The organism is Mesorhizobium sp. B2-3-12 (assembly GCF_006442205.1).
GTDB lineage: Bacteria > Pseudomonadota > Alphaproteobacteria > Rhizobiales > Rhizobiaceae > Mesorhizobium.
Genome location: NZ_VFVR01000007.1, coordinates 229,644 through 286,207, shown reverse-complemented (window position 1 = coordinate 286,207; position 56,564 = coordinate 229,644). Strand labels below are relative to the sequence as shown.

The window sequence follows — 56,564 nt, the reverse complement described above, 5'->3', positions numbered from 1 at the left end:
GCGGATGGGACCCTGACGGCCTTCCAGGCGAATTCGGCGCTCCTCGTTAAACAAACTCCAGAAACGACCGATACGATTGGCCATCACGACCCTGCCGGCGCTGCGGCCGGAAAGGTCCGTCCGGCAAAGGGCGCCGCGCAACGCGCGCAACGTCTCAGTTGCATCGCCGACCAGCCTTATCCGTGCCTCGTAGGTGCGCCCCACTTCCGCCGGATCCACGTCAATGTGGATGATGGCCTTGTCCGCGGATATCTGGGTCCAGCTGTCCGTGCCGTTCTGGTTGGTTCGGGTTCCGACCAGCAAAACGACGTCCGCCTCTTTCAGAAGCTCCAGCGAATGACGGCCGAGTGACGAAGGGCCGACAAGCGATCCGAGGACACCCGCCGAGAGCTCATGAAACTCATCGACCGCCCCCTTACCCATGAACGTCGTAAAAACGGGAATTGCACATTCGTCCTGAAGCAAAGAGAGTTCCCCTGAAGCTCCGCTCGCATGCACACCACCGCCCGCGATCACGACGGGAAGACGCGCCGTGCTCAATAGCCTTGCGGCCGCGGCGATATCCTGGTCGGACGGACGCAACCGGTCGATGGGCCAGTGTCCGAGGTTCGCGGTCCGCGTGAAGTCGGTGCCCGTCCAGGCCGACCGCAACAGGTCCGCCGGCAAGACCAGCACCGTTGGGCCGGGGCGCCCTGAACCGGCAACGGCAAATGCTGTGTCGATATAGTCCTCGATGCGCTCGGGCACCACGACCTTGCGCGCCCATTTGGTGCAGGATTGAAACAGGCTCAAATGATCGAGCTCCTGGAAAGCGTTGCGATCGGCCTGGTTGCGCTCGACATCCTGAACGAGCGCGACGATCGGGATGCTGGCCTTGAGAGCCTCGGCCAGCGGAGGAACCAGAAGCGTGGCCGCCGGTCCGTTTTGCGCGGCCACGACGCCGACCTTGCCGGAGCGGCGGGCATATCCGTCCGCCATCGCGCCGCCCATGTTCTCCTGGCGGTAAGCGACCTGCCGGATGCCAAGGGCTTCGGCCGCCAAGATAACCGCGGATGGCAGGCTCTGGGCAAATATATGGGAGACGTCATGGCGTTTGAGGGCAAGCGCTATGCGGCCGGCAACTGTATTGGATAGATCTGCTGACATGTATCCCACTTCAATGCTGATTGGCTTGGCTGAGAAAATCGTCGAAGCAATCGACGATCATGGTTGCTTCCGCCATGCCCATGGCCGTCGACAGTGATGCTGCCGCGCCACCGGGCAGGAGAATGCCGTGGGCCAGGAAATGGCGCTGGAGTTCAGTCGATCGGACTGCCTCGTCGGGGGTGCAGAAGGCGTCGCGAAACTCGCGGGGCGGTTTTTGTTTCGGATGAATCCGGAACAGCGAGGCCGCGCCGGTCACCGCGAACGCCGCGCCGTGGCGCTTGATCGCTTCGATCAGGCCCGTCCTGATTTTCTCGCCCAGCTGATCCAGCCGATCGAATTCGTCCTCAGTCAACGCCTGCATCGCGACGTAGCCGGCAAGCATGGAAACGGCGTTGGCGGAGAACGTACCGCCTTGCGGCAATCTCGCCTTGCCGTGTTGCGTACCGAAGACCCGCATGACGTCCTCGCGGCCGCCGATGGCGCCGATTGGAAAGCCGCCGCCGATGATCTTGCCCATGGCGACAAGGTCGGGCTTGAGCCCGTATCGCGCCGAGGCGCCGTGATAACCCTGGCGCAGGTTGAGCACTTCGTCGGCAACGAGAAGGATGTCGTTGCGGCGCGCCATCGCCGTCAGCGCCTTCAGGAAGTCGGGAACGGCCGCGATCAAGCCTGCGCGGCTGGGCATCGGGTCGATGAGGACGCAGGACAATCTCTCGGCGGCGTCCTCCAGGCGCTGCAGCCCCTCGACATCATTGAACCGCAAGACCAGCACATCGTCCGCGACGCTTGAAGGAACACCGGCATAGAGCGGGACCGGGGCCGGATCTTCCGGGGCCCCCCAATTGGCGGGGGTCCCGGCCTGGCCTATCTCGGCCCAGTCATAGGCACCGTGAAAGGCGCCCTCTATGCGCGCGACCCCAGGCCTGCCCGTGAACGCCCGAGCCGCCTTGATCGCGAACATCACCGCCTCGGTGCCGCTGTTGACGAAGCGGACACGCTCGATCGAGGGGATGCGATCGATCAAAAGCTCGGCAAGGTTGATTTCATGCTCGGTCGGGTTGGCAAAACAGCTGCCCCGGGCAAGCTGTGATGAAACCGCTTCGGTTACCGGCCCGAAGGCGTGTCCGTGAATGAGGGTGGTGAAGTTGTTGTTCAGGTCGAGGAGCCGGTTGCCGTCGACGTCCTCAAGATAGGCTCCTTTCCCTGCCTTGATGTAGCGCGGGGTCGGGTCGCGCTCGACGGTGATCCGCGTCGTGCCGTCTGGAAAGACGGCGAGCCCACGGTCGTAAAGCTCGGCCGACACCTGGCGGTTCCCCCGCCACGGCAGGTTCTGCGCGATCATTGTGGCTCTCTCCCTGTTGCAAGATTATGTTGCAACAAAAATCACACAAATCGCATTGACGCAACATAAAATGTCAGTCTGGCCGCGTTTGAGCGCTCGTGCGCTCTCGATCTGCGCGTTTCAAGCGTCGATAACCATCCCGAATGTCACTTTCTATGGCGGCGCGAACGGCGCCGCTGTCGCCTTCAGCCAAACCCTCCATCGCCGCCATATGGTTGTGTACGCCGTATTTGGCTTCGGCGAATTCAGGGTAGAGATCGTTGAAGGAGGCGCCGATCCGGAGCCATAGGGTCTCGATTGTCGCCAGCAGGTGCGGCATGCCGCATAGTCTGTAGATGGCGAAATGGAACTCCTTGTTGCTCCAAAGCGCGTCCGCGTAGCGCCTTTGGTCGAGAGCGGCATTGATGCGGAGTTGGGTCTCCCTGAGCAAATCGATGTCCTCGCCGCTCACCCGTGCCGCGGCTTTCTCGGCGGCAAGGCCTTCGAGCGCAAGGCGCATAAGCGTAATCTCTTCAAGAGCTTGAGCGTCAAGGAAGGGAACGATAACCGTCTTGGGGCCAGCGTAAACGAGGGCGCCCTCAAGAACCAGGCGATTGATCGCATCGCGTGCGGGCGTCGAGCTGACACCCAGGTCCTCGGCAAGCGCGCGAACCGTTAATTTGTCGCCAGGTCCATGCGCCCCTCTGATCAGTCGTTCCTTGATCTGTTGGTAGACGCGATCGCCCAGACGGGGTTGCTGCCTGTCGTCTTCAGCGACGAACTGGGTCGAGGTGATCATCAAAGAGTCTCAGCGTTGACAGGGTGATATTTTTGTTGCATCAAACTAGATTATGAAGCCTGGGTAAAGCCAGTGTGACATCTGCATAACATAAATTGGGTCTCGCGTCTCTCCTTCAGGCCTTGTGATGGTCGAGTTGAGCCGCGGCAGCCACGTGCAACGCTTGATGACGAAAATCGCGAATCCGGGCCGGCGCGGCAAACTCGCGCGCTCACATCTTCGGGGAGACATTTAGCTTGATTGGACAATCGCTTTCCCTTCAATCCCTCAGCAAGCACTTTGGCCGCGCCGCCGCTGTCGACAACGTCTCTTTCGACATCGCCGCTGGCGAATTCGTCTCAGTGCTGGGACCTTCGGGCTCGGGAAAGTCCACCCTGTTGACAATGATTGCCGGGTTCGAGCCGCCAAGTGCTGGCCGGATTGCGATTGGCGGTTACGACATCACCGGTGTGGCGCCGAACCGGCGCAACATCGGCATGGTGTTCCAGAAATACGCGCTGTTTCCCCATATGACCGTGCTTCAGAACGTCGCTTTCCCGCTGCGCATGCGCGGTTTGGCGCGCGAGGCGATCAAGGATCGCGTGAAACAGATGATGGAGCTGGTGCAGCTCGTCGGTTTCGACGAGCGCTACCCCAGCCAGCTCTCGGGAGGTCAACAGCAGCGTGTTGCCGTGGCGCGCGCCCTGGTTGGCGAACCGCCCGTTCTTCTGATGGACGAACCGCTGGGGGCCTTGGACAAGAACCTGCGCGAGGCCATGCAACTCGAAATCAAACGCATTCAGACCAAGCTCGGGGCGACCGTTGTCTATGTGACGCACGATCAGGACGAGGCCATGACCATGTCCGATCGGGTGGCCGTCATGGCGGGAGGCACGCTGGTTCAGGTCGGCGCGCCGAGCGACATCTACCATCGGCCACGGTCGGCCTTTGTCGCCCAGTTCGTGGGGAAGATGAATTTCATCGATGGCGAATGCCAGCATGACGATGCCGACACCTGCCACATTCGCGTCTCGACCTCGCTTACCCTCGCTGTCCCCTCGCCTGCCCTGCATGGTGCCGATCGGCTGCGGCGCGGCCGTGCCGTACGGCTTGCGGTGCGGCCCGAAAGCCTGTCCTTCGCCAAGACTGATGGCGCGCTGGCGCTTCCTGGCACCGTCGAGGCGGAAATCTTCGTCGGCCCTTTCCGCCTTTACCTCCTGCGCCTGGCGACATTTGGCCAGCCGGTGGTGCAGGCTCAGCTGGCGACCTCCACCCACGTCGGACCTTTCGCACGCGACGAGCGCGTCACCTTGTACGCCGCCAGGGACGCGTTCCATGTCTTTGCCGCGCCTGAGGCCTGACCATGGCTGATCTGCTTGCCAGTCCGGAGCGGCCTTCGCCAACCGTGAAACCAGCCGGTTTCAGATCCGCCCGACGCGGACGCACCGCGAGCCGCTACACGCCGGTTTTGTCGCTTGCCCTGACGGCACCGCTGCTCCTGCTGCTGGCGGTTGGTTTCCTGTACCCGATAGGAGCGCTGATCAAGCTTAGCCTGTTCATGCCGACGCTTGATCTGTCGGCCTACAGGAAGATCGTCGAGCAGCCGATCTATCTGGCCATAATGGCCCGAACATTCCGCATCGCGTTGCTCGTCAGCATTCTTAGTTTCGTGCTCGGTTATCCGGTGGCACTGGCCATGGCCAGCCTCAACCGGCGTCTGGCAACAATTGCCGCGGCGGCCGTCTTCATCGCTCTTTGGTCGCCGGTGCTTGTCCGCTCCTACGCCTGGATCGTCCTTCTGCAGCGAAATGGCGTCGTCAACACGCTGATGGCGCAGGCTGGGCTTATCAACGCGCCGGTCAAGCTCCTGTACAATGAGGGAGCGGTCATCCTGGCCACGACCCATGTCCTGCTGCCTTTCATGATCCTGCCGATTTTCGTGGCGCTTCGGTCAATCCCGCGAGAGCTTGTCCCTGCCGCACGCAACCTCGGGGCAGGTCCGGCGACAGCGTTCTTGCGCGTGACCTTGCCGCTCAGCCTGCCCGGCGTCTTCGCCGGCAGTGTCATGTGTTTCATCCTCGCTCTTGGCTTCTACATCACCCCCGCGCTGGTCGGCGGATCAGGGTCCATGATGGTGGCGACACTGATCGGCCAGCAGGCGACCGTCCTTCTCGATTGGCCCTTCGCGGCTGCCCTCTCGACCACGCTGCTCGTCGCAACGCTTGTCATCGTGCTGGTCTTTCGCAAGGCCTTTTCCCTGTCCAAAGGATTCGCAAGTGTCGATTGAGACCGATATCGCCAACCCTGGTGCTGCACGCGTCAAGCGTCCTGCCACCGCAATCGATCGGCCTTACGGGGCGACGCTGGCTGTCTTGCTCAAGGGCGCCGTGCTGGCGGTGATCTTGTTTTACCTCGTCTTGCCGACCCTCATCATCCTGCCGATCTCACTTGGCCGGGCCGACTATATCGAGTTCCCGCCACGCGAGCTCACTTTTCATTGGTACCGTCAGTATCTGCTCGATCCCGACTGGATGGCGGCGACCTGGTTCAGCCTGAAAATCGCGCTTGCAACAAGCCTGTCCGCGACGGTGGTCGGCACGCTGGCGTCCCTGGTCCTGGTACGTGGCGACCTGCCGGGAAAACAGGCCCTGCAGGCACTGTCGCTGGGTCCGATGGTGGTCCCGCACATCGTCTTCGGCGTGGCGCTCTATCTCATCTTCGCGCCGTTGCAGCTGACCGGGAATTTTGTCGGATTTCTCATCGCCCACACCGTGCTGGCGGTCCCCTATGTGCTGATAACGGTGACTGCGGCGCTGCAACGGTTTGATTTCACGCTGGAGCTTGCAGCGCTGAGCTGCGGGGCCAGCCGGACGCGTTCCTTTGTGCTGGTCGTGCTGCCAAACATCGCGCCTTCGATCGCGGTCGCCGCGGTGTTTGCCTTCCTGTCCTCCTTTGACGAAGCAACGGTAGCCTTCTTCATCTCCGATACAGGGGGAAAGACCATCAGTCGCAAGATGTTCGAGGACATCGATTTCAATCTCACGCCGGTGATCGCCGCGGTCTCGACCATCCTGGCCGGGGTGTCGCTGCTCCTGATGGCGCTTATTCGAAGCGCGCGTCAGCACCCGTAAATCGAACCGAACGCAATAGGGAGAATGTTCAATGCTCAGATCTATCCGATCGGCTTTGGTCGTGACAGCGTGCGCGGCCTTGCAAATCAATGCCGCGGCCGCCGCCGAACAGGTTATCGTGGCGACGACCGGTGGCGCCTATGAAAAAGCGCTGCGTGAGGCCTGGTTCGACCCTTTCACCGCCAAGACCGGCATCGAAGTTGTCACCGTGGCGGCGACCAACGCCGAGATGCGGGCCAAGGCGGCGGCCATGGTCAAGACCGGAAATGTCAGCTGGGATCTCTATCTGCAGGGCGAAATCCAGACGGCTTCGGCACAACACATGCAGGCGGCTGAAAACCTGTCGGACTTCTGCAAGCGGTTCGCCACGCGCACGGACCTCGCGCCCGACGACTGCACCGCCGCCGGGGTTCGGCTGGTGTCGAATTCGACCCTGCTTGCCTACCGGTCGGATGCCTTCGGAGGAGCGGCTCCCCGGACCTGGGCCGACATGTGGGATCTGCGGAAATTCCCCGGCGGGCGATCGTTCCCTGACTTCAACGACCCCTGGCGCGTGATGGCTGCGGCCTTGCTGGCCGACGGGGTCAGCCCCGACAAGCTGTTTCCGCTCGACATTGATCGTGCCCTGGCCAAGCTCGATACCATCCGGCCGGCTGTCTCGCTCTGGTGGAAGACCGGGGATCAAAGCATGCAAGGCTTTCGCAATCGCGAATATGTCATCGGCCAGATCTGGTTGACCCGCGCCAGGGCCCTCAAAGCGGAAGGGTTGCCGATCGCCTGGTCGCATGCCGCGTCGTTCCTCGTCGGCGACCGCATTGCACTGATCAAGAATGCGCCCCATCGCGAAAATGCGCTGAAGCTTGCGGACTATTGGCTGAGCACGCCGGCGGCGCAGGCCAAGGTCTGTGAAGCGTTGTCGTGCAAGCCGCCGAGCAGCGAAGCGGTAAAACTGATGTCATCGCAAGCGCGCGCCGACATGCCGGGTGGGGCGGACAGCAATGCTGTCGTACCCGATGCCAAGTGGATCAACGACAATGCCGCCCTTTTGCTCGAGCGCTGGAACGCGTGGGTCCAATGACAAGCACGCATGGAGAACAGACTATCATGGACAATTCCTCACCGCGCGTGCTGGTCGGACGGTTCTGGCATGAGTCGAACGGCTTCAATCCGCAGCCGACGCTTGCTGCCGACTTTCAAATCCTGGAAGGCCAGGCGCTGCTGGCGGCAGCCAGCTCATCGGGCTCGACGCTGGCCGGCATCATCCAGCAGCTCGCCAAGGGTGGGGCACGGGTCCTTCCCAGTATTTCGGTGGTCGCACCGCCGAGCGGGCTTGTCGATCATGCCTTCTTCACCGCCGTGAAGGAGCGTCTGGTCAACGATGCCATCGAGCACAAACCTGACGCCATCGCGCTTGAGCTGCATGGCGCCATGGGAACCACCCTGATTGAGGACGCCGAGGGCGATCTGCTTGCCGCGCTGCGAGAAGCGGTGGGCGAGACGGTGCCGATCGGTATCGGGCTCGATCTCCACGCCCATATGACCGACGCCATGCTAACCGCCGTCGACATCTGTATCGCCTGCAAGGAAAACCCGCATTCCGACGTGGTCGAATGCGGCCACAAAGTCGCGGCCTGTCTGCTGGCGATGCTTGACGGCTCCCTGCGGCCGGTGACGGCAATGGCCAAGGTTGCGATGATCCTGCCCGGTGCGGCCGAAACCGCGGCGGGGCCACTGCGCGAGATTCACGATCAGGCGCGCAGCGCCGAGCAGGAAAATGCTGCGATCTGGGACGTCTCGTTGTTCAATGTGTTCCGCTATGCCGACGACAAGGACATCGGACAGGCCGCTGTGGTGCTGACCAACGATGCCGCCAAGCAAGGCCAGCAGGTGGCCGACACGCTGGCCCGAGCCTTCTGGGAAAAGCGGGACCGTTTCAGTGACGACCTGATGTCGATTGATGAAGCGCTCGACACGGTTGCCCTCGAACCGCATCGCCGACCTTTCGTCCTCGCCGACATGGGCGACCGCGTGCTCGCCGGTGCGCCGGGCGATAGCACGGCCATCCTGGCGGCGGCACTTGCCCGTGAGGGTGGCCTGCGTGGCGCCATTCCGATCACGGATCCCCATAGCGTCGATGCCGCCTTCGCGGCAGGGCTGGGCGGCAGGATTTCATGTGCGGTCGGCGGGCGGATCACACCGGGTTTTGAACCGTTCGCGATTTCCGGCAAGGTCGTTCATCTCAGCGACGGCGCGTTCACCTTGGCTGGCCCCTTTCAGGGCGGCGAACAATCCAACATGGGACCAACAGCGGTGATCGAGATCGATGGCCGGCTGCTGATCGTGCTCACGAGCAAGGCAGCGTTCAGCCATGACCCGGCCGTGTTCACGAGCCAAGGGATTGGCCTTGGCACATGCGATTTCTTCGTGGTCAAATCGGGATATCATTTCAAGCTGAACTTCGGCGCCCAGGCCACGCCGCTGATGGTTCGCACGCCAGGCGTCGGATATTACACCAAAGGTGCGCTGACCTATCGCAAGGCCCGGTTCTGGCCCGAACATGAGATCGCCGAACCAAGCGGCAACGGTCGCATCTTTGCCGCCAACCCGATCCAACCATTAAGCAAGCCAGGCACGGTCGGTTCATCCCTTCCGGGGCGGGACCTGTCTTGACAAGGTCGGCCATAGAGAGGCCTGGGGCGGCATGCCGCGCTTTCGGTGCCGGGCCAGAACGACCTCACTACCGCAGGGCGATTATCTGGTTGACAAACCCGATCTGATTACGCGCGGTAAGGGCCTAGGAGATTTCCATGTCCGTTCTGGCCCGCCCCGAGTTCCACGACGAAGCCAAGGCTTTCGAGCATGTGGAATCCAACTGTGGCCGAACGGCCCGGTTTGCCCCAAGTGCGGTAGCGTCGATCGCCACTATTCCCTGAAGGGCGTTCGCACCAAGCCATCCAAAAAGAACCCCCACGGCGTCGAGCGTCACGGCCTGTACAAGTGCAGCGCCTGCCGCTCGCAGTTCACCGTCCGCATGGGTTCGATCTTCGAGGAAAGCCATCTGCCGCTGACCAAGTGGCTACAGGCTATCCACCTCATGTGCGCCTTAAAGAAGCGCATCAGCGCCCACCAGATGCACCGCATAATCGAATGCACCTATGAGGCGGCTTGGTTCCTGTGCCACCGCATTCGCCTTGCAATGGCGTCTGGCGAGCTTGCCCCCATGGGCGGCAACGGCAAGACCGTGGAAGTTGACGAGACGTACATTGGGCGCCTACCGGCATCCCGGTTAAGCCGGGCGGCGCCGCTCACAACAACACTGTCGTTACGCTTGTCGAGCGCGGTGGCCGCGCCCGTTCCTTCCATGTCGATACCGCCCGCATTGGCACCGTCATGCCTACCGTCCGCGCCAGTCTATATTCCTATGCCTAAACCAGCGGACAAGCCACAGATCGAGAAATTCCGCGAAGCCGCGCTTGAACTGAAAACCGATCAATCGGAAACCGCCTTCGAAAAGGCGATAGATCGCACATGCGCCCAAGTTGACCAATGAGCAGATGAAGGGAAATGGTGCGTCGGAAGCGCAAGACAGGAGACGAAGGCCTAAAGCCCCAATAATGCCCTGATCTTGGCGAGGACATGCGGAGCGATATCCGGGCGGTGCTCGGTGAATTCCGATGATCGCGCTGACCAATCTAGGCTCTTAATCTGGTCCGCCAAGACCACGCCATCCATTTTGCCGCCGTTTGGTATTGCGACCTCGAATGGATACCCCTTGGCTTTAGAAGTGATTGGACAGAGGACGCATAGGCGCGCGAGTTCATTGTACTTTCTAGGAGAGAGCACAAAAGCATAGTGCTTATCCGCAAGCTCGCGTCCAGCTTGCGGATTTAGCTGAATATGGATGACGTCAAATTGGTCGGGGCAGTAAGGAGGATTAATACTCGTTACCGACCGACTGACCTGTGGCCACCTCGCCATGACGATTTTCTTCCGTGATTCCACACAGAAGAGCTTCTAGGTCATAGACGGGGGTATCATCAACAGGACGCACTAAAAGCGCCCCGTTTGTCACAGATATGTCTACAGAAGCGCCTTCACGCACCGAAATTTCACGCGCGAATGCGCTTGGAATACGCAGCGCTAGGCTGTTACCCCATTTTGCGACAGCGGCGATCATCGGACAGTCTCCAACAGCTCATACTCATACTAGCTGTATCTACGTTGGAGACACATAATAGGTTCCAAAGCTGAACGCAATATGAATGTTACCATTTTGGTTACACCCACTCTTAAGCACTATGAAATAGCCCACATAATTTTAACGAGTCAACATCTGGAAGTTCGACACGAAAGGTGGCCAGGGCGACGCAAGGGTCGGCTTGACGGCAAATCCGGTCTACTTCGCCCGGTGGTTCGCGCCGGATCATCCAGCCGTCTATTGTGACGATCCAGATGCCGTGGCCCTGGTGCAGGCCCTTGGCCTCGACCCGGCCGACATCCTGGCGACCGCCTAACCTCGAACGCGCCTTGCTCGGGCCCGGACCCGCCCCGAGCCTCTAACCCCTCGCACATTTGATCAACTTCAACCTGCCCGAAAGGGCGGAAGGATTTCCCATGGCTGTTTCCCGTGAGAAGGAATCGCTTGCCGCGTGCTTGCGCATGAAGGTGGTTATTCGAACCATCCCGCCGACCCTGGCGGTGCAACGATGAAGGGTGTGACCCAGCGCGTTTATGACGGCTACCGCAAGAGCAAGGGCCTATCCACGCGCTCGGTCAAAGGCATCCAGACTGCCGAACTGAATGAGATCTATGATCGGCAATACTGGGACGCCGTGAAGGGCGATCTGCTGCCGGCCGGCGTCGACTATGTCGTCTTTGACGGCGCGGTGAATTCCGGTCCCGGCCGTTCCATCATGTGGCTTCAGCAGGCCCTGCGTCCGGCCTACAAGGGACCGATCGACCTTCATGGGCGTCGGCACGCTGGCGGCTCTGAAGGCGAACACGAACAACGATGCACTGATCGATCGCATCTGCGATGCGCGCATGAACTTCCTGCGCCACCTCGGTACGTTCTCGACATTCGGCAAAGGCTGGACTGCCCGCGCTGCTGAGGTCCGCTCGATTGGTCAGGCTCGGGCCACCGGGCAAGTGCCGCAAGCGGCAAACTTCGTCGACGGCGGCCAGGCGAAGGCGATGGTTGAGGACGCAGAGGTGGCACCATCGACCGCGCCGGCTGATGCCGCGACCGGAGCTGGTATCGGCACCGGCACCGTGGCAGGCACGCTCAACGAGCTGCAGAACCAGATTTCGCCGCTGTCCTATTCGAGTGAACTCATCGGCAAGGTCGTTGTTATCCTCGCCATCGCCAGCGCACTGCTGGTGATCGGCGGCTTGGCCTATCGCGCCTACGTCAACCGAAGGCCAAGCACCTTTCCGCTGCGCTGGGTGGTGAGGTGCCGGCATGAAGCCGCTTGTTGGTCTTCCTACTGGGCGCCGCTGCTGGCGCAGTCGGCCTCGCCGTTGTCGAGGGCATCATCGTTTTCTGGTGGCTCGGCCAATGACCGCGATCATCACCTTGCTTGTCGGTCGCCTCGGCGTTTCCCGCTTGGCGGCCGGCGCAATCCTTTGGGCGGCAATCGCCCTGTTCGCCTCGGGCGCTGCGCTCGAAGTTTACGAGTTCATCAAGCACAAGGGCGCCGACGAGGTCCGCGCCAAGATCGAAAAGGAGAACACCGATGCGATCCGCAAAGGCATTGAGGCCAGCCGGAATTTTGATGACTGCACTTCTGCTGGCGGGTTGTGGGACTTCCGGCGTCAACGGTGTTCCAGCCCTCCGGGCGGCGATCGGTAGCAGCCTCGCCGGCGCGAAGGGCAAGACCGTCGAGGATCAGAACAAGATCGACCGCACCATGGCGCCAGGCTGCGCGGTGAACCTCTACACGGCCGCCGAGTGCGACCGCCACACCAAGGCCAGCGCCGCGCGTCGGGCCGAACTGAAATAGCAAGTAAGGGCATCGGGGCAGATGGCGGATGACATGAACAACGGCAACGAGCCGACGCGAACCTACGCGCCGACCGATTCCATAGCGGCGCTGAGCGAGCGGATCACGAACCTCAACCGTCGGCAGACCGACAGCGAGGCCGAAACCCGCACAGCTTTCCGATCGATGGAAAACATCATCGACAAGCTGGCCAGCGAGATGCGGTCCGGATTGGCGAACCTGTCGACCAATCTTGCTGAGCGCAACAAGCCGCAGTGGCAGGCCTTGGGCGTTGCGCTTACGTTCGCGGCAATACTCGGCGGCATGGCCTATTGGCCGATCCGGGAAAGTACCAACGACCTGAAGGCATCAGACGTCGAGACGGCGCGGATCATTCAGGCGCTTGCCAGCGAGACCAACAAGTCGATCCAAGCGCTTGCGTCCAGCACAGTGAGCAGGCAGGAGATGGACTGGCGCGCGCAACGTGGAGCGGAAGACCGCGTCAGGATGGAAGCGGCTATCGCCGATCTTCGCGGCGGCACGGTTACACGTTCGGAATGGATGGAGCGTAGCAGGGCCATTGATCAGCAAGGCGCTGAATTCAGCCGGCGCCTTGATGAACTTCGGCAGGACTTCGGCGCCGTCTACGGTACGCGCGACGTGATCCAAGACATGAAGCGGGAGATTGACGAATTGCGAAGAAAGGTGCCGGCGACCTAAGCGTCAGGAGAGATCATCGCTCTCCTGACGCGGATTGAAGACTACTGGCCCATTCCGAACTTGTAGGTCAGCCTGGCCATCACGGCATCGACCTTGGCTTCTGTGCGATAGGTCTCAGGATTAGCGCCGAGGCTGCCGTCATCGAACACATTGTTCCCTGTGCTCGTCTTGTGACCGAGGTCTATGTGCGTATAGTCCACGCCGAGCGATAGGTTGTTGGAAAGGGCATAGTCGATGCCGGCGCCGATTGCATAGCCGTTCTGCCACTCATTCTTCTCGTAGGTCACAAGAGCTTCGTTATCTCGTGCCCGGAAATCCACCTTGCCGCCGGCATAACCCGCCTTGGCGTAGATCAGCACACGATCGAAGGCGTAGCCGAGGCGGCCAACCACCGTCGCGTAGTTGGATATTTTGGCGGTCTCGGTATCGCTGTCTGGAAAGTAGGGGCTGGTGATGGTCTTGCGGATGCCCGTTGCCGTCCATGTCGCTTCGCCGCCCAGAACAAATTGGCCCCACTGCCATTGCGCGCCCGCATGAATACCACCGGCCACGCCGCCCTTATTGAAGTCAAAACCCTCGGTGCCCGCAGGGACTGAATCGGTGAAAAAGCCGCCGAGGGGCTCCGTCACGTCCGTCGCCGTAATGTCACCATTGGCAAAACCGACATGGCCGCCAACATAGAAGCCACTCCAGTCGTAGGTGGACCCGGCAATCGGTTCCACCATATCGGCCGCTGAGGCGGTGCTTGCCGACAGGGCGGCAACAGCCAGAACTGCAAAGAATTTGTACACGTATTTTCTCCCGACCCGGATAATCCCTCACATATTATATTAGACGAAACGGTATTAAAAGAGTGCGATGTTTTTGCAACTACTTTGATTTTTGCATGGACCAAGATCCGTCTCTGACTGTACCAGACTGGCCATGACGCGAGGGCGAAGTGGCGCGGGCCAAATCGCTCGGAACCATTTCGTTTTGACACTGCCGTTGGCATGCTCGGGCGTCATCGACCGTGCATACAAGCAAGGCCCGCCACTGCTTCCTCAGTGGCGGGCTTTTTTGTTGCTTTCAAGTTGAGGACGCGACTGGCGGTTGGCTTCGTCGAGGATGCGCTGGGCCTCTTCTCGGGTGAGGCCGCACTTGCGGGCAAAGTAATCCGCCTCCGTCGTAATCTCACGATCGGCGACAGGTTCGGTGATTGGTTTATGCTTCTTTCTCACGGCTCGAATCATAGCACAAAGCGAGCAACCGACCTACTCGCCACCCGTTGACCTATGCTGGTTGATCCAACCAAGCGAACCGTGACAAATTCGCTTAGCGCGATAGTGCCGCGCTTGTGATTGGTATCATAAATCACCGTCGCGCATGGTGGCCTCGGGTCAATCGTGGCCTACGGATCGTTAGAGCCATGCTAGAGGACCCAATTCGAATTTACCAGTTTTGGGATAAGAACCCATTGGCAATGCCATGGATGGAGCAATTCCTTCCAACAAATCGTTTGTGGCAAGACGTTATTGTCACTTTAATCGGTATATTTGTTGTTTGGTGTATCGGCTTGTTGCTATTGTCCTTCGTTCTTCCACAAAATGTAGTAACTGGCATAATCTGCGTATTGCCCGCCGGGTATCTCTTGGGGAGTTTCAATAATAGAATGTCACGTGCGCAGCGAAAATTCTTACAGGCTGTGAGAGATGAGGGAAGAAATAGGGCGGTGTGAGTTGCCTGCCTTATCGGCCTTTGCGTTTTTGAGAGGTAGCCGTCAACCCCAGAGCGTGGGTCTGTCAAATATATAATCGCCTTTTGCTGGATGGCGAGATTTCAGTAAACGCTCTGTCGGAGAAGCTGGGTTTCACCTAAACTCAGTCGGCACTCTCTCAGCACCTGGCCAAGCTACGGAGAGCCGGACTGGTGGACACTCGGCGGGACGGCCATTCGATATACTACTCGTGCAATTCGTCCGCCGTGCGCCAGTTGTTCAGGTTCTTGGAGGAAACATTTGGCGAAGTCAGATCGGAGCGGCAAGGAGCGCGGGCTTCTTGATGCCTTGACAAGAAACTCCAAGTGACGGCAGTTTCCGCCCATTGAGGGCTAACGGGGAAGACCTATGAAGAAGACCTATGAGAAGCCAGCGCTGATCAAGCGCGAACGACTTTCGTTTGTGACGGCCGGTCCCGGCCCATCGGTACCGCCGCCGCCGCCTGAAGTGCTCGACTGATCTATTTGACAACTAGCCAAGTTAACGATCAAGCCCGCCGCTCACGCCGGCGGGCTTTTTGCGTTGTCCGGATCGGAACAATCGAGATTCACATCTGTTAGACCGCTTATGGAAAAGGCCGAGCCCGAACCAATACCGGAAAGCATTCTCCTGGCCGCCGCACGCTTGCAGGCGGCTCTCCAGAGACAATCCGGCGACCAAACTAAACGAAGTGTTGGAGGCCGACGCAGTGCCTGAGAGCTACCGCGCCGGCCGGGCGACCCACAGGTCCGCCGCGCGGGTCACAAGATAGTATGAGGGCCGCGCCGTCAACGTGATGGCTGTCGATTCGCTATCTGCCTCAACACGGCGTACAGTGCCTTGGTCGTCTGTGACGGTTTCCGGCAATCGGACGCTTGGAAGTGAACATCATGCTTTCGCCCAATTGGGAGACGGGAGCTTGAGCACCACCATCCAAGATCATTTTTCCAAAACCGTTTGTTATTATGAGAAAGCGTTGTCGATCCAAGACAGGATCGTTGAGCATGAGCGGGAAAAGGGTCGGCCCGTGGAGCAGGACGAGCTCCTACTTGAGAGCATGCGAGAGAGCTTGAAAGTCGCGCTCAAAGCTCTCCGACGGGTCGACGGCAAAAATCATTTCTGCTGGGGAAATTCGGATCAGTTCTTCATGAACTTGACAGCGACGCCGTGAGCGCGCCGCCGCCCGCTTCGTTCGGCGCTCACCGGTTTGTGATTGAAGACCGACCCCTCCTAGCGGGCCTTAGCGATTGGAGAACACGGTCACCACATCCAATGTCCCGCTTGTGGGGATCGTCCACGTCACTGCGTCAGTGCGGTCTCGGAGGGCCGCTTGTTGTAGTCGCATTTACCGGTGACGTTGTAGAAGAAGTCGGCGTTGCTGACTGGGGCGGGAACCGAGTTGCCGCCGTCTTCCCAGGCCTGATAGGCCGTCGCGCCGCAAGGCACGACGCTGAAGATGTCAACGGGTTGACCGGTGGCGGTCTCGGTCAGGCTGTTCGCGCTCAACCCGCTATAGAGCCGGTTGGACGTCGCGGGGTCGTTGGAGATCAGCTTTTTCGGGTTACCCGACGGCACATCCATCTGCAAATAGAGCCCCCCCATCTGGCTGACGTCGATCGCCGCGCCGGCGCTGTTGGCGGGATACATTGTGTCGACACAGTAATATTTTGTGCCGCTCGCATCGGTCTTGAGGGTCACGCCCGTTGGCGGGTTGTTGCCGACGGTGCAGACTTGAGTCTGGACAAGCGTGGTGACGGTCCTGCCGGCTGAATTCGTGCTCAAAACGTTGACGTTGGTGGTGCCGTAGCCCTTCGGGTCTTTGGTGTTGCCATAGACATAGTCGATCGTCATCAGCGGCTTGGCCACGGTCGCTCCGAACTGCGTGCCGTAGAGCGTCATCGTCTTGTTCCAGTAACCCGACACACCGGTAACCTTAAATGTGGCCGCAACCAGCGCCGGCGGCTTGCTGACCGCCGCGGCGACGGCGATTGGTACGGTGTCGATCCTGGCAATCGACATGAAAACGGTCGGCATGGAGAAACTTGCCGTGGCCTGCGCCGTGGTGGCGGTGGTGGTGTTGCCAGCCACGAAGTCAGTCAGCGTGGCGGTGCCCTGCCCGCCATTGGCGGCGAAGGAATCCTGGAGCAGCCCCTGGCGTTGCGCCAGCGTCGACGTGGTGTCCATGGTGGTGATCGTCAGGATCGCGGCATCCAGCGCCTGCTGCTGGTTGGACTTGGTCTGAACCGCGCCGGTATAGTCGACCGAGAAGCCAATGACCGCGATCAACGGCATCAGGCTCACCAGGAAGAGCGGCATCATCGACCCGCTGCGGGAGCGGGCAAAGCCGCGCAAAACGCTGAACATTTCAAACCCCGACAGACATTAGCGAGCCTGCAATTACCACGCAGCGGCAAACCAATGTCTAATGTGATCGATCAAAGTTTATGCTTTCATTTCCGCGCGGTCCGTTTTTTTCGATTATTTTGCCGATTTCACCCTCCGCTGGTACGGCCGGAAGCTCTTCGTCGATCACGATCGCAGGCTCGACCGGCTAACCGAAAGATCTGCCGTCAACCGCCCGCTGGCTCACGCCCGGCGGGCTTTGTTATTTGCGTTTAGGGAATCACCTTGGCCCCAGGCTGTGGCTTCATCGAAGCGTGACCCGGTTCTTCATGTCAGAACACCTGGCGGAAATCGCGCTGATCAACCCGCTGACCGCATGCCGGGCAATTGTAGAAATGATCTTGCTCGTCTGCGAGTTCGGCCCCGTGCACCTTGCCACGAATCGGCGGACCGAAGTCGGCGCTTTCGCTCCATGCCAGGAAATCAGGCCGTTGGTCAGGTCCAACCATGCTGTATCCATATACGATGGACTCCTCCTCATCGAGCACTCGGAACCAATGATGCTGCAAACCCCTGGCGACACAGGCTGACCGGCCAACGTCTCTGCGGCCTCCCTTGGATTGGTCTCCACAACGTCGCCAGACAACACGACTGTGTCGCCGTAGATCTCTTCGACCCGGTATTTCGGCACTGTGCGCTCCCGAACCACTCCGAGCGCAACGTTGATCCCCTTGCTTCGTTGCACGATGCGCGTGATGAGATGCCCGCTCGCAACATTTGGTGACTCGCTTTCTGTCTGGGCCGGGTCTACCCTAACCTGATCGTTGGCAACTGAACGGGCGCCGGCGGCTGGGAGTGAACATAGATGCTTTGGCCCCGAGCGGGAGCAGAGCTATGGCCGAGACCACAACTCATCAAAATTTGGCGTCTATAGCCTTGGTAGAAGCAGCGGGCGAGTGGTTCGTGCGTGTCGTCGAGGCTGACGGCGAGGTGAACACACGTTCCTTTGACCACAAGGACCATGCCGTCTCCTTTGCGGAAGGCCAGCGCGCGCGACTCGGAATCGAGGCCTTCGAACGGCTTTAGTGTTCCCCGCCTATCAAGTTGCGCGGGGCTTGCACACCAAGCATCAGCGGAACCTAATATCCTCGGGCGGCTTCTATGGGAATGAGCACGCGCGGCGTCAATTTCCTCGACAAGTGGCTAAGCAGTAATGTGTCTGGCGTGGCCAGTTCAGACGTGCTCTCCGTCGCCGAGGCGATCCAGAAGCTTTTTGCCGACGCAAAGGCAATCGGGATCAGCAGCACCGAGATCGAGGAGGAGACTGGCAGCGTCTATGAAGCGGTGTTCGATGCCATAGTGCACCATGACGCTGGTCTTCTGGACTGAGGAATTCGCAGGTCGACACGCGGGGCGCGCTCTCGCTTCTCTCTGTACCAATCAGTACGCGTAAGCGCAGGTGAGGAACAAACGCGACGCACCTATATTCGAGGGGCATGGCGCTCTATTATTTCGACCTGAACGACAACGGAACTCTATACCCGGACACCGAAGGTACCGACCTTCCGAGCCTGGAAGCCGCTGAAGATGAGGCATCACGGGCGCTGATAGAAATCGCAAGGGGCCGGATGCCGGACGGCACTTTCGCAGAGGTCGCCCTGCATGTCCATGATGGTTCGAGCAAGCCTATTTTTGCGGCAAAGATCACGTTCGAGCTAGTTCGCGACGGACACGCTAGCGATGGAACCGTGGGAACCTGACGATTACTTCAATGTGAGTGCGCGCCTCTATCAGGAACGGGCGGCGGCACATGTTGAGAACTTGCGCATCGAGATCGAAGAGGCGCGCCGCGTTATCGATGCATCTCGGAAGCTGCTAGATCGGCTGGCCGCCAAGCAAAGCCTTACCCGCCTATAGGGCCTGGCCAACACGTTCGCGCGTTGAACGTCAACTTCACCGCCGCCGACGCCAAACCAATGCCATGCGACCTCGAACGGGCCGCCGCAATGATGTCAGCTTGACTCGTTCCAATGCGTTCCCATTTTGGTCTTCCTTGACGTAATTGGCCGGTTCCAACATGTGCGGACGCGTTTTCCTAAAAACCACAATTCCCGACATGGTGCGCCGGTTCGAGTTCGCTCATCCGGGCGAAGTTGAACGACTGGGCAACAGCTTTCCCCTTTGGAATGGCGCTCCGAGCCTGACCTATCCAATCATCATCCGCGAAGAACTGTCGACCAGCGTGGCCGGCTTTGTGTCGGCACGTTGGGGCTTGGTACCGGGCTGGGCGCGCGGCGGTGGCGGTCGGCCGCCGCCCGTCAATGCGCGCTGCGAAACCATCGCCAGCAATGGCATGTTCCGCAAGGCCTATGCGTCCCGGCGCTGCCTGGTGCCTGTCGACGGGTATTTCGAATGGCAGAAGCTCGATTCCTCGGGGAAGAAGAAGCAGCCCTACGCCATCGCTACGAAAGACGATCAGCCCTTCGCCATGGCAGGCCTCTGGGAGGAGTATGCCGACGAGGTGACGGGCGAGCTGATCCGAATCTTCGCCATCGTTACCTGCGAGCCAAACTCGCTGATGGCGACCATCCACGGCCGCATGCCCGTCATCCTGGCGCCGGCGGATTACATGCGCTGGCTTGGGCCGGAACCCGATCCTCGCGACCTGACGAAGCCGTTCCCCTCGGATCTGATGAAGATGTGGCCCATCGGCAGCATGGTCGGATCGCCGCGGAACAACACTCCCGACATCATCGACGAGATCGGCCGGGGTCCGAGCGACCTGTTTGAGGTCCAGATAAAACTTCCCCGTCAACCAACCACCGGCAGTGACGCTGCGGCTAACCATCAGTGCTGTTGCTGCCGGCCTTCCAGGCGAGCGGCCTCCTTCAGATCAATGTCGATCTGGTCGCGTATCGCGTCAGCGAGCGACAACTGCAATTCGAGGTTATCGGGATAGTAGGCCTTGATCCAGGCGGCCGTCATTTGCGCGATAGCCATCTTCTGGCTGACGTCGGAGAGACCGCGCATTGGCTTTGCCATCTTCAAGACCGCACGATGGATTGCAGGCAGTTCGCGTCTGACGGTGGCAAAAATCTCAGGTTGCTCAGATTCAGTCGCACGGAGCGGTTTCATTGGAATGTCTCCATTTTTGCCGACAGTGAACGAAATGAGAACAAAAGAGTCAATCCCCCTTGACCGAACAGGAATATGTTCCTCATTTTGGGGTATGTCGCACGATCCGATAGACACGCTGGGCAAGGCAACCCGGCACAACATGCTGGTGAAGGTGGAGTGCAGTTGCGGCAATGTCCGCTACTGCCGGTCCGCCGATCTCATGATGGTCTATGGCGGCGGGGTCGACCCGCTTAAGCTGAAATTCGATTGCAGCCGATGCAAGCCGTCGATCAAGATCACGCTGCTCGAAGTCCATCCCGAGCACCTTCCCAAGAACTTGATGATCCACAAGCCGACGAAGGTGGGAGACAAGATCACCTGGTACACTGAACGGTTCAAAGGGTAGCCGCCACACGTGGATTAGCGGGCATTCACTGCGGGATTAGCGGGCACGTCCCCAGCCGGCGGCAAAGAGCTTTTCAATACTTCGCTATTTCGACGGGCTGGCAATGTAGGCCCGCTCACGATCATCTTGGCCGTCGACCACGATCGTCGCCGGCATACGGCCCTAACGGTGAGCCGACAGTCCTAGGATCGCCGGATGAGAGTGATTGTGTCGCTTTCCAGGAGTTCCGTCATGCGCGTCTTGTCCCCGATCCAATCGTAGTCCTGATCGCAATTGAAATGCGGGACCCCAGAACGTCGATTTGCCTATCCGAATTTGCGTGCCGTCGACCACGATTCATGTTGCCGTCGCACGTACGCCATGGAGCATCAAAAGTTCTCGTCTCCGTCCGCAGTCAAACTGTCCTGATGTCGATAAGTATGGTGCGAAGTTATTCCTGATCGGTGGTCAGAGAATGCGTCAATAGCGCGGCGGTCCGTCTTGTCGACCAGGGCGTCTTTCCTGGGAAAACCCCTGGTCATCCGCAGGCGCCTCAAGGCGCGTCCCGCGAAGTCCTCTTCGGCCAAGATCAGGGGGTGGTTATCCATCCCGCTGCGACCGGCATCAATCGCCGCAGCAGCCCGCAGCAGCCCGCAGCAGAATGACCGCCTGATGAGCATCAAAGGCACCGGCGAGCGCGGCATCGCTTTCGTAGTTGGTCCGATCCATGTCGTCCAACACGTTGGTGGAAAGCTGGACAGTATGCGTGTTGCCTCGATAGGCGATGCGCATCTGGACGCGGCGGTCGAAACGAGAGACGCGCCGGGCCTCGAGCCTGGGTACCGCCAACCGCAAGCGCACGCCGGCGCCTCCACCATTTTCAGGGATGAACTCGACGCCAGCAACTTCGAGCGTCGATCGCAAATCCGAGAGAGTGCGAGCATACGGAGTTCGATTGTCCGCTTCGAAGTTGGCAATCGTGGCTTTTGCCACCTGAGAGGAGTCGGCAAGCTGGTCCTGCGACCATCCGATGAGAGCGCGAGCCGCGCGGCATCGGGCGGGAGAGATCGACAATCTAATACAACCCTATTCCAAAAGTGTTGACTTTGATTAGCCTTATCGTCTGTTCGAATGAAGCCAGCCCGACGCTCACAATGCTACTGTGCCGTAAGCTGGCGACGAACCCAACTCGGTGGTGTCGCCACCAGCCAGGGTCGGCAATGAGTCCCCTCAACCCCGCCGGGCCTCCTATTGTGCCGATATGCTGAGTAGGTCGTACATGTCAAAGGCCCCGGTGCAGGCCAAAGCGCCGGGCTTTGTTCGTTCCTATATCCGGGTCATCGTATGCAATCCTAGCCGTATCCGCTGGCCTTCCGCGAAAGACAAAGCGAACGATTCCAGGTCAAATGATCGGGTAAGTTCTTGGTCGTTTTCCGTGACGCGGACGAACCACTCGCCACAGGCTTCCGCCAGCTCGACACGGGCCGACACGTTTCGGAACGGAACCACGTTATCCATCGCATGCCTCCCCAGAGAGCAAGGGTAACGTCGGGTTTTATAAGACCACCGAAATCCTTAGATCAAGTGGGATTCTGCGTCCACCTACCGCAGACAGGGACAAAAGCCTCAACAGGTTTCGTCAAGCCCGAGCGTCCTGCGCATCAAGCTCGAAGCAGACATAGTTGACATCGCGATGACGCCTCATGCCGCGCTGCGTGAAGCCAAGTTTGCGGAGCACGTTTTGCGACCGGAGATTTGCCGGCCTGACCAGCCCGACCAGCCTGCCACAACCAAGCCTGGTGAAAGCGTCTTCAACGATCAAGCGGGCTGACTCGGTGGCCAGCCCGCGTCCGGAGCCGCGTTGAGAAAAACTGTAGCCCAATTCCACGGCGTCGTCCGAGAGGCTTCGCAGACCACAGCGCCCGGCGAAGAGCAGATCCCCATTCGGCTGCTTTTCGAAAACGGCAAAGAAGGTAAATCCGAGGTCCCTCGCCTCTCGCAGATAAAGGTCGAGCCGTTCGTCCGACTGGTTGCGGCTCATCGGCTGCCCGTCCGTCGTCAACCTCACAACCAGCGGATCCCGATGAAGCTGAAACAAGGCGTCGGCGTCCGATCTTTGAAGGGGACGCAGGAAGACGCGATCGGTTTCCAGGACCATCATTGGCTTTTCCTGCGGTGTCCTGCCGGTGGCGCTGGCGTCAGGTTCTCTTTGGCGGCTTCGTCGGTCGGAACGATCGCCGCGAGTGCCCGGCACAGGTTCTCGATGTTTTCGGGCTCGTGTCCGGCGGTCGGACAGATGCGCAGACCTGCTCGCCCTCTTTGGACAGTGGGGAAGAAGACCGCCGACAGGTAGAATCCGCAGTCCAGGATGGCGTGCGCCGCGCCGATTGCTGCGAGCTCGTCCCCAATGGTGACCATGCGTATGGGCAGCCTGCTCTGGGCATGGCTCGTCTCGCACAGCCCGTCGAACTGGCGCAACCGGTCCTGGAGCGCCGCCTGCCGGCGGTGCAGTTCCGGGGTACGATGCAGGCTGGCCGACGCCAGGGCCGCGCCGATCGCAGCCACATTCGGCGATGCCGAGAAGGCATGCGCCACCGCGAAGTTGCGAAACAGGTCCTCCTGTCGTTGGGTGCCCAGCATGATCAGGCCACCGGACGCCCCGAACCCCTTGCCGAGCGAGGCCGCGACGATGGTGCGCTCGCCGAGCTCGCCCGGGATCTGCGAGCGGGCGTAACCTTCGCCATTGCGGCCGAAGATCGAAATGCCATGGGCATCGTCGATGTACAGGAAAAGCCCATAGCGCTGCTGCAGGGAAAGCAGGTCCGCGATCGGCGCGCCACCACCCATGGAATAGATACCATCGCAGATGTAGGCTACGGGACGCTGCCCGCGGCAGATGGTCTCCAATGCCTCCAGATCGTTATGGGCGATGGTGACGACTTCGGTTTCCTCGCCGATCGTGCCTTTGTGAAAGGCCAACGAGGCGTGCGCCAGTTTGTCAAAGACCATGACCGGCTTTTTGCCGTTGGTAAGATGGCCGGATGCCAGGATCGGCAACGCGCCCATGTTGGCGGCCAGGACCGTCGTGTAAGCGATGACGCGAGCCGAGAAAAGATCGGAAAGGCTGCCTTCAAGATCGCCGATCAGACCGAAATTGAGGCGGGTGCGGGCGCACGACCAATGCAGCGTGCCATAGCGCTCGACGGCCTCAATCGCACCGCGCACGATGTCTGGATGGTTGTCGAGGCCGAGATAGGCACACCGGACGAAATCGACGACCCGCCGCTCCTCGTCCTTCCCGGTGCTGATGGCCACGGCCCTTCCGGCGAGGGGGCGCGCGTAGACCGCCATCAATCCTTCGAGGCGCGCAGCGGCGAAATGACCTCCGGCCTTGTCGATCAACCCTTGGGTGTTTCGGCGAACACGCTTGCTCCTCTTGGCACCGACATCTCCGTGTTGCGTGACCATCGACTTCCTCCAGCGTTCGAGGCAACGACACATCGAACGAGGAGGCAAGCTCATGAACGAGATCCGAGCACCTGCCTCCTCAGCTGGAATAGTCGGTCCGGACTTCGGGAAATTCCACAAAGCCGGCAACAAGTTTGCGACAAGATTTTATGACGTTTCAGCGAAGCCACATGATCGAACGCTAGGAGTTTGCCGGCTCAACGCCTCCGTTGAGACCGTAGCCTGCACCGCGCACCGTGCGGATGAGATTGCGCCCGGTCACCTTGCGCAAGGCGTCGCGCAAGCGACCCACATGCACGTCGACGGTGCGGGGTTCGACGTAAATGTTCGGCGCCCACGCGGCCCGAATGAGCTCTTCGCGACTGAAGATCCGGCCGGGCTGATGCAGCATCATTGCCAGAAGCTTGAACTGTATCGCGCCCACGACAATGTCTTTGCCGTCGTACTGGACCTGATGACGCTGCGCGGAGAGCGTCAGCTTTCCCCAGGACAGCATGCGTTCATCGACCTCCGGCGCGGCTGCCGGCTCCTCGCCAGTTTCAGACAGAAGGCGCAGCGCGCGCAGGATTTGCGCCGGCGGATGAGGCGACACGAAGATGTGGTCGATGCCGGCCTTGAGAAGTTCAAGGTAGAGAATTTCGCTGCCCGCCGGCACCAGGGCGACAAGCGGGACATGCTGCTCCCGGCTTGCCTTGCAGACACGATCAATGGCATCGGATCCAAACGAGGCTCGATCATCGCAATCGAGCAGGACGGCCGTGAAGCTCCGTTGCTGCAACAGTTCCAGCGCCTTGGCGCAATCGCTGGCTGGCACGCAGGCAAAGCCTTCAACGTCGAGGATGTAGCTGATAAGCAGATAGTAGCCGGCGTCGGCGGAACAAACCAGAATGGAAGGCCTCATCCAGATCAGACCCACAGTTGATGAGACACCTCGAACTTATGTTCGAGACATCGCACTGATGTTGCAACAAGGCCAAGGAAACTGCCCTAGTAAAATTAGATGTAGCTACTAAAGAGCGGGGGCAAGTATTTCCGTGGCGGGGCGTTTTTATACACTTTGACGCAACGTCCCGTTTGACGTTGCGATTATGTTGCAACATAATCATTCGATCTGTTCATGACAAGCAGGAGTTGTGGATGACGCTCAACTGAGCGATGCAGACGGCCTATGCGGCATCCGCGAATTTTGGCGCTGGCGTAGTCTGTCGCTTTCGGAGAGATTGTGGAAAACAATGCATTATCCAATGATGAAATCCAGTCTTGACCACCTACCCTCGACCAAGCAGCGCGAGCTTGCCCGCATCATCGAGATTCTGCTCGAGGAACTCGATGATGCCTTGAAAGGCAGTTCGGCCGAATTCAAGAAAATGGGCAGGATCCTGAAAATCATCCTGTTCGGCTCCTACGCCCGTGGTGACTGGGTCGACGAGCCGCACACGATGAAAGGCTACCGATCAGATTTCGACATTCTGGTGATCGTCAACAACCGCAAGCTGACCGACTTTGCGACCTATTGGTACAAGGCCAGTGACAGGCTGCTGCGCGACCGCGGTGTTTCCACCCAGGTGGGCCTGATCGTTCACTCTCGTCGTGAGGTGAACACCGCGCTTCGGCAGGGGCAGTATTTCTTCTCCGACATACGGCGCGAAGGGATTGTTCTGTATGAGCTTGACGACGAGCCGCTGGCGGAACCCAAGCTACAGAGCCCGGCCGATGCCCTGAAGTTGGCACGGAAGCATTTTCAGAATCGGCTTCCATTCGCGAGATACGAGTTGAAGCTATTTGCGACAGCGGTTGATGATGGCCAACTGAATCACGCGGCATTTCAATTACACCAAGCGATTGAGCACGCATATTCTGCACTGCTACTGACTCTCACAAGCTATAGCCCTCCATCGCATAACTTGAATTTTCTACGAACGCTGTCCGAGGGGCGCGACCGGCGGTTGACCGAAGCCTGGCCGCGCGACCAGCAGCGCTTTCGGGCCTGGTTCAACACATTGAACGAGGCCTATGTGAAGGCGCGCTATTCCGAACACTACGAGATCAGCGTTGAAGCACTGGAATGGCTCGGAGAACGGACCGCAGCCCTGCATAATCTCGTGGGGACTATCTGCAGCGAACATATCGAGACGCTGGCCCGGGAGGTTCCTGCCTGAGCGCGGCAGGTTGCGCCAACGGAGTGTAGGAAGGAGCGGATTTGACGGCAGAATGATGGCGATGTGTGCCAGGGACGACACGGCAAAGTCGAGACGCTCCGTCTCGATCGTGGCTCACGTAGAGTTCGAACGTCCGGCCATTCTTCAAACCCTGCGTCGGACATTCACGCGGGAACATTGTCATGACCAATCGAAAAGGAAAGAGTGATTCAAACGTCGGTACCAAAGTAACCGATGCCCCCTCCTGTACCGGCGACCAGCACCACGCTGCGGCCCTCACCGCAGCCTGGCATGCCCTGTCGGCACGCTGCGACGGCCGCCAAGATGACTATCAGTTCTGGTTTCGGGTTTTCGAGGGTCATGTGCCAAAGTTGCGTGCCCGTTCTCTCCGCCAGAAACATTCCGAATAATGTAATATTTCAAAGGTTTAGAGGAACCGACAGCGCCTCAAAGCTAAAACATGCCTGATCTGTGGAACAAGCCGCTACGAATCCACTTGGTCCGCCAACCATCCCGAGGCAAACACATTCGCCACATATAATCAGCCAATGCGTTAGACATATGTCAGCAGCGAAACGCCAGTTGCAGGGACCGAAGACGTCAGCTGACACCGAACAGCCCGCTGAGCCGCGCCATCCTACTTTGCGGAAGTGGGACAATTTAACTTTTCTATAATCTACATTGTGGAACTGCTATTAAGGAGCGCGATCATATCAGCCATGGCGTCTCACCTTACAAGCGAAAGCTCCGACATCGCTCCCCAGCGCCTCCTGCCTTTATGCTTGGCGACGACAACGGTTTGTACGCTTTCGAACACAGATAAGCGAGTCATTTCAGAAGATGCTCATGGACAGCAAACAACCCGCCGGCCGGAGCCAGCGGGCATTACATCGGCCGAACGATCAGGTGAGCGGCGGCGGCGGCAGGATTATTGAAGCGCTCGAACCGGCTGTCACCGACGACAGTCGCTCGCGCTTGATCAATGTCGGCGTTTGGTATGTCTTCTTCATAGGTCTTCCCCGTTAGCCCTCAATGGGCAGAAACTGCCGTCTCTTGGAGATTGTTGTGAAGGCATCAAGAAGCCCGCGCTCGTCGCCGGTCCGATCTGACTTCGCCAAACGTCTCCTCCAAGAAGGTGAACAACCGGCGCACGGCGGACGAATCGCACGAGCAGTATATCGAATGGCCGTCCCGCCGAGTGTCCACCAGTCCGGCTCTCCGTAGCTTGGCCAGGTGCTGAGAGAGTGCCGACTGAGTGTAGGGGAAACCCAGCTTCTCCGACAGAGCGTTTACCGAAATCTCGCCATCCAGCAAAATGGCTAAAATCAGTAGCCTGGTTGGGTTGCCGACGGCTTCGAGGAATTTCCGCGATTTTACCGACCTGCCCTTGGATGTGTTCGAAACCATTTGGTTGATCTCGCGCCGCCGCCCGGGAGCTTAACCATATGCCACCGATCTAGTCCATCGGCCCGGTGCCTTGGCGCAGTTGGTTCCACAAAAGCCCGCACTCTTTGGGGAGAGCGGCAGTAAGACAGGAATGCTGGGATCAACCAGCATAGGTGAACGGGTGGCCAATAGGTCGGTTGCTCGCATTATGCTATGATTCGAGCCGTGGGAAAGAAGCAAAAACCAATCACCGAACCTGTCGCCGATCGTGGGATTACGACCGAGGCTGATTACTATGCCCGCAAGTTTGGCCTCACCCGGGAAGAGGCTCAGCGCATTCTTGATGAGGCCAGTCGCGGACCAAGCTCCGACCGCAAAAAAGCCCGCCACCGGAGAGGTCTTGGTAGCGAGCAAGTTTGGAGTGACAAGAGGTCAACGACCGGTGGCCGAGTTGGTTGCGAGCCGACGGACGATCTATTGCGGACGGATCACTTTCCCCTCGCCACTTCCTTGGCCAGGTCGCCGATCTCGCGGCGCAGCTCGGCAATCTCATCGACCGCACGATTGGCAACTTCGATGAAGCGATATCCGACCTGTCGCTGTTTCTCGGCGTCAACACGATGGGCGATGGCTTCCAAGGTGTAGCCCTCGATCGCGGCGGCGAGCGCCTTGACTGGCAATGTCGATCTTCCAGCGCTACTCTGTCCGTGACCGCCACCCCACGGCTTCGCGTATATCCAGAAGGAATGTTTGCGTCAGGAGGGCCGAGAAGGCGCCTGATCGGAGCAGCGCCGCGGCAAAGGCGATCTTCTTGACCATATGAGCGAACGCTTGTTGATGGCGCTGGTTCAGGACTAAGGGGAGGCCCAATTTCAAAATCCGGCAGCGGCCTCCTGGCCTTTGGGTTGCTCGGCCCGACCGGGGCGCGCTGCTAGTGTGAACAAGGTAGATTTTGCGTTGACCTCTCACGAGGAAGATGCGCGGGTGGTAACGACCGAAAACGGTGGCGAAACCACATGGGTTCAATATTCATACAATTGGGAGTGATCGCGGCGGTCTACGGTGTGGCGATCTTTTGGACGCGCCTAGCAGAAGCCATTGCCGGGAGCGACCAGGATATCGGACGCGATGAATGCCTCAACGGGCTGAGAGGCACGGCCGCTGTCGCGGTGGTTGCTTGTCACATAAATCAGTATATGTGCGCGTTTATTGGCGTTTCCAATCCCTTCGTAGGTGATCATCTCGGAATCCTAGCCGTTCAACTTTTCTTCTGTCTCACGGCCTATCTTTTTACGGATAAGGCTTTGAAAGGGTCGATCGATCCAGCCCACTTTTTTGCAAACCGCGTGCGCCGAATACTACCATTATACATTTTTGCGGTTGTCGCGGCCTTGGCGATCGCGCTCTGCTATTCGTGGCCCGCCGTCATGCCAATACGCCAAACATTGAACGAGTCCTTGGATGTGGTGACTTTCGGACTATGGAAAACCGATCAGTTGTGGTTCCGCGGCATAAACATGCTCTCCTTAATCGGAGTAGCCTGGACGCTCAGCTACGAGTGGGCCTTTTATGTGTTGCTCGTGCCAGGGAACTTCCTCTGGCGCTGTGGCATTGTGGTGCGGGTTTGCATAGCTGCCATCGTGGGCGCCATCCTTATCCGTGACTTTTACCTCTCCAGCGAGCAGGTGATCTGGCCCTTCTTTCTGCCCGGAGTGGCTGCCGCCTTTTCCAAGTATCTGCTGCCAGAACGGCTCGGGCGCGTTTATCTTTCGCTCGCCCTACCGTCGGTGTTTCTCGTCATTTGGCTTCCGGGGTTCTGGACACCAGTGAAACTCGCGTTGGTGACGCCCGTTTTCTTTGCTGTGACGTTCGGTAAACCCAGGTGGTTAGGCTGGCCACCGCTCCAGACACTTGGTGTAATAAGCTATAGCATTTACCTGATTCAGTATCTGGTCCTGTATCCTAGCGTTCAGATGATCTACACATCTCCTGGGCTGGCCAGTGTAGGCTCTCGCCTCTGGATGGGCGCCCTGATTGCTTCGATGACAATCGTCCTAGCCTCCCTTACTTACAGGTTTGTTGAACGTCCATGGGTCGCAAGGTCGGCTCTGGCGCGCGTAGCGTCCGCCAGCGCTTACTCCCCCAGTTCTTCGTCTGCTTAGGCCATATTCGAGGATGGTTCGTCGGCCACCCAAGCGCGCTGAGTGCTGAACGGATCGGCTTGTCACTTGGTCCATCTCCAGCTAATATTCCCTAGGGTGTGGGAAATGATCTGGGTCATTCTAGGCGTTGTGGTTGCCGTTGGGGGATTGGCAGTTAGCCTTGCAGGCTTAAGCCAAATAGGGGACGAGCCGGGCGCTCATCGGTTTACCAAGCACCGGCGTAACGTTAAATAGCCATCCTTCCGACGGCAAACTCACGGGTTCTGTTTGGCCCCCGTTGGGGCGGATGTAGGCAGAATTGCCAAGACCGTAGCGTCCACATCGAACCTGTCTCGAACTCGCTTAGCGAAGAAGAAAACCTGCAAAACGTTGCACGTTGCTACCGCGGCAGCTAGCCAGGGAGGGCCTCCCATCACGATACCGGCGCAGCACAAAAGGACCGTAGCAACACCTGTGGCAAGCGTAATACGAAACGCCGCTTTTTCATCTCCTAACACCATCAGCAAGATACCCGACGAACCACCGAGTACATGCCCAAGTTGGCCGGCTCCTAAGATCAGCGCCAACCAAAAAGAGTTTTCGTAACGAGGGTTCCAGAGATGGACCAGCGTATACCCTAGAGTCGCAAGACCGACATACATCAAGAACGTGAGCACAGTAGCGATCGAAACCAAAGTCCGAAGCGCCTTCTGAAGTCCCGCTCGGTCGGCAAGCGTCCAGAGGTGTACCGCTGATGGAGCGAACGCAGAATTTGCGATACTCAGCGGCATTATCAGTACGGTGGCAACGCGCAAAGCGATGCCGTACTGCGCAATTTCCTGCAAACTGCTAAAAAGCGTCAGCAGAATCATGTCCACCTGAGAAAGACCAAACAAGACTAAGGTTGTTGCTAGGTTGGGTAGAGTTCGGCGAATGATTGCTCGAGGGCCAATAGGTTCCTTTGTCGATTCACTCCAGCGTCGGCAAGACGAGGAGAGAATGATGGCCCCAACCACCGCAGCGATCGCATACCCAGCAAAACTGCAGAACAGCACCTGATGCAAATTTGCTTGAATTCGAGCGGTCAGGGCGAAAGTCAAAAAGAGAGCGACTACTGTGCTCGGAAACGCCATCAAAAACGCCGAACTCCTGACGGAATGAATTGCTCTGAGCAACTCTACTTGAACGGCCGCCAGGGCGGCGCAGGGGATTTGCAGGGCGACTATAGCTAGCACGCCGCTCCACGCTGTGGCACTGTCCCCAATTTCGATCCACCGGTCTGCGAGCCAAAACACGCAGCCTACAATGAAGCCAAAACCGCCCACAATGGCTTGTATCCTCACGATGACGTCGCGTGCACGTCCGAAATCACCTTGTGCTACAGCGGCGGAAACGAGCGCAGGCGATGTGAATGTAAGACCCATCATCGCAAGGATGGCGAACCCAGACGTAAGGATCTGGGCGATGAAGTAGATGCCCACCCGGTCTTGGAGCAGGGCCAGTGGGAGAAGAAGCGAGCTGCCGAGCCCTGCTGCCAGGATGGCGATGCGACCAGCAGCAGCGGCTCCGCTGGCTTTTCCTAGGGAAGGGAGCGTTGCTCTCCTCAGCGCGCTAGAAATCGATTTGCTCATCGGCGGACGATCATACAGCCAACTGGCCGGTGCCGGATCGCATGAAGGCTTGCGAAAGTACAAGCTGAGCCACGATCGAGAACCGAGGCTCGAATGCTAAGCATACCTGACACCGTGGGAACCGGGTTTGAAAAGCGATCATTCAATAAAATGCTTTGCCCATTCTGTATCGGCAAAACGCTCCTTCAGGTCGAAATAATTTTCAATGATCTCGGATTGTGTACCGGACCGCTGTCTCTTGAACGGACTGTGGAGGGGAATTGAGGGTAATTCAAGGAACTCCAGCGAGCGAGACACACCTGGGCCGCCGACCAATTCCTCATAGGTAACATGTAGGTTTGGGAGAGTCTCTGTCATGGCCGAGAGCTCCGCGTCCCATCTCGTCCAATTTCTGAATGCATCCTCGATATCCCCGGGCTCCGCGCTGAAGCGGGTCACCGTCGTCGAACCGCGATCCGATCTCCAGGCATCGTTAAGTGTTGCAAGTCTGAAAGAAATGAACTGATCCAATAGATTGTCGCGCGAAAGGCGAATTATCCTATATTGGAAAGCCTTGAATGCATCGATAGCGCCGGGGTGTTCAATCAACGAGAGATAAGGCATCTTGAAGCCCACCGCTTTGCTGTTTTTCTTATGCAGTTTTTTTAGGAGGTAACTTCCGACAGTGCTGTGTCGAGAGTTTCTGAACGATATCGTCCTCCTCCTGATCACGTCTGCGAGCAAGCGAGCTGTTGGCGAAAACAACTCACCTTCACACGTCGCGTCTGGATGAGAGTTCAACAAGCCTTGGAGGTAGCTGGACCCCTGCCTGCCTACGAAAACTATTGCAAAAAATGTTCGGTTGCCCATTGACCTGTGACTTCGCGACCTGTGCGGCTGGAGTAACAAACTCTATCAATCCCATTTGGGATTTGACAGGCCTTTGCGGCAGTCATACCCAAGCTTGGCTCTTGCTCACGGCTCCAAGCTTTTAGGAGAGCGGGTGGAAAGAGTGGCTCGACAAGACGTTGCAAGCCTAGCAGTCTGGTCCATTGTCATAGCTAAACGGATCACGGTCCCATAGAGCCGGATCCGGGGTGGAAGCGTCTAAAATCACGAGTGCATTTAGGGAGGCATAAAATTCCGGTTACAGGGGCGGCAGCTGCAAGGCAAACAGAGGATTTAAGGCGAACTATTGAGCAAGAAGCGGCTTTGGTTTTCACCGGCTTCGACGAACAGTCTGCGTTCGAGATCGGCTGCGCCATCCGTTCTAGTGCTCTTATTTGGGCGCACAGCCTCGTGATCGACATCCGTCTGTGGGACCGGCAGCTATTTCACGCTGCTCTCGCAGGCGCAACGGCGGCCACTGCGGAATCGGCACGGCGTAAGCTCAACTCCGTGAGGATGTTTCAGAAAAGCAGCTATAGACTCGCTCTTGAGCAGCAACGTGAGGATAGGACCTTTCCGCCGGGATATGGGCTCAACCCAGCAGACTACGTCTTAGCTGGGGGAGCGTTTCCCATTCGGGTCCAGGGAGTGGGCGTGATCGGTGCGGTTAGCATTTCGGGCCTGAGCCAACGCTCCGATCACCACTGCGCGGCCGCAGCGCTTTGCGAACACCTTGGCAAAGGCAACGAACTGCTGTTCCTCGATCCGGACTAAAAAACTCATCGTGGCCCGGGCATATTGAATATGCTTCTAGCTATCAGGACGGTATGTTTTAGCGCTTTGAGTGAGGTCAACGTCGGCGGATGCAAGGCGGCTGCGGTGAGCCGGCGCATCGCAACAACGGTTCGGCCGGAACGTCCGTGAATCGCAGCCGAAAGTAGGCTGGCATTTGCCCGAGTTTCGCGCTCCCACTTACGAACGTCATCCGGCAGATCCTGCCGCGCAAAGAACGATTCAACCATTCGCTGCGGCTCCTCGCCTCGTTCGTATGGAACAGCCCTGTAGGTCGTGGATCCGCTGTGCATCCGAAACTCCGCCAGCACCTCCGGAAGATGGTAGAAATTCCCCTCCAACCCCATCCGAAGAAAGAAATCGAGATCAGGAATTTGCCGCAGATCCGAACACCAGCTGCCAGCCCTTTCGTATGCGCAGCGCCGAAAGAGCGCGCCAGGTCCTGGCAAACAATGAAGATTGGCGTAGAGAGCGCGGCGGGAATAGTCCGGCGCTCGAAGCGTCGACCGGAGGACCGAGTGCTCATCTATGATGTAGAAGTCGGGATAAACTAGAACGACTTCCGGACGGGCCATTAGCTCCTCGACGCATCGCCGGATAGCGGTAGGACGGAGACGGTCGTCGGCGCTGATATAGCCAAGCACTGCCCCTGTGCTCACTGCCCAACCGGCCGTCATAGCCACACTCTGACCAGCGTTGGCTTGCCGGTGCAGTTTGACTTTACCGCCGAAGCTGGCAGCAATCTCGCCAGTCCCATCGGTGGACCCATCATCCACCACAGTGATCTCCAAATCTTGATAGTCCTGAGCCAGCAGGCTTCCGATCGTCTCCCCTATATATTCGGCCGCGTTGAAGGCGGGCACCACCAAAGAAACCCGCGGCAGGCCAGCCAATTTCTTTCCTAAGGTGTTCATTGTCAGATGCTGCTCTTCGATGCTTCTCCCGTGAGGCTCGCCTATCGGGAAGGATCCCTAGTCCGCTGAGTCGCGACCATGCTGTTGAAGTGTGAAACTAAGCCATCCACGATCGAGGGCCATGTAAACTTTCCGCGAACGTAGGTCTGAAGAGCTTTCCCCTTGGCAGCCAGCGATTGCCGTTCTGCAAGCAGCGTCCTGAGGCCACTGCGTAGCCCCTCCACGGTCGCGGGAACAACAAGTCCGCCGCCGATCCTTTCAACATCGTCGAACCCGCACTGATCAGTCAGCAACACTGGCGTTCCAGCAACGCCAGCTTCCAAGGCGACAAGCGACATAGCCTCGGCTCGTGATGGGACGGCAAGAAACAGAGCTTGTTCATACGCGCTGCTCCGCTCTCGTTCCCCCAGATGACCCGTAAAGACCACGCGATGACCCAGTTGCCTTTTTGTGACGAACTTTTCCAAAATGGAGCGCATCCCGAAGTCAGGTCCTGCGACGACCAACTGCAGATCCGGGAATTCGCCGGCAACGTCAGCGAATGCTTCCACGAGTAGGTCGGGACCCTTGACCTCAGCAAGGCGTCCCACAAACAGGACGTAAGGCACATCCGATTCAATGTGATCAGAGATGATCTCGACGTGTTCCTCCACCCCATTGGGGACGACTACGACACGCCCTGCCGGAAGCCGAAACCGCTCTAGGATTTGACGTTGTTCAAGTGGAGTAACCCCGATCAGCAAGCTTGCATTGCGAATGACACGTTTGCCCAGAAGAAAATGGAAAAGACGCGCGCTCGGCCGCGGGCGATTGAGCCCCACGAACTCGCCAGCGGCGCTGAATGCGTAAGGTTTGCCCAGCCAAGACGCGAGCAACGCTGTGGCGACCGAAAGAAGATTCCAGTAGCCCAAGATGTGGATCACGTCAGCCCTGCGCACGCTTTGGGCAAGTCGGAACGGATTGATAAACGGCACCGTAAAGCGGAGGCGAAAGAAGCCCGTTGCGTACACATACACTCCGCACTGGCGTAGTTTCTGAGCCAGTTCGCCGTCCTCTATCGTCGCGATTTCACATTGATGGCCTTTCGACACCAGATGAGCCGCAAGGCGCCGTGTTCGTTCGGCAGTACCACCCCCCTTTTTGGCATCGAGAGATACAGTGGTCAGGAGGGTGTTCATTCACCGTACCTCCCGATCGTCGCGGCCAGCTGTACGGCGTATTTCTCCAGCCGATCGGGAAACGCCTCAGAAGGTAGCCCTAGTTCAGCGGCCCTTTCGTGAGAGAAACGCCGGTCGATGCTCTGGCTCGGCAATCCTCTTAAACGAAGCAAGAATTTTAGCAGCGACTTAGGTGCCGTGCCGCCAAGACCTTGTATGCTCCGACTGAACGCGGCAGCAAGGCGGTCCTGAACAAAGGCGAAATTGTTATTCGGGTCGTGGTCATCCGTCACAAGCACCAGTTGGGAGCCGAGAGGCTTGCGATGGAGCGCTAGGTGGACGAGTGACCCTACAGCAGCCTCAACGCTGACAAGATGCATTCGCCTAGCTCCGTACAGCGAACGACGGAGTGCGATCTTCCACGATGGCGCGTGCCTCATCTCCTCCGCCAAGCTGACGAGATTGCGGCCGCCTGGCCCAAACACAGCACCAAATCGCAACACGATCGTTTCGGGAAACGAACCTCTTATCAGCGATTCCACGGCAAGATGTTCGCGCTCGTAAGCTGCGACTGGCTGCGGCCGCGTGTCCTCGCGAACGTACCGTTCTTCAACGCCGGAATAGACGTCGATGCTGCTAGCGTGGATGCAGCGAGTGATTCCGGATTCCTGAAAACTAGGCCGCAGCTTTTCCACCACGCCCCGGTACCAACCGCTGCCGTCCGGTCGCAGCAAATTGATTAAGACGTCATGCCCGCGAAGAGCATCCAGCACTTGAGCTGGATCATTGAGATCGACGTTCTGGATCTCTGTCTCGCCTGAATTGAGCCATCGTGGATGCGACCTATGCAGGAGATAACGGCTCGGCCGAGCCGAGGCATTCGCCCAACCCCTGGCAAAGGCTTGGCCGACGAAACCAGTCCCTCCGAGCACGACAGTGCGTAGCTCTCGGAAATGCTCGTCTGGCATCGATGGGTTCTTTGGTTTAGCAGCGAGTGGCACTATGATGGGAAGATCAGCGAACCAAGCCGATTCGCGATCAATTCCTATAACACGAGGCTCATCCCTCGCGCAACGAAGAGCCGGCAGGTTAACTGGGGAATGTATAAATGGTAACTCACCTTTTTTTGGCGTATAGGCGCTATAACTGAGATGATCTCCACAGATTCCGAAGCCCGATCGAAGGGTTTTTTAGACCTCGCGCCATTTGTGGGGGCTGTGTTGGCCTTGCCGACCGGCGCAGCACTCCTGGTTGCCTACCCTGGTGCATCGCCTTTGGCTCTCCTGTGTTTTTACGCTTCCGGCTGCATTGCCGTAGCACTCTCGCTTGTATATCCGTCCTCCTTCTTCGTTTTCTTTTTATCCTCCTTCCTTTTCGTGGGGTTTATCGCCAAGGCGGTCGCTAACCTCGTGTTTGACGTGAAGCTGATCGAGCCGATCAGCGGATTCACATCGGAATGGGACCAAGCGCTGCTGTTCGCGGCAAGCGGTCTGTTCGGTGTTTGTTTGGCAAATATCGTCGCTGGATTTTACCCCTCCTTCCGCAACACTCTGAGGGCATCTGGCCCCCCACGTCTCGCCCACTTCGTTCTCGGGGCGCTTGCGCTTCTGACAATTGTCTCAGTCGCGCTGTATTGGGGCAATTACTCGTTTCATATTATTCGAATCGGGTTTCCACTTGGAGTTCCGATGGATGGCCGCATCTATGCAGTCGCGGCTTTTGTAATCTCATGGGGTGCCCTCTTGGGCGGGCTAACGGCTGTGCTCTGGCTGATAGAGCTTCGGGGATGGCCATATGCAGCGCTTATTTACATGGCTACGTTGCTAGGTGCGCTGGCTTCTCTTTCAATGGGAAGCCGAATCCAACTCCTTCTCTATGTCTTGGCAGCGTGTGCAGTTGTTATGCTGCGGCACAGGCAAGTGCAGAGCTGGATTGCTGTTACGATCGCGATGGGTCTAGCCGCCCTGGTTTTCGCGGGGTCGCTGGCAGTCGTTAGTTTCGAACGGGCATTCGACTTCTCATTAAACGCGCCTCCAATAGCCACGCCTTCGGTACAACACACCCCCCAGACTGCTTCCGATCCAATGCAACTGCCGGCCCCCGCCATGAACAACGAAGCTTCAAACAGTCCGGGCCAGTCCAAACCAGACACCAACTCGTCGGCGATCGCTGCTCCTCCATCAGCGACCATCACGTCGCCTGCCCCCGAAGCACCATCTTTAGCCGACAAGGTTGAAACAGTGACACGTGACCGTTTTGCTCTTGAAGGTCTGTTCCGCCAACTCCGAAACCTGGCAATCATGCGGTGGGTCGGAATGGAGGGCGTCATGACAGCGGCCGCAAACTCCAACCAGCTCAGCACCGATCTCTTTTTCAAGGTGCTGTCGGAAGATCCTGCAGAAGGCTCTCACGCGATCTACCAAAAAATGTCTGGTGATCGCTACGGCAACGTGGAGTACTACACCTTCCTAACTCTGCCAGGCCCCGTCGGCATAGCCAGCCTTTCCGGTTCCCTGCCGGTTGTAGCTGCCTTCATGTTTGCCCTGACTTTAGTGGGCCATTCAATAGAGTGGGTGGCATCGCGCGCAACCCAGAACATCGCCACCGCCGCGGTGGCGGGGGTCTCGTTAGCTTATCTCACAGTTCAAATGGGATTCCCGTGGACTTTGCTGATTTACGCTATCGAGCTGGTCCTTTCAGTCCTCTTCCTCGGCGCGATTTGGTGGTTAACGAAAGGGCTGACGGCAAGAGGCGTGCGGGCTGGGTAGGCGGCAAGCGGCATTTATTGCGCCGCTTCCTACTGCTTTCTCCAGGTCCGCCTATTCACGAAATCGGTATAGCTTAGGACAATTCGCACCACCTTCTCGGACACGTTGACCGGGCGATAGTCGCTTGGCAGATGAAGCAATCTGTCCACGCCGTGCGGTTGGCCTTCAAGAATTTTAAGGCCATCAAGCACGCGTTCGAGTTCTAGCCCCACCATCATCACCGAAGCTTCTTCGAACCCTTCGGGACGTTCATGGGTCTCGCGTAAATTTAAAGCAGGGAAGTTGAGGATCGCGCTCTCTTCCGTGATTGTCCCGCTGTCAGACAGCACCGCTCGGGCGGAACTCTGAAGTTTCACATAGTCGAGAAAGCCGAAAGGCTTCTCGAACTGCACATTCGGGTTGCTTTGGGCCGCGAGAGCATCCAAGCGCTTTCGGGGCCGGGGGGGGGTCGATACAATCACGGGCACCTCGTACCTTTCAGCGATCCCGTTGATGATATCGAGTAATTTTTTCAATCGGTCAGGCGCATCAACATTCTCTTCACGGTGTGCGCTGACGACAAAGAATTTCCCCTCGGAAAGCCCAAGGAGCTTCAGCACATCCGACGCATCGATTGCGCCGCGATAGTACTCAAGCACCTCGCGCATTGGGCTACCCGTCACTATTATCTGATCGGGTGGCAAGCCTTCCCGGAGCAGGTAGTCGCGAGCAATCTGGCTGTAAGCGAGGTTGATGTCGGACGTATGATCGACGATCCGGCGGTTTATCTCCTCCGGCACACGGAAATCGAAGCAGCGATTCCCAGCTTCCATGTGAAAGATAGGTATCTTGCGTCTCTTTGCTGGTATGGCCGCCAGGCAGCTATTCGTGTCTCCCAGAACCAACACCGCATCTGGGCGATGTGTTTCGAAAGCTCCGTCGGCCGATATGATCACCTGCCCAATTGTTTCGGCCGCAGATTTTCCCGCAGCATCGAGGAAAACGTCAGGCGAACGGATCCCAAGTTCCGAGAAGAAAATCTCGTTTAGCTCATAGTCGAAATTTTGCCCCGTGTGCACCAGGGTGTGCTCAAAGTTTTCATCGAACTTGGCGATGACCCGGGACAGCCGTATGATCTCAGGTCGGGTGCCGACGATTGTCATCACCTTAAGCACGGGCGGCCTCTTTGATCAGGTTAAGGCGCATCAGGAGCTCTTTGACTTCCGGGATGCCGAGTCGAACCGTGTTGTGAGACGTGTAGTCTTCGAGTTCTGAAACCTCCCGCTCCCCCTCTACAAAATACTTGTCATAGTTTAGATCCCTAGAGTCCGCCGGAATTCGATAGTAATTTCCGAGGTCCTCGGCGCGAACCATTTCCTCGCGAGATACCAATGATTCAAACAGCTTTTCGCCGTGCCGGGTACCAATAATTTTGATTGGGTTGTGACGGCCGAGCAGCTCACGCATCGCTTCTGCCAAAACTCCAACCGTCGATGCCGGCGCCTTTTGAACGAAAATATCGCCCGGTTGCGCGTGCTCGAATGCATACAGGACCAAATCCACGGATTCATCTAGGGACATGAGGAACCGCGTCATGTTGGGGTCGGTCACCGTCAACGGCTGGCCATGCAAAAGCTGATCGAGAAAGAGCGGGATCACCGAGCCCCGTGAAGCCATGACGTTGCCATAACGAGTCGCGCAGACCACTGTCTTCACGGACTCGCTTAGGCGTGATTTGGCGATCATCACCTTTTCCATAAGTGCTTTGGACATGCCCATCGCGTTTACTGGGTACACCGCCTTGTCCGTGCTAAGAACGACGCACCGCTGAACACCGTGGCTGATCGCTGCACGCAGCACATTTTCCGCCCCAAGCACGTTAGTCTTAATCGCTTCCATGGGATAAAATTCGCAAGACGGAACTTGCTTTAACGCTGCGGCATGGAAAATGTAGTGGGATCCGCGAACAGCATCATCAACTGCGCGATAATCCCGAACGTCGCCAATATAAAACTTTAGGCGGTCATCCCGCAAAAGAATGCGCATATCCTCTTGCTTCTTCTCGTCACGACTGAAAATCCTGATTTCTGCAAAATCGCTCTGCAATAGCCTGGAGAGAACAGCATTCCCGAACGACCCAGTGCCTCCCGTTATGAGAAGCGTTTTATTGGAAAACATTGGTTTGACTCTTTAATTAGCCGAAATCACGCATTGCACGAACGAGATCAGGCCACTTCGGTGGGTCGTAGCCGGTAGCTTGGCGAAAGCGCGACGAATCCAGTGATCGATCGATAGTCAGTTCGTGGTCGGGCTCAATCCGAATCTCTTTCCTGTAGCTTTCCGCGACCATCGTGAGGAGATCGTATTTGCTGATTGGCTCGGCCGACACGTGATAGAGCCCCCTGAGGGAAGGGTTTGGAAGTACGAAGTCGCGAATGACCCGGGCTAGCTCGGCCGTAGGCAAACCGGAAAAGATTGCCCGCTTGAAGCCCTTGACACTCCCGTTTTGACGCAAAAACCAGTCGATCAAGCTATGGGAGCTGTTCAACTCCCGACCGATGATCGAAGTGCGCAAGGTTATCGCGTTCTCGTAGTCGACCTCACCAAGCAACTTGCTCCTTCCGTAGAGATCATGTGCATTGGGGCGAGCGATCTCATTGTAATTGCCTTGCGCGCCATCGAAGACGCAGTCGGTGCTTATGTGAATGAGTCGGGCGTTCGCGATGCGGCAGAGACGTGCTAGTCTATGCGGCAATATCGAGTTGATGGGGATTGCGGCAAGGGGATCGTTTGCTGACGAAAGTTGTTTGACGACGCCTATGCAATTTATGACGACATCGGGCGCCACCTCAGCAAAAAGTTTGGCGAGTGCGTCGGCGTTCTCCGCGTCGGTTAGACTGATCAAATTTCCGCGCACTTGCTCCGAAAATAGCTGGTGATGTGATGACGAACGGGTTGAACCGAAAGTGAGGTATTGAGGGCTGCCCGAGAACACTCTGAAAACCGCGTTGCCCAGCATGCCGGTGGCGCCGAGCACTAGCAGGTTGTTCCGAGTGTGACTTTTCATTGTTCAATCTTCCTACGTCACCGGCGGGTACGCCCGTGCCTGGCAAGGGCGTTTCGAAAATGGTTGATAAGTTCCCGTGCCAAGGGCGCGGGCGCGAAATGCGAATTGAAGTACTCTCGCCCCGCCTTCCCCATGCGATCCCTCGACTCTTGAGACATGTTCTTTAGGCCCGTTATGGCGTCGGCCAGACGCACTGGATCTTCTGCGGGAGTCGTTATCCCAGCGCTGGCTTCTCGAATAATATCTGCAGCTTCGCCATCTATACAGGCGATGATCGGGCGCCCCGCCGCAAGATAACTGGGAATTTTGCTTGGAATGGTTAGGCTGAGGGCGGACGACCGTTTCAGGGTCACGAGGAGTGCCGATGATTGTTCGAAGATTTTCGGCATTACCTCAGGTGGAAATCGCCCGGCTAACATCACATTCGTCAACCGCCGGCGCTCGATTTGTTGTCGAAGCCACTCGGATCGGCTGCCGCTGCCCACAAGGATGATTCGTATCTCGGAATCGTGGATGAAGCTTGCTGCGTCTAACACGGTTTCCAAGGCTTGAGCTGTTCCCAAGTTGCCGGCGAACACGACGTTGAAGCCCGCAGGGAGTTTTAGTGACGAACTCTCGTGGGAAACGTTTTCGCCGAGCAACATGTCACCCGGGTTTGGATGATAGGCGATCGGCACACTGTCACCAACGACTAGTCTAATTTGTTCGATAAAGCCGCGAGACTGCGTCAACAGAAGGTCGGCTCGCCTGTAAATGAAAAGTGTCAGCCGTCCGACCGCTGCCAGCGCCCATCCGTTCTTGATGAATCCCGTCTCCTCGAGACTCTCTGGCCACAAATCTTGCACCCAAATGACATGAGCGGCGCCTTTGATGTGCCGGAAAACGGCGCCCACTAGGCCCTGCAGTATGGGTGAGATCGCGTACACAAAAACGACATCATATCGCTTCGACCTTGTTAGGTATGGGCCAAGCATTCCTCCCAGGACAACGAAGGAAAAGTAATTGAAGATTCGCCGGGTTCCTCCGCCGCCACCACGAGGCACCACCGGCACCCGATGAATCGCATACCCTGAAGGATGCCATTCGGTTCCAAAGTTGAAAGCGCTGTATCCGCCGAAAACCTTGCCGGCCGGGTAGTTTGGCTGACCAGATAGGACCTCGACATCGCAACCTTCTAGCCGCAGCGACTCAACAACCTCGTTAATTCTGAAGCTCTCGGGCCAAAAGTGCTGACTGATTACGAGCACCCGCAATCTCTCACCGGCTAAGTCACCGTCTTCCAGGCTGTCCTCCGGTGCCGGGCTAATGAGATTCATTGCTGTAGAGCGCGCGCTCTGCCCATAGTCGTGAGAATATCGGCCCCCAGCATAAACTCAGGCACCGTCGACTGGAGAAGCCTTAGCGCGCCTTCGACATCCTGCGCATCAATCATGCGCTGCATCTCATCAAAGATGCGCACGATTACGGCGCGCTTAATTGATCGTGCTGACGCGGCCAGCACCCCCGGCGATGTGGTGCCGCTCAGCGGCTCGTTCAGATCGAACAGCTCCTCGTAGAGCTTCTCTCCGGGACGCAACCCAGTGTACACGATCTGAATGTCCTTATCGGGCCGTCGTCCTGAGAGCCGGATAAGATTGCGCGCGAGGTCGACGATCTTAACGGGGGAACCCATGTCCAGAACAAAAATTCGGCCCCGCTCTTTGGCCTCGTCCGCATCATGAGCCGCTGCCTGCAGGACCAAAAGGCACGCTTCAGGGATGGTCATGAAGAAGCGAACTATGTCCGGATGAGTTACCGTCACGGGGCCTCCGGTTTTTATCTGCTGCTCGAAAAGAGGAACTACTGAGCCGGCCGATCCCAAGACGTTTCCAAACCGGACCGTCGTAAATCGCGTGGTGCACGTAGTCTGGTCGATGTCCATCGCCTGGCAATACATCTCCGCCATGCGTTTCGTGGCTCCCATAACGTTTGCCGGGTTAACGGCTTTGTCTGTCGACACCATGATCATCTTCGAGACCCTAGAGCGGAGCGCCGCGTCGGCTACATTCCGGGTGCCAATCACATTGGTGAAAATGCCTTCGATTGGTTGAGCCTCAACCATAGGAACGTGCTTCAGAGCAGCTGCGTGGAAGATCAGATTCGGCGCATAGGTTTCCACCACGTTGCTAATCGCGTCCCTCTCACGGACGTTGCAAAGCACGGCATGGATGGATGCGCCTGGGCGCACCTGGGTCATCTCGGACTTGATGCAGTAGAGCGCGTATTCGTTGGCGTCCACCAGAACGAGGTTCATCGGGTTCAATTCGGCAACCTGCCTCGCCAACTCTGACCCTATTGAACCGCCGGCTCCAGTGATCATCACATTTCTGCCGACAACCATCGAGGCAATTCTGCCCCTGTCTAATCTCACGGGCGCACGCTGGAGAAGATCCTCCAGTTTTATGGGTCTAAGTTCGATCTTCGCATCAATGCCTTTCATATCGAGAAGATTTGGGATCGTCGCCAACTCAACCTTGTGCTGCGCCGCCACGTCCACCAGTTCTTCCAGACTAGCGTATCGTTGGTACTCCTCACGTGACCGAGTCAGGATTATCGCGTCGGCTCGGCGCCCCCGCGCCTCGAACCGGTCCAATATTTGAGGGAGTTTGTCTAGCGAACCTATTACCGGAACGCCCCGGATGGCTCTTCCTGTTCGACGGCCGCGCTCGTCAACAACTGCAAGCACCTCGACAGCTGCGCCTTCTCTCTCTTTGGTCGTCCTTATGAATGCCTCCGCATTGTCGGTCGCTCCGATTAAGAGGACTTTTTTGCCACCGCCTTGGGCTGCCTTGCCTCTGCTAACATCATGTCTATTTCGATATGCCCGATATGCGGCGCGAGGCCCGGCCAAAAGCACGATGGTGAAAGCCCATGCGATGATGATCGAGGAACGCGGAATTGAGTTCAGCCGTGCAACCAGGAATTCGGCAACCGTAAAAATCGCGAGAGATGCGGTCGCTACGCCCGCAATCGCTAAAAAATCAGATAACGACGCATAGCGCCAGATGCCGCGATTTAGTCCAAGGAAGAAGCCCGTAATGCTCACGATGAATCCGAAGAGCGTTGAGGCAGCGAGGTACATCCACAAGTTCTGTGAAAGGCCTCCCATGTCCAACCGCAATGCGAACGACAGGAGCAGTGCGATTGCCCCCATTAAGCCATCGTGGACGAGAGCCAAGCCTCGCAATGTTATCACGCGAGAAATGACTTGGGCAGTGTTACGGCGGATGCCGGTACGAGGGACTGCGGGATGTTCTGGTTCGATGGATGGCACTTAAACCTCGAACGTTTGACGATTCTGCTCCTCGGGCAGTGAGGCTGGCGAGGTTGAGGTCTTCTCCCGCAAGCTGTTCGGTAGCATTGGCTCTCGCGTGTACCTCACACTCGGGAGCGCCAGCAGCTTGCAGATCAGTTCCATTTCGAACCAAATTGTCCTGATGCTGTCGAATAGCACACCGAAGTCTGTACCGCAGATGCCTGCATTGTCCAATATTTCTTTCCGCGAGCGCGCTGAAACACCAATGCCAGCGGTGAGCAGCCATTTTGAACGATAGAGTTGAGTGGATTTGGAGCATCTTGACGGCCAAGCTCACCGCAAGTTCGGCAAACGACCTTCGATCTCTACCAGGGGCAGTTGTCGGGTCATGACCTGTGCGGCAGGGATACCGGGGCTGGCGATGGAAGCGCCTCCGGCCGCGACTAGCCCGCATCCAAGCTTCCATCGCGGATTATAGGGCGCAGCATCCTGTCCATTGACGCGTCTCGCCCCAACGGCGGATAGGTTGGTTGCGCTGAATTGGCCCCTGTAAGCGCTCGTCTGGACTCTAGGCAGAAACAATCGCATCCTACCTCGGGGAGCGAGGGGCGTGAACAAATACCGATACGGCAATCGTTCTAACCAATGGCGCAAGCGCACCGGTGCCGGGCACCCGCGCGCACGCAGATGGGCGAGCGTGCCGCTTCGGCTGATCTTTGTCGCGGTGGCAGCGGCCAGTGCATTGGCCGCGCAGACGGCCATGAAGCACAGCTTGCCCGAGCTCAACCTACCGAACCTGACGAGGCACGCATGATGGAACATAAGCTTCCTCAGGTGCTTTCCATGAGGGCCGGCAAACTGACTTAGTTTGCGTGAAGTCGCAGGTGTCGCCGAGCACTTACTGGCAGCAGGGGCATCAGGCTGCGGGAGATGTCCGGCGGTGCTTTACACGCACCGCTGGTAGCGCTACCAGTTCAGATGGAGGACGCGGCAAGACTGGAAGCTGCGTAGTAAAGTGGACGTCTTCCTTGCAGGGCGTCGCATCGCTCGGGAGGAAATCGATGGCATCCGTTGCGATCCGCGATGTCTACAAATCCTTCGGCGCCGCCGAGATTCTGCATGGCGTCGGCATCGACATAGAAGACGGCGAGTTCGTCACGCTGGTCGGCCCGTCGGGCTGTGGGAAGTCGACGCTGTTGCGCATGATTGCGGGCCTCGAAGGCATCACGCGCGGCGAGATCGCCATTGGTGGGCGCATTGTCAATACGGTCGCGCCGAAAGAGCGCGACATTGCCATGGTGTTCCAGAATTACGCGCTTTATCCGCATATGACGGTGCGCGAGAACATGGCGTTCTCCCTGATGTTGAAGCGTGTCTCGAAGCAGGAGAGCGATGCCAAGGTCGAGCGCGCCGCGGAGATTCTCAACCTCACGCCGCTGCTGTCGCGCTATCCCCGGCAGCTTTCGGGCGGGCAGCGGCAGCGCGTGGCCATGGGCCGGGCGATCGTGCGCGACCCGCAGGTGTTTTTGTTTGACGAGCCGCTTTCCAATCTCGATGCCAAGCTGCGCGTTCAGATGCGTGCAGAAATCAAGGAACTGCACCAGCGCCTGAAGACCACCACCGTCTATGTAACTCACGACCAGATCGAGGCGATGACGATGGCCGACAAGATCGTTGTCATGCATGACGGCAATGTGGAGCAGATCGGGCGCCCGCTCGACCTTTATGATCGTCCCGACAATCTTTTCGTAGCGATGTTCATCGGCTCGCCAGCCATGAACATGCTGACAGGGCGCATTGGCGCCGGCGGCTTCGAAGGCAGCGGCGGCATCGCCATGAGTTTGCCGCAGGCGCCAAAAGGGCTGAATAACGGTCCGGTGGTGCTTGGCATCCGGCCAGAGCATCTGCGCCTTTCCGACCAGGGCTTCCCCGTCACCATTTCGGTCGTCGAACCGACCGGGTCGGAGTTGCAGATCATCGGCCGCGCGCCTGGCGGTGAAGAGATCGTCGCGAATTTCCGGGAGCGCCACCCGTTCCAGCCGGGCGACACCGTCAAGCTTGCCGCCGAGCCAAGCCTGATCCATCTCTTTGACGCAGAGACAGGCCGCCGGCTTTGAACATGCCGAGCTCAGCCAATCAAAACAGGAGGAAATGGCAATGAGATTCACCAGACGCGACGTGATACGAACCGGCGCCGGTGCGGCGGCTGCCGGAGCAATCGGCAACCGCCTGCTTGGCACGCCAGCCTTTGCCCAGGATGCGCCGAAATACACACCCGAAAAAGGCGCCAAGCTCAGGCTCCTTCGCTGGTCGCCCTTTGTCCAGGGCGATGAGACCGCCTGGCTGGCGCTGACGAAGAAATTCACCGATGCCACCGGTGTCGAGGTGCGCGTCGACAAGGAGAGCTGGGAGGACATTCGTCCCAAGGCGGCGGTCGCGGCCAATGTCGGCTCGGGCCCCGACCTGATGTTCGTCTGGTTCGACGATCCCTTCCAATATCCCGACAAGCTCCTCGATGTGACGGACCTCGGAGATTATCTGGGCAAGAAGTATGGCGGCTGGCACGAGGGCCCGAAGACCTATGCCACCAAGGACGGCAAGTTCATCGGCTTGCCGCTGGCCACCATAGGCAACGCCATCGTCTACCGCGAGAGCTGGGTCAAGGAGGCCGGTTTCTCCGAGTTCCCGAAAGACACCGACAGCTTCCTCGATTTGTGCAAGGCCGTGCAGGCCAAAGGCCACCCAGCCGGCTTCACCCATGGCCACGGCGTCGGTGACGGCAACAACTACGCTCATTGGCTGTTGTGGAGCCATGGTGGCAAGATGGTCGACGAGAACAGCAAGGTGGTGATCAACAGTCCCGAGACGATGAAGGCGATCGAATATGCTCAGGCGCTCTACAAGACCTTCATCCCCGGCACCGAAAGCTGGCTCGACGTGAACAACAACCGCGCCTTCCTGGCCGGCGAGTTGTCCGTCATCGCCAACGGTATCTCTGCCTATGAAACCGCCAGGATCAACAAGGACAAGGATCCCAAGCTGGCTGAAATGGCCAAGGACATCCGCACCGCTAGCCTGCCGATCGGTCCGATCGGCAAGGCGGTGGAGCTTTATCAGGTGACCTCGGCGGTGATCTTCAACTACACGCCCTATCCGAACGCGGCCAAGGCCTATCTGCAGTTCATGTTCGAGGAACCGCAGATGTCGGAATGGGTCAAGGGCTCTTCCGGCTATTGCTGCCAGACGTTGAAGGCCTACGACGACAATCCGATCTGGAAGGCCGACCCAAACTATGCGCCCTATGCCAAAGCGTCAGCAACGCTGCGCAACAACGGCTACGCAGGGCCACTCGGCTACGCGTCCGCCGCGACGATGGCCGACTACGTGCTGGTCGACATGTTCGCCAAGGCGGTGACTGGTCGGGCGACGCCGCAGGAGGCAATGGAAGAGGCCGAGAAGCGCGCCAACCGGTATTACCGGGTGTAGTTTGGACCACTTTTTCCGTTCGCGGGAGAAGACGCTTGTGATTTTTCGGGTCGGCCCCGGCATGCGTCGCGACGTGCGCCGAAATGCAGGCGCCCATAAGGAGAGAGCGCGGACCAAGGGGTCCGCGCACCAGCAGTCGACGAAAGCGAAAGGACTGCTGCCGCTCGATACTCGCCACAGGAGCCTTTCATGGCCGTGACAACCGCCGACGTCCAACCCCGCCCCTCCTTCTTGTCGCGAGTTGCGGAAAGCCGTGGCCTGCTCAGCTTTGGCTTTATGCTGCCGACAGTGGTGCTGCTGCTGGTCTTTCTGACCTATCCGCTGGGGCTCGGCGTCTGGCTCGGCTTTACGGATGCCCGCATCGGCAGGCCGGGCGTCTTCATCGGCCTGGAGAACTACGAATATCTCTGGGATGACAGCGTGTTCTGGCTGTCCGTGTTCAACACGCTTCTCTACACGGTCAGCGCGTCGATCCTGAAGTTCGCCCTCGGCCTGTGGTTGGCGTTGCTGCTCAATGAGAACCTACCGTTCAAATCCTTTTTCCGCGCCGTGGTGCTTCTTCCTTGGGTGGTGCCAACGGTGCTGTCGGCGATTGCTTTCTGGTGGATCTACGATTCGCAGTTCTCGATCCTCTCCTGGGCCCTCATGCAGATGGGCCTCATCGATCACAACATCAACTTCCTTGGCGATCCGCAAAACGCGCGCGCTTCGGTGATCGCCGCCAATGTCTGGCGTGGCATTCCCTTCGTCGCCATAACGCTGCTTGCCGGCCTGCAGACGATCCCGCAATCGCTTTACGAAGCCGCCACGCTGGACGGCGCGGGTCGCTGGCAGCTGTTTCGCTATGTCACCTTGCCGCTGCTGACGCCGATCATCGCCATCACCATGACTTTTTCGGTTCTGTTCACCTTCACCGATTTCCAGCTCATCTATGTGCTGACGCGCGGCGGCCCGGTGAATGCCACACATCTAATGGCGACGCTTTCATTCCAACGCGGCATTTCGGGCGGGCAACTCGGTGAAGGCGCAGCGATCGCGGTGGCGATGATCCCGTTCCTGCTAGGCGCGATCCTGTTCAGCTATTTCGGCCTGCAGCGGCGCAGATGGCAGCAAGGCGGCGGAGATTGAGATGGCGCTGATCGACCGCAAACCGAGTCCCGCCAGCGGCGACGACGGTGGCATGACCTACCTGCAAAGCATGCCGCGGCGCGTGGTGACCGTCTACCTTCCATTGGCGATCTTCGTTATCGTGCTGCTCTTCCCCTTCTACTGGATGACGATCACCGCAATCAAACCCAACGCGGAAATGACCAGCTACGATACATCGAGCCCGTTCTGGGTGGTTCACCCGACCTTGCAGAACATCCGCTACCTGCTGTTCGAGACCTCCTATCCGGGCTGGCTGCTCAACACCACCATCATCTCGGTCGCCGCTACCGTGCTTTCGCTCATCGCCGCGGTGTTGGCTGCGTATGCGATCGAGCGACTGCGCTTTTCCGGCTCGCGCCAGGTCGGGCTGGCCGTGTTCCTCGCCTATCTCGTCCCGCCATCCATTCTGTTCATTCCGCTGTCGGTGATGGTGTTTAATCTCGGGCTTTATGACACACCCTTCGCCCTGATCCTGACTTATCCGACTTTCCTGGTGCCCTTCTGCACCTGGTTGCTGATGGGCTATTTCCGCTCCATTCCCTTCGAACTGGAGGAGTGCGCCCTCATCGATGGCGCCAGCCGCTGGCAAGTGCTGACCAAGATCGTGCTGCCGCTGTCGGTGCCAGGGCTGATCTCGGCGGGTATCTTCGCCTTCACGCTGTCGTGGAATGAGTTCATCTATGCCCTCACCTTCATCCAGTCGTCCGAGAACAAAACCGTGCCTGTGGGCGTGCTGACCGAGCTCGTCCGCTCCGACGTCTACGAATGGGGTTCGCTGATGGCCGGCGCTCTGATCGGCTCGCTGCCGGTGGTGATCCTTTATTCCTTCTTCGTAGAGCATTATGTGTCGTCAATGACCGGCGCGGTCAAAGAGTAGCCCAGCGCTACGGCACGGCCGGACTGTCGCTGGGACAACGGATCACCAGATCAAGCGCGAAGTGATGCTGTTCATGGACAAAGCCAATCGCAGCCCCGACAAAGAGAAAGGTCGCACTGGCGACAAATGCGTTATCCCTTCAATCTCGGACAAAGCGCTACCGGTCTGGGTTCGGAAGTCCTCCATTACCGACCTCAAGGGCCAGATCACCAGAGATGCAAACTCGATGACAAGCACCTTTGTCGTTGACGTTCACGTTCAGTATTTGGCTGGCGAGCCGAAAGGCTACATCGTTACGGAAGTTCACGACGCCATTCCTGGCGTTCCTGCCGAATAACCGCCCCGTCCCTTCGTATCAAACCGTACGTTGAATCCCTTTGATGCTCGCTTCCGAAAGGCGCAAATTACAACCTTAGCTATTGGGGAGGTAGCTGTGGTTGATAGCCATACCGAGACGGCGCAGGCAGCTATTGAATCCAGCTGCGGCCCACGCGTGTCTACATGGCTGGCGACTTGCCCCGGCAGCCAGCACTTAGCTCAGACGATCCGGCAGGGCGATCGGGGCGAGGCCTAGCGGTTCATACTGGGCTAGGCTTTGCAGAGCGGTGGCGTCCGTCAATTCGATGCGACGTGCGTCGGTCGTAATCAGTCGTTGCACGCGCAACTGCTGCATGACGCGATTGAGATGCGGCACACTCAGCCCGAGGGCGTCGGCCATGATCTCCTGCGAGAACGGGAGATCAAAGCGTGTTTCGGTGGCGCGTCCGACCTGCGAAAGGCGCTCATGAAGTTCGAGCAGGAGGTGGGCCAAGCGCTCTATCGGCCTGCGCCGGCCAATGTTGACGATATGCTCGGCATAGCCTGCTGCTTCCTGCGCGGCAAGCCAACTCAGAACAAGTCCGAATTGCGGTTGCTCGTAGCACAGGAGGATATAGGATTCGAGCGAACAGACCGTGCAGGTCATTTCGGTGAGCGCCACGACGGTATAGGTGGATCGATCGAAAAAGCTGACCGGAAATCCGATGACGTCACCCGGGAGGATGAGCTTGAGGATTTGACGCCTTCCGCTTCGCAGCACCCTGTAGCGAATTGCATATCCGTCTTTGACAAAGCACAAGCTGCGGAAGGGCGAGCCGTGGATGACGAGTTCCTCTCGCTTCCCGACGGTAACGTCTCGCTCGAAGAGGGCTTCAAGACTGGCGAGGTCAGCTGCCCGAAGTTTCATGGCCTGCGTCAGTCTGGCCATCACTGCGTGACCGTTTAGGGGCATTCCACGTCCGCGCGGTGAGAGTTCCATCTGCCGAAGCAATTTGCGGTGGCTTGTTAATCTAGATCATTAATCCAAATCATCCAACCAAAGTTGCATTGACCGAACCTCTCGTGCGGTTGCGAATGCCAATGCGATCCGATTTCTGCCCGAGCCCGGGCAGCAACGAGTGCTCCAGAAGCGCTTGGCCAAGGGAGGAACATGCAATGCAATTCAATGACCATAAATCGGCCGGCCTGTCCCGGCGCACCATGCTGCAGGCCGGCGCCGGCGTTGCCGGCAGCATTATACTGCCAGCTTCATTTCTACGCCCGGCCTTTGCCGCCGACGACAAGCCCGCGCTCGGCACTTGGCCGGTAGGTTCGCAGGGCGACACCGTCTATATCGGCGCTTCTATCCCGCGCACGGGCGCCTATGCGGTACAGGGCGAGGATGAACTCAAGGGCATGCAGCTGGCGATCGAGCACATCAACGAAGGCAACGATCTGCTCAAACAGATCGCGCCTAAGATCGAGAAAGGGGTACTGGGCAAGAAGGTGGAACTGGTCGTCGCCGACTCAGCCGCCAAACCGAACAACGCCGTGCAGGAACAGCAGACTTTCATCAACGACAAGAAGATCGTCGCCATGACGGGCTCCACGTCCTCGGCGGTGGCCGTCGCACTCAACAAATTCGCCCAGCGCGAAAAGATCCTGTACCTCGTGGCCATCTCCGGCTCGAATGACACCACTGGCAAGGACTGCGCGCGTTACTCCTTCCGCCAGTGCGTCTATGGCGAGACGTGCGCGAACGCCATCGGTCCGGTGCTGCTGAAGAATTTCGGAAAGGGCAAGAAGGCCGCGTTCATGACGCCCGACTACACCTACGGCCACACCGTCACCAAATCCGTCAACGACTATCTGACATCGCAGGGCGGCTGGCAGATGGTGACGAACCAGGTGTCGCCGCTCGGAACCCAGGACTTCAGCCAGTATCTTACCAACATTGCCAATTCCGGCGCCGAGTTCATCGTCAACGTCAACTGGGGCCGCGACGCCGTGCTGTCGGTCCAACAGGCCAAGCAGTTCGGCCTGACGCCGAACATGAAGATGGTGATTCCGTACCAAATCCCATTCCTGGCCAAGGAAGTCGGGGCGGAGCTGACTGAAGGCGTGTTTGCGGCCACCGATTTCTGGTGGACGATGGAAGACCAGTACCCCTTGGCCAAGGCTTTCGTCGATGCTTTCCAGAAGAAGTACAATTACCGGCCCGAATGGGGCGCCGAGAACGGCTACATGCAATTCGCTATCTGGGCACGCATGGTCTCGGAAGCAGGAACTTTCTATCCACCGGACGTGATCAAGCAGTACGAGAAGGGCGAGACCTTCCCATCGATGGTCGGCGACGTGAAGTTCCGCGCAGAGGATCACCAGCTCATTCGTCCCGTCGTCATCGTTCGCGGCAAGGCCGCCAAGGACATGAAGAATGAGGAGGATTTCTGGCACGTCGTCGAGATCGTGCCCGGCGAAGGTCTGATGCAGAAGCCCGATGCCTTCGGCTGTCAACTCGGGGACTACACCTGAGGTAGCCTGACGGCTCTTGCGAGCACGAAGCACGGAGAAGGCTGGGCGAGTCGCATCCCTGCAGCAGCGCTAGTGCAAGCCCGCGATCTATTCGTGAAATCCGGACGAACAACGTCTAGGTTGTCAATTGCTCGTCCTGGCAACGACGGCACGGACTATTCCTTAACCTCAGACGGCGGGCGGCAGCGTGATCAACTGGGCCAATTTCATATCGCAATGCTTCAATGGATTGGTGTTGGGAGCGCTCCTGGCCCTTATTTCCTCCGGCCTCACCATTATCTACGGGACGCTCGGCGTGCTCAACTTGGCACATGGCGCGATGTTCATGCTGGGCGGTTATGCCGGTTACGTCGCTTACGATTATACCGGCTCCTATGTCGTCGCGGTGGTCGCCGGTTCGCTTTTTGTCATGCTGGTCGGCCTCCTTATGGAGAAACTCATCATCAGGCATTTCTATTCCCGACCCTATGAGGATCAGCTACTGGTGACCTTCGGCCTGGGCATCGTCTTCGTCGAGGCGGTGCGCTTCTTCTTCGGCGGCCTGTCCAAGTCCGTGCCTCCGCCTGGACCGCTGGTCGGCATCACGCCACTCGGTTTCATGATGTATCCGACATATCGCCTGGCCTTGCTGGCTATCGTCACCGTTGCGCTGCTCGCGCTCTACTTCGTGCTCTACCGCACCCGCATCGGCATGATCGTGCGCGCCGGTATTGAGGACGCTGTAATGGTCAGCTCGCTTGGGATCGACGTCTACAAGATCTTCACGCTGGTGTTCGGCATCGGGGCGATGGCGGCCGGTTTTGCCGGCATTGTAAACGCGCCAGTGGTGTCGATCGCGCCGGACGTCGGGGAGTCGATCCTGGTGCAGACCTTCGTTGTCGTCGTCATCGGCGGCGTAGGGTCGTTCCCAGGCGCCGTGGTTGGCGGCCTGATCGCCGGCGAGATCATCTCCATCACCTCAATGTTCAACCCGGGATACGCCTATGTCATGCTTTTTGTGGCAATGACTCTCGTCCTGGTGCTGCGCCCGTATGGGCTGTTCGGCACGGCGGGCCGTGAGTGACCGGTGTGCCTATGAACAGCAAGAATCCGTTTCTGGTCGAGGTGCTGACGGCGATGGCGCTGGTCGTTGCTCCCTTCGTCCTGCCGCATCTCGGCTTTGCGCCGGCGACCATCAACCGCATTCTGATCTGGGGCTTGTTCGGATTGGGGTTCGACATTCTCTTCGGTTACACCGGGCTCCTTTCTTTCGGCCAGTCCGCTTTTTTCGGCACAGGGGGCATGTTCGCGGCCTACCTGATGACCGGGATGGACTTTCCCCACGTGCTGGCGTCCGTCTGCATCGGTGCCACCGTGGCGGGCGTCGTCGGTTACCTGGTCGGACTGGTCGCGCTGAAGCGAACAGGCATCTATTTCGCGATGATCACGGTGGCGATTTCGGAGGTGTTCTTCTTCGTGGAATTCAATCCGCTGTCGGCCTACACCGGCGGCGAAAATGGCCTGCCCGGCGTGCCGACCCCGAGTTTCAACCTTGGCTTCACCACACTCGAATTCAATACCGATTGGACGATGTATATCTTTCTGGCCATCTGGTATTTCGTTGGCCTGATGATCGCGTTGCGCATCGTGCGCTCGCCCGTCGGGGCGATCCTCTCGGCGATCCGCGACAACCCGCTACGCGCCGCGGCGCTGGGCCACGACATCCACAGCTACAAACATGCCGCTTTCGTAATCGCCGCGGTCTATGCCGGCTTCGCCGGCGGTTTGCTCGGCGTCATGCAAGGCTTCATGCCGCCCGAAGCCTTCATGTTCGACACCTCCGGCCAGCTCGTCATGCAGACCGCAATAGGCGGCGCTGGAACCCTGTTCGGCCCGTTGGTCGGTGCCACGGTGTGGCTCTTTCTGAGCGACTATTTCCAGAACACGCTACATCTTGGCGCGATCTGGAAGCTGGTGCTTGGCATCGTGTTCGTGCTGCTCGTCTGCTTTCTCAGGCGAGGCATCGTTGGCGCTATCATCGACGTCTATGAATTGGGCACAGGGGGGAAAAAAGCCGTGCGGCCGGCTCAGGTGTCAGGCGCAGTCCCCGCGGGCAACCACTCTACCTCCACCTCCCCCGCGGAGCTGATGCCGACAATACACCGCCCCACAGACTCCGCGGCCGGACCGGTCCTTCGGGCCATTGGTTTGAGTAAGCGCTACGGCGGGTTGTTGGCCAACAGCGACATCAATTTCAGCGTTGAGCAAGGTGAGGTGCGGGGCATCATCGGGCCAAATGGAGCCGGCAAGAGCACTTTCTTCAAGATGCTCACCAGAGAGGTGGCGCCGACATCTGGCAGGATCCTGTTCCAGGGCCGTGACATCACCGCTTTGGGCGTAGCGGATGTGTGCCAGCTCGGGCTGGCGAAGAGCTACCAGATCAACCAGCTCTTTGATCGGCTGACGGTTAGGGATAACCTTAGGATCGCCGCCTTGGGCGAGCTTCGCGGCAGATTCAGGCTCGACCTGTTCCGTAACATCGACAAAATCCCAGGTCTCCAAGTGCAGGTCGATCGTACGCTGGCGCTGGTCAGCCTCACGCAGCGGGCCGAGACCCCAGTGTCCGAACTTGCCTATGGCGAGAAACGCCGGCTCGAGATTGGCTTGGCGCTGGCAACCTCGCCCAGCCTGCTGCTGCTGGACGAGCCACTTGCCGGGATGAGCCCACGAGAGCGCATTGAGACGGTTGCGCTGCTGAAGTCGATCGGGCGCGGCCGCACGATGATCATCATCGACCACGACATGGATTCGCTGTTCGAACTGGTCGAAAGGGTGACCGTGCTGCAGGAGGGCCGCGTCCTCGTGGAAGGGACGCCAGAGGAGATCAAGGCCAATGCAAAGGTGCAGGAAGCGTATCTCGGCGGGATCCACGAGGAGGTAGCATGAGCCTGCTCGAGGTCGCCGGGCTGAACAGCTACTACGGCGACAGCCACATTCTATTCGACGTGTCGTTGCGTGTTGAAAAGCACGAGGTGATCGCGCTTCTTGGCAGGAACGGCGCCGGCAAGTCGACGACGCTCAAGAGCCTGATGGGTGTTGTGAGCCCGCGTACGGGCAGTATAAAGCTCGATGGTGAGGAACTGGCCGGCAAGAAGGCACACAGCATAGCTCGACGCGGAATGCAGCTGGTCCACGAGGATCGCCGGATCTTCGGCAGCTTGACCGTTGAAGACAACATCATCCTGGCTGGATTGACCGCCGACAACAGATGGCCGCTCGAGCGCATCTACGAGATGTTCCCACGGCTGAAAGAGCGCCGCGGCAGCCGGGGTACCGATCTTTCGGGCGGCGAACAGCAGATGCTGGCGATCGCCCGCGCTCTTGTTCGCGACCCGAAAATCGTCCTGCTCGACGAGCCATTCGAGGGCCTTGCACCTGTCATCGTACAGAATCTCGTTCGCACCTGCCGCGAGCTGGCCGAGGCCGGCCACACCCTCGTTCTGGTCGAACAGAACCTGGCTGCAACGCTGTCGTTGGCAAAGCGCGTCTACATCATCAACAACGGTCATATCGTCCACGAAGGCCCTGCCGCGGAGATCAAGGCGCAGCCCGACCTCTTGCAACGCTACATTGGTGTTTAGCTGCCGCGATCTGGTCTTCCTGGTCGTCCGCGACCGCAGGCGCGACTGGAATTAGGTCCCGCAACCGGGACCACGCAGCGCCATTGCCCCCGGCAGACCCTCACAAGCAGCCTCTGCGAGCAGCTGCGCAGTAGGGAGAGCTCGTCAGGCCCACACGACATCCGTCGCGCTCGGCGTGACGGATCAGCTTGGGACCGGTCGCTGCGCTGGTTGAACGCGTCACCCTTGATTGTTGTGCTTCACGCTCAACAGGGCGCTGCGCTCGCTTCGCAAAACGGTGCATGGCGGTCTGGTGGACAAGCATGCGCCCGCACGCCCGGTG

56 protein-coding genes and 4 pseudogenes (1 of these 60 only partly in view) are annotated in these 56,564 nt (G+C 58.5%); 35 read left to right on the top strand and 25 right to left on the bottom strand.

The genetic code is table 11. The features are described 5' to 3' along the window. From FJ948_RS21005 to FJ948_RS20995, 3 genes are all read right to left on the bottom strand, one after another. On the bottom strand, positions 1–1,146 hold the 5' portion of the coding sequence (locus FJ948_RS21005; protein WP_140707725.1) for an acetolactate synthase catalytic subunit. Its footprint begins 570 nt before the window's first position; the window shows 1,146 of its 1,716 coding nt (coding positions 1–1,146); its start codon is at positions 1,144–1,146; its stop codon lies off the left edge, out of view. A gap of 10 nt (positions 1,147–1,156) precedes the next feature. Beyond that, a complete protein-coding gene (locus FJ948_RS21000; protein WP_140707723.1) occupies positions 1,157–2,488 on the bottom strand; it encodes an aspartate aminotransferase family protein in 1,332 nt (443 codons plus the stop codon). A gap of 73 nt (positions 2,489–2,561) precedes the next feature. After that, positions 2,562–3,266, bottom strand: coding sequence for a GntR family transcriptional regulator (locus FJ948_RS20995; protein WP_140707722.1), 705 nt, complete (start codon positions 3,264–3,266; stop codon positions 2,562–2,564). 236 nt (positions 3,267–3,502) lie between these two features. Between FJ948_RS20995 and FJ948_RS20990 the strand changes: the two genes are divergently transcribed. From FJ948_RS20990 to FJ948_RS20965, 6 genes and pseudogenes are all read left to right on the top strand, one after another. Then, positions 3,503–4,606 (top strand): ABC transporter ATP-binding protein, encoded by a 1,104-nt coding sequence (locus FJ948_RS20990; protein ID WP_140707720.1) that lies wholly within the window; start codon positions 3,503–3,505, stop codon positions 4,604–4,606. Positions 4,607–4,608: 2 nt separating this feature from the next. Continuing rightward, positions 4,609–5,532, top strand: a complete 924-nt coding sequence (locus FJ948_RS20985) for an ABC transporter permease (RefSeq protein WP_140707718.1) — start codon at positions 4,609–4,611, stop codon at positions 5,530–5,532. A 52-nt stretch (positions 5,533–5,584) separates the two neighbouring features. Next, positions 5,585–6,376 carry an ABC transporter permease gene (locus tag FJ948_RS20980; protein ID WP_246677575.1) on the top strand — a complete coding sequence of 264 codons (792 nt, stop codon included), beginning with the start codon at positions 5,585–5,587 and terminating at the stop codon, positions 6,374–6,376. Between the two features lie 31 nt (positions 6,377–6,407). Next, positions 6,408–7,454: an ABC transporter substrate-binding protein gene (locus FJ948_RS30710; RefSeq protein WP_140707714.1), complete on the top strand. Its 1,047-nt coding sequence runs from the start codon at positions 6,408–6,410 to the stop codon at positions 7,452–7,454. Continuing rightward, entirely contained in the window at positions 7,451–9,046 is a 1,596-nt protein-coding gene (locus FJ948_RS20970; protein ID WP_348643010.1) for a M81 family metallopeptidase, read from the top strand. Before FJ948_RS30710 ends, FJ948_RS20970 begins: the two co-directional genes overlap by 4 nt. Before the next feature lie 137 nt (positions 9,047–9,183). Continuing rightward, a pseudogene (locus FJ948_RS20965) lies at positions 9,184–9,790 on the top strand (IS1595 family transposase); the annotation flags it as partial. Between the two features lie 186 nt (positions 9,791–9,976). On the opposite strand, the gene FJ948_RS20960 reads toward FJ948_RS20965, so the two are convergent. Both FJ948_RS20960 and FJ948_RS20955 read right to left on the bottom strand, forming a co-directional pair. After that, a complete protein-coding gene (locus FJ948_RS20960) occupies positions 9,977–10,354 on the bottom strand; it encodes a type II toxin-antitoxin system PemK/MazF family toxin (RefSeq protein WP_140707710.1) in 378 nt (125 codons plus the stop codon). After that, positions 10,311–10,553: an AbrB/MazE/SpoVT family DNA-binding domain-containing protein gene (locus FJ948_RS20955; RefSeq protein ID WP_140707708.1), complete on the bottom strand. Its 243-nt coding sequence runs from the start codon at positions 10,551–10,553 to the stop codon at positions 10,311–10,313. Before FJ948_RS20955 ends, FJ948_RS20960 begins: the two co-directional genes overlap by 44 nt. Positions 10,554–10,755: 202 nt before the next feature. Between FJ948_RS20955 and FJ948_RS30925 the strand changes: the two genes are divergently transcribed. The 5 genes from FJ948_RS30925 (at position 10,756) to FJ948_RS20935 (ending at position 13,077) form a co-directional block, all read left to right on the top strand. Next, the gene (locus FJ948_RS30925; RefSeq protein WP_281405369.1) at positions 10,756–10,890 is read left to right on the top strand and encodes a hypothetical protein; all 135 of its coding nucleotides are present in this window, start codon (positions 10,756–10,758) and stop codon (positions 10,888–10,890) included. Positions 10,891–11,025: 135 nt separating this feature from the next. Continuing rightward, entirely contained in the window at positions 11,026–11,487 is a 462-nt protein-coding gene (locus tag FJ948_RS30705; protein ID WP_246677573.1) for a glycosyl hydrolase 108 family protein, read from the top strand. Further along, on the top strand, positions 11,420–12,133 hold the full coding sequence (locus FJ948_RS30700; RefSeq protein WP_246677572.1) for a hypothetical protein: 714 nt from the start codon (positions 11,420–11,422) through the stop codon (positions 12,131–12,133). The genes FJ948_RS30705 and FJ948_RS30700 overlap by 68 nt, the downstream gene beginning before the upstream one ends. 17 nt (positions 12,134–12,150) lie before the next feature. After that, a complete protein-coding gene (locus FJ948_RS20940) occupies positions 12,151–12,378 on the top strand; it encodes a hypothetical protein (RefSeq protein WP_246677571.1) in 228 nt (75 codons plus the stop codon). 33 nt (positions 12,379–12,411) lie between these two features. Beyond that, the gene (locus tag FJ948_RS20935; protein WP_140707702.1) at positions 12,412–13,077 is read left to right on the top strand and encodes a hypothetical protein; all 666 of its coding nucleotides are present in this window, start codon (positions 12,412–12,414) and stop codon (positions 13,075–13,077) included. A 41-nt stretch (positions 13,078–13,118) separates the two neighbouring features. Here the strand turns inward: FJ948_RS20935 and FJ948_RS20930 are convergent, their stop codons facing one another. Next, positions 13,119–13,868, bottom strand: a complete 750-nt coding sequence (locus tag FJ948_RS20930) for an outer membrane beta-barrel protein (protein ID WP_181173746.1) — start codon at positions 13,866–13,868, stop codon at positions 13,119–13,121. A 252-nt stretch (positions 13,869–14,120) separates the two neighbouring features. Then, a complete protein-coding gene (locus FJ948_RS20925; RefSeq protein ID WP_246677570.1) occupies positions 14,121–14,297 on the bottom strand; it encodes a hypothetical protein in 177 nt (58 codons plus the stop codon). A 580-nt stretch (positions 14,298–14,877) separates the two neighbouring features. Here FJ948_RS20925 and FJ948_RS20920 point away from each other — a divergent pair. The 3 genes and pseudogenes from FJ948_RS20920 to FJ948_RS20910 all read left to right on the top strand — a co-directional run. Further along, positions 14,878–15,117: pseudogene (locus tag FJ948_RS20920) on the top strand (metalloregulator ArsR/SmtB family transcription factor); the annotation flags it as partial. 64 nt (positions 15,118–15,181) lie between these two features. Next, on the top strand, positions 15,182–15,292 hold the full coding sequence (locus FJ948_RS20915) for a putative RiPP precursor (protein ID WP_140707696.1): 111 nt from the start codon (positions 15,182–15,184) through the stop codon (positions 15,290–15,292). A 439-nt stretch (positions 15,293–15,731) separates the two neighbouring features. Beyond that, the gene (locus FJ948_RS20910; protein WP_140707694.1) at positions 15,732–15,983 is read left to right on the top strand and encodes a hypothetical protein; all 252 of its coding nucleotides are present in this window, start codon (positions 15,732–15,734) and stop codon (positions 15,981–15,983) included. Positions 15,984–16,111: 128 nt separating this feature from the next. On the opposite strand, the gene FJ948_RS20905 is transcribed toward FJ948_RS20910, so the two are convergent. Further along, complete coding sequence (locus tag FJ948_RS20905) at positions 16,112–17,176, bottom strand: pilus assembly protein TadG-related protein (protein WP_140707692.1); 1,065 nt, start codon at positions 17,174–17,176, stop codon at positions 16,112–16,114. Positions 17,177–18,049: 873 nt separating this feature from the next. On the opposite strand from FJ948_RS20905, the gene FJ948_RS20900 reads away from it, so the two are divergent. The 5 genes and pseudogenes from FJ948_RS20900 (at position 18,050) to FJ948_RS30695 (ending at position 20,678) form a co-directional block, all read left to right on the top strand. After that, positions 18,050–18,241, top strand: a complete 192-nt coding sequence (locus tag FJ948_RS20900; RefSeq protein WP_140707690.1) for a hypothetical protein — start codon at positions 18,050–18,052, stop codon at positions 18,239–18,241. A gap of 81 nt (positions 18,242–18,322) precedes the next feature. Continuing rightward, the gene (locus tag FJ948_RS20895) at positions 18,323–18,544 is read left to right on the top strand and encodes a DUF768 domain-containing protein (RefSeq protein WP_140707688.1); all 222 of its coding nucleotides are present in this window, start codon (positions 18,323–18,325) and stop codon (positions 18,542–18,544) included. Positions 18,545–18,651: 107 nt separating this feature from the next. Beyond that, entirely contained in the window at positions 18,652–18,915 is a 264-nt protein-coding gene (locus tag FJ948_RS20890; RefSeq protein WP_140707686.1) for a hypothetical protein, read from the top strand. 317 nt (positions 18,916–19,232) lie between these two features. After that, positions 19,233–19,919: pseudogene (locus FJ948_RS20885) on the top strand (SOS response-associated peptidase); the annotation flags it as partial. A gap of 201 nt (positions 19,920–20,120) precedes the next feature. Next, positions 20,121–20,678, top strand: a complete 558-nt coding sequence (locus tag FJ948_RS30695; protein WP_246677569.1) for a hypothetical protein — start codon at positions 20,121–20,123, stop codon at positions 20,676–20,678. An 831-nt stretch (positions 20,679–21,509) separates the two neighbouring features. Here FJ948_RS30695 and FJ948_RS31020 read toward each other — a convergent pair. The 4 genes and pseudogenes from FJ948_RS31020 to FJ948_RS20855 form a co-directional block, all read right to left on the bottom strand. Beyond that, positions 21,510–21,731 (bottom strand): annotated as a pseudogene (locus FJ948_RS31020) (helix-turn-helix transcriptional regulator); the annotation flags it as partial. A 565-nt stretch (positions 21,732–22,296) separates the two neighbouring features. Next, entirely contained in the window at positions 22,297–22,818 is a 522-nt protein-coding gene (locus tag FJ948_RS20865) for a GNAT family N-acetyltransferase (RefSeq protein WP_140707680.1), read from the bottom strand. Beyond that, entirely contained in the window at positions 22,815–24,125 is a 1,311-nt protein-coding gene (locus FJ948_RS20860; RefSeq protein ID WP_140707678.1) for an aminotransferase class I/II-fold pyridoxal phosphate-dependent enzyme, read from the bottom strand. Before FJ948_RS20860 ends, FJ948_RS20865 begins: the two co-directional genes overlap by 4 nt. Positions 24,126–24,306: 181 nt before the next feature. Next, complete coding sequence (locus FJ948_RS20855) at positions 24,307–25,041, bottom strand: response regulator transcription factor (RefSeq protein WP_140707676.1); 735 nt, start codon at positions 25,039–25,041, stop codon at positions 24,307–24,309. Positions 25,042–25,372: 331 nt separating this feature from the next. On the opposite strand from FJ948_RS20855, the gene FJ948_RS20850 reads away from it, so the two are divergent. From FJ948_RS20850 to FJ948_RS30325, 3 genes are all read left to right on the top strand, one after another. Then, the gene (locus FJ948_RS20850) at positions 25,373–26,284 is read left to right on the top strand and encodes a nucleotidyltransferase and HEPN domain-containing protein (RefSeq protein ID WP_140707890.1); all 912 of its coding nucleotides are present in this window, start codon (positions 25,373–25,375) and stop codon (positions 26,282–26,284) included. 182 nt (positions 26,285–26,466) lie between these two features. After that, positions 26,467–26,694 (top strand): hypothetical protein, encoded by a 228-nt coding sequence (locus tag FJ948_RS20845; RefSeq protein WP_140707674.1) that lies wholly within the window; start codon positions 26,467–26,469, stop codon positions 26,692–26,694. Positions 26,695–27,130: 436 nt separating this feature from the next. Next, on the top strand, positions 27,131–27,310 hold the full coding sequence (locus FJ948_RS30325) for a hypothetical protein (protein ID WP_181173745.1): 180 nt from the start codon (positions 27,131–27,133) through the stop codon (positions 27,308–27,310). A gap of 48 nt (positions 27,311–27,358) precedes the next feature. Here FJ948_RS30325 and FJ948_RS20835 read toward each other — a convergent pair whose 3' ends face one another. Further along, positions 27,359–27,691, bottom strand: a complete 333-nt coding sequence (locus tag FJ948_RS20835) for a metalloregulator ArsR/SmtB family transcription factor (protein WP_140707670.1) — start codon at positions 27,689–27,691, stop codon at positions 27,359–27,361. Positions 27,692–28,158: 467 nt separating this feature from the next. Further along, positions 28,159–28,350 (bottom strand): hypothetical protein, encoded by a 192-nt coding sequence (locus FJ948_RS30320; protein WP_181173744.1) that lies wholly within the window; start codon positions 28,348–28,350, stop codon positions 28,159–28,161. 336 nt (positions 28,351–28,686) lie between these two features. On the opposite strand from FJ948_RS30320, the gene FJ948_RS20825 reads away from it, so the two are divergent. Next, positions 28,687–29,832: an acyltransferase gene (locus FJ948_RS20825; RefSeq protein ID WP_140707666.1), complete on the top strand. Its 1,146-nt coding sequence runs from the start codon at positions 28,687–28,689 to the stop codon at positions 29,830–29,832. A gap of 254 nt (positions 29,833–30,086) precedes the next feature. Here the strand turns inward: FJ948_RS20825 and FJ948_RS20820 are convergent, their stop codons facing one another. Next, a complete protein-coding gene (locus FJ948_RS20820; RefSeq protein WP_140707664.1) occupies positions 30,087–31,442 on the bottom strand; it encodes a hypothetical protein in 1,356 nt (451 codons plus the stop codon). Between the two features lie 138 nt (positions 31,443–31,580). Beyond that, positions 31,581–32,057, bottom strand: coding sequence for a hypothetical protein (locus tag FJ948_RS20815; protein WP_140707662.1), 477 nt, complete (start codon positions 32,055–32,057; stop codon positions 31,581–31,583). A gap of 504 nt (positions 32,058–32,561) precedes the next feature. On the opposite strand from FJ948_RS20815, the gene FJ948_RS20810 reads away from it, so the two are divergent. After that, positions 32,562–33,083: a heme-degrading domain-containing protein gene (locus FJ948_RS20810; RefSeq protein WP_140707888.1), complete on the top strand. Its 522-nt coding sequence runs from the start codon at positions 32,562–32,564 to the stop codon at positions 33,081–33,083. Between the two features lie 5 nt (positions 33,084–33,088). On the opposite strand, the gene FJ948_RS20805 is transcribed toward FJ948_RS20810, so the two are convergent. From FJ948_RS20805 to FJ948_RS20795, 3 genes are read right to left on the bottom strand one after another with little or no spacing between them, the layout of a single operon-like run. Further along, entirely contained in the window at positions 33,089–34,015 is a 927-nt protein-coding gene (locus FJ948_RS20805) for a glycosyltransferase (protein WP_140707660.1), read from the bottom strand. A 41-nt stretch (positions 34,016–34,056) separates the two neighbouring features. Then, positions 34,057–35,193 (bottom strand): glycosyltransferase, encoded by a 1,137-nt coding sequence (locus FJ948_RS20800; RefSeq protein WP_140707659.1) that lies wholly within the window; start codon positions 35,191–35,193, stop codon positions 34,057–34,059. Then, positions 35,190–36,140 (bottom strand): NAD-dependent epimerase/dehydratase family protein, encoded by a 951-nt coding sequence (locus FJ948_RS20795; RefSeq protein ID WP_140707657.1) that lies wholly within the window; start codon positions 36,138–36,140, stop codon positions 35,190–35,192. The genes FJ948_RS20800 and FJ948_RS20795 overlap by 4 nt, the downstream gene beginning before the upstream one ends. Before the next feature lie 183 nt (positions 36,141–36,323). Between FJ948_RS20795 and FJ948_RS20790 the strand changes: the two genes are divergently transcribed. Next, complete coding sequence (locus FJ948_RS20790; protein ID WP_140707655.1) at positions 36,324–37,940, top strand: hypothetical protein; 1,617 nt, start codon at positions 36,324–36,326, stop codon at positions 37,938–37,940. Positions 37,941–37,969: 29 nt separating this feature from the next. Here the strand turns inward: FJ948_RS20790 and wecB are convergent, their stop codons facing one another. From wecB to FJ948_RS20765, 5 genes are read right to left on the bottom strand one after another with little or no spacing between them, the layout of a single operon-like run. Further along, positions 37,970–39,094: a UDP-N-acetylglucosamine 2-epimerase (non-hydrolyzing) gene (wecB, locus tag FJ948_RS20785; protein ID WP_281405368.1), complete on the bottom strand. Its 1,125-nt coding sequence runs from the start codon at positions 39,092–39,094 to the stop codon at positions 37,970–37,972. Beyond that, on the bottom strand, positions 39,087–40,097 hold the full coding sequence (locus FJ948_RS20780) for a polysaccharide biosynthesis protein (RefSeq protein WP_140707653.1): 1,011 nt from the start codon (positions 40,095–40,097) through the stop codon (positions 39,087–39,089). The genes wecB and FJ948_RS20780 overlap by 8 nt, the downstream gene beginning before the upstream one ends. A 16-nt stretch (positions 40,098–40,113) precedes the next feature. Next, a complete protein-coding gene (locus FJ948_RS20775; protein WP_140707651.1) occupies positions 40,114–40,986 on the bottom strand; it encodes an SDR family oxidoreductase in 873 nt (290 codons plus the stop codon). A 17-nt stretch (positions 40,987–41,003) separates the two neighbouring features. Beyond that, the gene (locus tag FJ948_RS20770; RefSeq protein WP_140707649.1) at positions 41,004–42,302 is read right to left on the bottom strand and encodes a glycosyltransferase family 4 protein; all 1,299 of its coding nucleotides are present in this window, start codon (positions 42,300–42,302) and stop codon (positions 41,004–41,006) included. Further along, positions 42,299–44,299 (bottom strand): nucleoside-diphosphate sugar epimerase/dehydratase, encoded by a 2,001-nt coding sequence (locus FJ948_RS20765; protein ID WP_140707646.1) that lies wholly within the window; start codon positions 44,297–44,299, stop codon positions 42,299–42,301. Before FJ948_RS20765 ends, FJ948_RS20770 begins: the two co-directional genes overlap by 4 nt. A 592-nt stretch (positions 44,300–44,891) precedes the next feature. Here FJ948_RS20765 and FJ948_RS20760 point away from each other — a divergent pair. The 6 genes from FJ948_RS20760 to FJ948_RS20735 all read left to right on the top strand — a co-directional run bounded on the left by FJ948_RS20760 (position 44,892) and on the right by FJ948_RS20735 (position 50,130). After that, on the top strand, positions 44,892–45,095 hold the full coding sequence (locus FJ948_RS20760; RefSeq protein ID WP_140707644.1) for a hypothetical protein: 204 nt from the start codon (positions 44,892–44,894) through the stop codon (positions 45,093–45,095). Positions 45,096–45,342: 247 nt separating this feature from the next. Further along, complete coding sequence (gene ugpC / locus FJ948_RS20755) at positions 45,343–46,398, top strand: sn-glycerol-3-phosphate ABC transporter ATP-binding protein UgpC (RefSeq protein ID WP_140707642.1); 1,056 nt, start codon at positions 45,343–45,345, stop codon at positions 46,396–46,398. Positions 46,399–46,438: 40 nt separating this feature from the next. Beyond that, the gene (locus FJ948_RS20750; protein ID WP_140707640.1) at positions 46,439–47,767 is read left to right on the top strand and encodes an ABC transporter substrate-binding protein; all 1,329 of its coding nucleotides are present in this window, start codon (positions 46,439–46,441) and stop codon (positions 47,765–47,767) included. Positions 47,768–47,956: 189 nt separating this feature from the next. Next, a complete protein-coding gene (locus FJ948_RS20745) occupies positions 47,957–48,895 on the top strand; it encodes a sugar ABC transporter permease (RefSeq protein ID WP_140707638.1) in 939 nt (312 codons plus the stop codon). Between the two features lies 1 nt (position 48,896). Then, positions 48,897–49,793: a carbohydrate ABC transporter permease gene (locus FJ948_RS20740; RefSeq protein WP_140707636.1), complete on the top strand. Its 897-nt coding sequence runs from the start codon at positions 48,897–48,899 to the stop codon at positions 49,791–49,793. Positions 49,794–49,866: 73 nt separating this feature from the next. Continuing rightward, positions 49,867–50,130 carry a hypothetical protein gene (locus FJ948_RS20735; protein ID WP_140707634.1) on the top strand — a complete coding sequence of 88 codons (264 nt, stop codon included), beginning with the start codon at positions 49,867–49,869 and terminating at the stop codon, positions 50,128–50,130. A gap of 195 nt (positions 50,131–50,325) precedes the next feature. Here FJ948_RS20735 and FJ948_RS20730 read toward each other — a convergent pair whose 3' ends face one another. Further along, a complete protein-coding gene (locus FJ948_RS20730) occupies positions 50,326–51,039 on the bottom strand; it encodes a Crp/Fnr family transcriptional regulator (protein ID WP_181173743.1) in 714 nt (237 codons plus the stop codon). 227 nt (positions 51,040–51,266) lie between these two features. On the opposite strand from FJ948_RS20730, the gene FJ948_RS20725 reads away from it, so the two are divergent. The 4 genes from FJ948_RS20725 (at position 51,267) to FJ948_RS20710 (ending at position 56,242) form a co-directional block, all read left to right on the top strand. Then, positions 51,267–52,622, top strand: a complete 1,356-nt coding sequence (locus FJ948_RS20725; RefSeq protein WP_140707630.1) for a substrate-binding protein — start codon at positions 51,267–51,269, stop codon at positions 52,620–52,622. 187 nt (positions 52,623–52,809) lie between these two features. Further along, on the top strand, positions 52,810–53,685 hold the full coding sequence (locus FJ948_RS20720) for a branched-chain amino acid ABC transporter permease (protein WP_140707628.1): 876 nt from the start codon (positions 52,810–52,812) through the stop codon (positions 53,683–53,685). A gap of 11 nt (positions 53,686–53,696) precedes the next feature. After that, complete coding sequence (locus tag FJ948_RS20715; RefSeq protein WP_140707626.1) at positions 53,697–55,547, top strand: branched-chain amino acid ABC transporter ATP-binding protein/permease; 1,851 nt, start codon at positions 53,697–53,699, stop codon at positions 55,545–55,547. Beyond that, positions 55,544–56,242 carry an ABC transporter ATP-binding protein gene (locus FJ948_RS20710; RefSeq protein WP_140707624.1) on the top strand — a complete coding sequence of 233 codons (699 nt, stop codon included), beginning with the start codon at positions 55,544–55,546 and terminating at the stop codon, positions 56,240–56,242. The genes FJ948_RS20715 and FJ948_RS20710 overlap by 4 nt, the downstream gene beginning before the upstream one ends. Positions 56,243–56,564: the final 322 nt, after the last annotated feature.

What these genes read in the sequence shown, in the direction of transcription:
- FJ948_RS20895 (WP_140707688.1), top strand. Translation starts at nt 18,323, where the DNA reads ATGAGCACGCGCGGCGTCAATTTCCTCGACAAGTGGCTAAGCAGTAAT.
- FJ948_RS20730 (WP_181173743.1), bottom strand. Translation starts at nt 51,039, where the DNA reads ATGGCCAGACTGACGCAGGCCATGAAACTTCGGGCAGCTGACCTCGCC.
- FJ948_RS20915 (WP_140707696.1), top strand. Translation starts at nt 15,182, where the DNA reads ATGAAGAAGACCTATGAGAAGCCAGCGCTGATCAAGCGCGAACGACTT.
- FJ948_RS21000 (WP_140707723.1), bottom strand. Translation starts at nt 2,488, where the DNA reads ATGATCGCGCAGAACCTGCCGTGGCGGGGGAACCGCCAGGTGTCGGCC.
- FJ948_RS20900 (WP_140707690.1), top strand. Translation starts at nt 18,050, where the DNA reads ATGGCCGAGACCACAACTCATCAAAATTTGGCGTCTATAGCCTTGGTA.
- FJ948_RS20795 (WP_140707657.1), bottom strand. Translation starts at nt 36,140, where the DNA reads ATGCCAGACGAGCATTTCCGAGAGCTACGCACTGTCGTGCTCGGAGGG.
- FJ948_RS20750 (WP_140707640.1), top strand. Translation starts at nt 46,439, where the DNA reads ATGAGATTCACCAGACGCGACGTGATACGAACCGGCGCCGGTGCGGCG.
- FJ948_RS20845 (WP_140707674.1), top strand. Translation starts at nt 26,467, where the DNA reads ATGACCAATCGAAAAGGAAAGAGTGATTCAAACGTCGGTACCAAAGTA.
- FJ948_RS20775 (WP_140707651.1), bottom strand. Translation starts at nt 40,986, where the DNA reads ATGAAAAGTCACACTCGGAACAACCTGCTAGTGCTCGGCGCCACCGGC.
- FJ948_RS20955 (WP_140707708.1), bottom strand. Translation starts at nt 10,553, where the DNA reads ATGATCGCCGCTGTCGCAAAATGGGGTAACAGCCTAGCGCTGCGTATT.
- FJ948_RS20800 (WP_140707659.1), bottom strand. Translation starts at nt 35,193, where the DNA reads ATGAACACCCTCCTGACCACTGTATCTCTCGATGCCAAAAAGGGGGGT.
- FJ948_RS20790 (WP_140707655.1), top strand. Translation starts at nt 36,324, where the DNA reads ATGATCTCCACAGATTCCGAAGCCCGATCGAAGGGTTTTTTAGACCTC.
- FJ948_RS20745 (WP_140707638.1), top strand. Translation starts at nt 47,957, where the DNA reads ATGGCCGTGACAACCGCCGACGTCCAACCCCGCCCCTCCTTCTTGTCG.
- FJ948_RS20860 (WP_140707678.1), bottom strand. Translation starts at nt 24,125, where the DNA reads ATGGTCACGCAACACGGAGATGTCGGTGCCAAGAGGAGCAAGCGTGTT.
- FJ948_RS20740 (WP_140707636.1), top strand. Translation starts at nt 48,897, where the DNA reads ATGGCGCTGATCGACCGCAAACCGAGTCCCGCCAGCGGCGACGACGGT.
- FJ948_RS20890 (WP_140707686.1), top strand. Translation starts at nt 18,652, where the DNA reads ATGGCGCTCTATTATTTCGACCTGAACGACAACGGAACTCTATACCCG.
- FJ948_RS20905 (WP_140707692.1), bottom strand. Translation starts at nt 17,176, where the DNA reads ATGTTCAGCGTTTTGCGCGGCTTTGCCCGCTCCCGCAGCGGGTCGATG.
- ugpC (WP_140707642.1), top strand. Translation starts at nt 45,343, where the DNA reads ATGGCATCCGTTGCGATCCGCGATGTCTACAAATCCTTCGGCGCCGCC.
- FJ948_RS20835 (WP_140707670.1), bottom strand. Translation starts at nt 27,691, where the DNA reads ATGGTTTCGAACACATCCAAGGGCAGGTCGGTAAAATCGCGGAAATTC.
- FJ948_RS20710 (WP_140707624.1), top strand. Translation starts at nt 55,544, where the DNA reads ATGAGCCTGCTCGAGGTCGCCGGGCTGAACAGCTACTACGGCGACAGC.
- FJ948_RS20940 (WP_246677571.1), top strand. Translation starts at nt 12,151, where the DNA reads ATGACTGCACTTCTGCTGGCGGGTTGTGGGACTTCCGGCGTCAACGGT.
- FJ948_RS20865 (WP_140707680.1), bottom strand. Translation starts at nt 22,818, where the DNA reads ATGATGGTCCTGGAAACCGATCGCGTCTTCCTGCGTCCCCTTCAAAGA.
- FJ948_RS20715 (WP_140707626.1), top strand. Translation starts at nt 53,697, where the DNA reads ATGAACAGCAAGAATCCGTTTCTGGTCGAGGTGCTGACGGCGATGGCG.
- FJ948_RS20825 (WP_140707666.1), top strand. Translation starts at nt 28,687, where the DNA reads ATGGGTTCAATATTCATACAATTGGGAGTGATCGCGGCGGTCTACGGT.
- FJ948_RS20735 (WP_140707634.1), top strand. Translation starts at nt 49,867, where the DNA reads ATGGACAAAGCCAATCGCAGCCCCGACAAAGAGAAAGGTCGCACTGGC.
- FJ948_RS20985 (WP_140707718.1), top strand. Translation starts at nt 4,609, where the DNA reads ATGGCTGATCTGCTTGCCAGTCCGGAGCGGCCTTCGCCAACCGTGAAA.
- FJ948_RS20725 (WP_140707630.1), top strand. Translation starts at nt 51,267, where the DNA reads ATGCAATTCAATGACCATAAATCGGCCGGCCTGTCCCGGCGCACCATG.
- FJ948_RS20970 (WP_348643010.1), top strand. Translation starts at nt 7,451, where the DNA reads ATGACAAGCACGCATGGAGAACAGACTATCATGGACAATTCCTCACCG.
- FJ948_RS20805 (WP_140707660.1), bottom strand. Translation starts at nt 34,015, where the DNA reads ATGAACACCTTAGGAAAGAAATTGGCTGGCCTGCCGCGGGTTTCTTTG.
- FJ948_RS20995 (WP_140707722.1), bottom strand. Translation starts at nt 3,266, where the DNA reads ATGATCACCTCGACCCAGTTCGTCGCTGAAGACGACAGGCAGCAACCC.
- FJ948_RS30710 (WP_140707714.1), top strand. Translation starts at nt 6,408, where the DNA reads ATGCTCAGATCTATCCGATCGGCTTTGGTCGTGACAGCGTGCGCGGCC.
- FJ948_RS20850 (WP_140707890.1), top strand. Translation starts at nt 25,373, where the DNA reads ATGAAATCCAGTCTTGACCACCTACCCTCGACCAAGCAGCGCGAGCTT.
- FJ948_RS30325 (WP_181173745.1), top strand. Translation starts at nt 27,131, where the DNA reads ATGGACAGCAAACAACCCGCCGGCCGGAGCCAGCGGGCATTACATCGG.
- FJ948_RS20960 (WP_140707710.1), bottom strand. Translation starts at nt 10,354, where the DNA reads ATGGCGAGGTGGCCACAGGTCAGTCGGTCGGTAACGAGTATTAATCCT.
- FJ948_RS30700 (WP_246677572.1), top strand. Translation starts at nt 11,420, where the DNA reads ATGAACTTCCTGCGCCACCTCGGTACGTTCTCGACATTCGGCAAAGGC.
- FJ948_RS20770 (WP_140707649.1), bottom strand. Translation starts at nt 42,302, where the DNA reads ATGAATCTCATTAGCCCGGCACCGGAGGACAGCCTGGAAGACGGTGAC.
- FJ948_RS20820 (WP_140707664.1), bottom strand. Translation starts at nt 31,442, where the DNA reads ATGAGCAAATCGATTTCTAGCGCGCTGAGGAGAGCAACGCTCCCTTCC.
- FJ948_RS20780 (WP_140707653.1), bottom strand. Translation starts at nt 40,097, where the DNA reads ATGTTTTCCAATAAAACGCTTCTCATAACGGGAGGCACTGGGTCGTTC.
- FJ948_RS20935 (WP_140707702.1), top strand. Translation starts at nt 12,412, where the DNA reads ATGAACAACGGCAACGAGCCGACGCGAACCTACGCGCCGACCGATTCC.